The organism is Alloscardovia macacae (assembly GCF_002259705.1).
In the GTDB taxonomy this organism is placed as follows: Bacteria; Actinomycetota; Actinomycetes; order Actinomycetales; family Bifidobacteriaceae; genus Alloscardovia; species Alloscardovia macacae.
The window spans coordinates 1-56920 of record NZ_MWWT01000005.1 but is presented as its reverse complement, the minus strand read 5'-3'; the positions used below and the strand labels follow the sequence as shown (position 1 = coordinate 56920).

The 56920-nt window shown below is 54.6% G+C and carries 58 protein-coding genes, 4 tRNA genes and 1 pseudogene (1 of these 63 cut by a window edge); 8 read left to right on the top strand and 55 right to left on the bottom strand.

Going from position 1 to position 56920, the window contains the following annotated elements; genetic code table 11:
* Positions 1-1589 carry the 3' portion of a DHH family phosphoesterase gene (locus tag ALMA_RS03055; RefSeq protein WP_094726339.1) on the top strand. 130 nt of this gene lie to the left of the window's left edge, so 1589 of the gene's 1719 nt are visible here — the last part of the coding sequence; its start codon lies beyond the left edge, outside the window; the stop codon is at positions 1587-1589.
* Here ALMA_RS03055 and ALMA_RS03050 read toward each other — a convergent pair.
* The 3 genes from ALMA_RS03050 to ALMA_RS03040 all read right to left on the bottom strand — a co-directional run bounded on the left by ALMA_RS03050 (position 1586) and on the right by ALMA_RS03040 (position 3303).
* Positions 1586-2347, bottom strand: coding sequence for a TMEM175 family protein (locus tag ALMA_RS03050; protein WP_094726338.1), 762 nt, complete (start codon positions 2345-2347; stop codon positions 1586-1588). The two genes, ALMA_RS03055 and ALMA_RS03050, sit on opposite strands and share 4 nt — an antisense overlap.
* Positions 2348-2401: 54 nt before the next feature.
* Positions 2402-2857 carry a hypothetical protein gene (locus ALMA_RS03045; RefSeq protein ID WP_094726337.1) on the bottom strand — a complete coding sequence of 152 codons (456 nt, stop codon included), beginning with the start codon at positions 2855-2857 and terminating at the stop codon, positions 2402-2404.
* Positions 2858-3045: 188 nt separating this feature from the next.
* On the bottom strand, positions 3046-3303 hold the full coding sequence (locus tag ALMA_RS03040; protein ID WP_094726336.1) for a hypothetical protein: 258 nt from the start codon (positions 3301-3303) through the stop codon (positions 3046-3048).
* Positions 3304-3970: 667 nt separating this feature from the next.
* Between ALMA_RS03040 and ALMA_RS08135 the strand changes: the two genes are divergently transcribed.
* Complete coding sequence (locus tag ALMA_RS08135; protein ID WP_158520638.1) at positions 3971-4123, top strand: hypothetical protein; 153 nt, start codon at positions 3971-3973, stop codon at positions 4121-4123.
* Positions 4116-4310, top strand: coding sequence for a hypothetical protein (locus ALMA_RS03035; protein ID WP_094726335.1), 195 nt, complete (start codon positions 4116-4118; stop codon positions 4308-4310). Before ALMA_RS08135 ends, ALMA_RS03035 begins: the two co-directional genes overlap by 8 nt.
* 238 nt (positions 4311-4548) lie before the next feature.
* On the opposite strand, the gene ALMA_RS03030 is transcribed toward ALMA_RS03035, so the two are convergent.
* The 5 genes from ALMA_RS03030 to ALMA_RS03015 form a co-directional block, all read right to left on the bottom strand.
* Positions 4549-5265, bottom strand: a complete 717-nt coding sequence (locus tag ALMA_RS03030) for a hypothetical protein (RefSeq protein ID WP_244568845.1) — start codon at positions 5263-5265, stop codon at positions 4549-4551.
* Positions 5266-5415: 150 nt separating this feature from the next.
* Entirely contained in the window at positions 5416-5637 is a 222-nt protein-coding gene (locus ALMA_RS03025; protein ID WP_094726334.1) for a hypothetical protein, read from the bottom strand.
* A 12-nt stretch (positions 5638-5649) separates the two neighbouring features.
* Positions 5650-6576, bottom strand: coding sequence for a GH25 family lysozyme (locus tag ALMA_RS03020; protein ID WP_094726333.1), 927 nt, complete (start codon positions 6574-6576; stop codon positions 5650-5652).
* A gap of 17 nt (positions 6577-6593) precedes the next feature.
* On the bottom strand, positions 6594-6746 hold the full coding sequence (locus tag ALMA_RS08130) for a hypothetical protein (protein ID WP_158520637.1): 153 nt from the start codon (positions 6744-6746) through the stop codon (positions 6594-6596).
* Entirely contained in the window at positions 6736-7251 is a 516-nt protein-coding gene (locus ALMA_RS03015) for a cation:proton antiporter (RefSeq protein ID WP_148140243.1), read from the bottom strand. Before ALMA_RS03015 ends, ALMA_RS08130 begins: the two co-directional genes overlap by 11 nt.
* A 103-nt stretch (positions 7252-7354) precedes the next feature.
* Here ALMA_RS03015 and ALMA_RS03010 point away from each other — a divergent pair, with 103 nt between their 5' ends.
* A complete protein-coding gene (locus ALMA_RS03010) occupies positions 7355-7618 on the top strand; it encodes a hypothetical protein (protein ID WP_094726331.1) in 264 nt (87 codons plus the stop codon).
* On the opposite strand, the gene ALMA_RS03005 is transcribed toward ALMA_RS03010, so the two are convergent.
* The 20 genes and pseudogenes from ALMA_RS03005 to ALMA_RS02910 all read right to left on the bottom strand — a co-directional run.
* Complete coding sequence (locus ALMA_RS03005; protein WP_094726330.1) at positions 7615-8433, bottom strand: hypothetical protein; 819 nt, start codon at positions 8431-8433, stop codon at positions 7615-7617. The genes ALMA_RS03010 and ALMA_RS03005 overlap by 4 nt on opposite strands.
* Before the next feature lie 3 nt (positions 8434-8436).
* Positions 8437-8709, bottom strand: coding sequence for a hypothetical protein (locus ALMA_RS03000; RefSeq protein ID WP_094726329.1), 273 nt, complete (start codon positions 8707-8709; stop codon positions 8437-8439).
* 32 nt (positions 8710-8741) lie between these two features.
* On the bottom strand, positions 8742-10376 hold the full coding sequence (locus ALMA_RS02995) for a hypothetical protein (protein ID WP_094726328.1): 1635 nt from the start codon (positions 10374-10376) through the stop codon (positions 8742-8744).
* Positions 10364-11188 carry a hypothetical protein gene (locus tag ALMA_RS02990; RefSeq protein ID WP_094726327.1) on the bottom strand — a complete coding sequence of 275 codons (825 nt, stop codon included), beginning with the start codon at positions 11186-11188 and terminating at the stop codon, positions 10364-10366. Before ALMA_RS02990 ends, ALMA_RS02995 begins: the two co-directional genes overlap by 13 nt.
* On the bottom strand, positions 11188-13734 hold the full coding sequence (locus ALMA_RS02985; protein WP_094726326.1) for a tape measure protein: 2547 nt from the start codon (positions 13732-13734) through the stop codon (positions 11188-11190). Before ALMA_RS02985 ends, ALMA_RS02990 begins: the two co-directional genes overlap by 1 nt.
* A gap of 347 nt (positions 13735-14081) precedes the next feature.
* Positions 14082-14468: a hypothetical protein gene (locus tag ALMA_RS02975; protein WP_094726324.1), complete on the bottom strand. Its 387-nt coding sequence runs from the start codon at positions 14466-14468 to the stop codon at positions 14082-14084.
* A 96-nt stretch (positions 14469-14564) separates the two neighbouring features.
* Positions 14565-15170, bottom strand: coding sequence for a phage tail tube protein (locus ALMA_RS02970; protein WP_094726323.1), 606 nt, complete (start codon positions 15168-15170; stop codon positions 14565-14567).
* A gap of 31 nt (positions 15171-15201) precedes the next feature.
* Positions 15202-15597: a hypothetical protein gene (locus tag ALMA_RS02965; RefSeq protein ID WP_094726322.1), complete on the bottom strand. Its 396-nt coding sequence runs from the start codon at positions 15595-15597 to the stop codon at positions 15202-15204.
* Positions 15594-15836: a hypothetical protein gene (locus ALMA_RS02960; RefSeq protein WP_094726321.1), complete on the bottom strand. Its 243-nt coding sequence runs from the start codon at positions 15834-15836 to the stop codon at positions 15594-15596. The genes ALMA_RS02965 and ALMA_RS02960 overlap by 4 nt, the downstream gene beginning before the upstream one ends.
* Entirely contained in the window at positions 15826-16173 is a 348-nt protein-coding gene (locus tag ALMA_RS02955; protein ID WP_094726320.1) for a hypothetical protein, read from the bottom strand. Before ALMA_RS02955 ends, ALMA_RS02960 begins: the two co-directional genes overlap by 11 nt.
* A 4-nt stretch (positions 16174-16177) precedes the next feature.
* Positions 16178-16543, bottom strand: a complete 366-nt coding sequence (locus ALMA_RS02950) for a Gp19/Gp15/Gp42 family protein (protein WP_094726319.1) — start codon at positions 16541-16543, stop codon at positions 16178-16180.
* Between the two features lie 25 nt (positions 16544-16568).
* A complete protein-coding gene (locus tag ALMA_RS08305; protein ID WP_143272245.1) occupies positions 16569-16703 on the bottom strand; it encodes a DUF2400 domain-containing protein in 135 nt (44 codons plus the stop codon).
* Complete coding sequence (locus tag ALMA_RS02945) at positions 16696-17652, bottom strand: major capsid protein (RefSeq protein WP_094726318.1); 957 nt, start codon at positions 17650-17652, stop codon at positions 16696-16698. Before ALMA_RS02945 ends, ALMA_RS08305 begins: the two co-directional genes overlap by 8 nt.
* 29 nt (positions 17653-17681) lie before the next feature.
* Positions 17682-18269 carry a coiled-coil domain-containing protein gene (locus ALMA_RS02940; RefSeq protein ID WP_094726317.1) on the bottom strand — a complete coding sequence of 196 codons (588 nt, stop codon included), beginning with the start codon at positions 18267-18269 and terminating at the stop codon, positions 17682-17684.
* 174 nt (positions 18270-18443) lie between these two features.
* Complete coding sequence (locus tag ALMA_RS02935) at positions 18444-18698, bottom strand: hypothetical protein (protein WP_094726316.1); 255 nt, start codon at positions 18696-18698, stop codon at positions 18444-18446.
* 2 nt (positions 18699-18700) lie between these two features.
* A complete protein-coding gene (locus ALMA_RS02930) occupies positions 18701-20035 on the bottom strand; it encodes a VG15 protein (RefSeq protein WP_094726315.1) in 1335 nt (444 codons plus the stop codon).
* Positions 19977-21419: a phage portal protein gene (locus ALMA_RS02925; protein WP_094726314.1), complete on the bottom strand. Its 1443-nt coding sequence runs from the start codon at positions 21417-21419 to the stop codon at positions 19977-19979. Before ALMA_RS02925 ends, ALMA_RS02930 begins: the two co-directional genes overlap by 59 nt.
* A gap of 34 nt (positions 21420-21453) precedes the next feature.
* Positions 21454-22899 carry a terminase large subunit domain-containing protein gene (locus tag ALMA_RS02920; RefSeq protein ID WP_094726313.1) on the bottom strand — a complete coding sequence of 482 codons (1446 nt, stop codon included), beginning with the start codon at positions 22897-22899 and terminating at the stop codon, positions 21454-21456.
* Positions 22865-23245 carry a hypothetical protein gene (locus ALMA_RS02915; protein ID WP_094726312.1) on the bottom strand — a complete coding sequence of 127 codons (381 nt, stop codon included), beginning with the start codon at positions 23243-23245 and terminating at the stop codon, positions 22865-22867. Before ALMA_RS02915 ends, ALMA_RS02920 begins: the two co-directional genes overlap by 35 nt.
* Before the next feature lie 250 nt (positions 23246-23495).
* Positions 23496-23732: pseudogene (locus ALMA_RS02910) on the bottom strand (HNH endonuclease); the annotation flags it as partial.
* A gap of 266 nt (positions 23733-23998) precedes the next feature.
* Here ALMA_RS02910 and ALMA_RS08040 point away from each other — a divergent pair.
* The gene (locus ALMA_RS08040) at positions 23999-25117 is read left to right on the top strand and encodes an IS1249 family transposase (protein ID WP_338023186.1); all 1119 of its coding nucleotides are present in this window, start codon (positions 23999-24001) and stop codon (positions 25115-25117) included.
* A gap of 237 nt (positions 25118-25354) precedes the next feature.
* Here the strand turns inward: ALMA_RS08040 and ALMA_RS02900 are convergent.
* A tRNA-Ser gene (locus ALMA_RS02900) sits at positions 25355-25441 on the bottom strand.
* 124 nt (positions 25442-25565) lie between these two features.
* Complete coding sequence (locus tag ALMA_RS02895; protein WP_148140241.1) at positions 25566-26576, bottom strand: EamA family transporter; 1011 nt, start codon at positions 26574-26576, stop codon at positions 25566-25568.
* A 114-nt stretch (positions 26577-26690) separates the two neighbouring features.
* Here ALMA_RS02895 and dinB point away from each other — a divergent pair, with 114 nt between their 5' ends.
* On the top strand, positions 26691-27980 hold the full coding sequence (gene dinB, locus ALMA_RS02890) for a DNA polymerase IV (protein WP_094726309.1): 1290 nt from the start codon (positions 26691-26693) through the stop codon (positions 27978-27980).
* Positions 27981-28028: 48 nt separating this feature from the next.
* Here dinB and fdxA read toward each other — a convergent pair whose 3' ends face one another.
* The 11 genes from fdxA to ALMA_RS02835 form a co-directional block, all read right to left on the bottom strand.
* Entirely contained in the window at positions 28029-28370 is a 342-nt protein-coding gene (gene fdxA, locus ALMA_RS02885) for a ferredoxin (protein ID WP_086106557.1), read from the bottom strand.
* 75 nt (positions 28371-28445) lie between these two features.
* The gene (locus ALMA_RS02880) at positions 28446-29648 is read right to left on the bottom strand and encodes an FAD-binding protein (protein WP_094726625.1); all 1203 of its coding nucleotides are present in this window, start codon (positions 29646-29648) and stop codon (positions 28446-28448) included.
* A 95-nt stretch (positions 29649-29743) separates the two neighbouring features.
* Complete coding sequence (gene rpmG, locus ALMA_RS02875; RefSeq protein WP_021618688.1) at positions 29744-29911, bottom strand: 50S ribosomal protein L33; 168 nt, start codon at positions 29909-29911, stop codon at positions 29744-29746.
* 40 nt (positions 29912-29951) lie between these two features.
* Positions 29952-30025: transfer RNA gene (locus ALMA_RS02870), tRNA-Met, on the bottom strand.
* Positions 30026-30030: 5 nt separating this feature from the next.
* A tRNA-Thr gene (locus tag ALMA_RS02865) sits at positions 30031-30102 on the bottom strand.
* 1 nt (position 30103) lies between these two features.
* Positions 30104-30185 (bottom strand) — tRNA-Tyr (locus tag ALMA_RS02860).
* Between the two features lie 171 nt (positions 30186-30356).
* Complete coding sequence (gene nrdF / locus ALMA_RS02855) at positions 30357-31355, bottom strand: class 1b ribonucleoside-diphosphate reductase subunit beta (RefSeq protein WP_086106558.1); 999 nt, start codon at positions 31353-31355, stop codon at positions 30357-30359.
* A gap of 90 nt (positions 31356-31445) precedes the next feature.
* Positions 31446-33596: a class 1b ribonucleoside-diphosphate reductase subunit alpha gene (nrdE, locus tag ALMA_RS02850; protein WP_094726308.1), complete on the bottom strand. Its 2151-nt coding sequence runs from the start codon at positions 33594-33596 to the stop codon at positions 31446-31448.
* Positions 33597-33678: 82 nt separating this feature from the next.
* A complete protein-coding gene (gene nrdI / locus ALMA_RS02845; protein WP_094726624.1) occupies positions 33679-34206 on the bottom strand; it encodes a class Ib ribonucleoside-diphosphate reductase assembly flavoprotein NrdI in 528 nt (175 codons plus the stop codon).
* A gap of 252 nt (positions 34207-34458) precedes the next feature.
* Positions 34459-34752 (bottom strand): co-chaperone GroES, encoded by a 294-nt coding sequence (groES, locus tag ALMA_RS02840; protein WP_086106560.1) that lies wholly within the window; start codon positions 34750-34752, stop codon positions 34459-34461.
* Between the two features lie 111 nt (positions 34753-34863).
* Entirely contained in the window at positions 34864-35640 is a 777-nt protein-coding gene (locus ALMA_RS02835; RefSeq protein WP_094726307.1) for a hypothetical protein, read from the bottom strand.
* A 229-nt stretch (positions 35641-35869) separates the two neighbouring features.
* Between ALMA_RS02835 and ALMA_RS02830 the strand changes: the two genes are divergently transcribed.
* Together ALMA_RS02830 and ALMA_RS08335 are read left to right on the top strand one after the other, a co-directional pair.
* Positions 35870-36067 (top strand): FmdB family zinc ribbon protein, encoded by a 198-nt coding sequence (locus ALMA_RS02830; RefSeq protein WP_086106562.1) that lies wholly within the window; start codon positions 35870-35872, stop codon positions 36065-36067.
* Positions 36068-36383: 316 nt separating this feature from the next.
* Positions 36384-37556 (top strand): SAF domain-containing protein, encoded by a 1173-nt coding sequence (locus ALMA_RS08335; RefSeq protein ID WP_338023185.1) that lies wholly within the window; start codon positions 36384-36386, stop codon positions 37554-37556.
* 133 nt (positions 37557-37689) lie between these two features.
* On the opposite strand, the gene ALMA_RS02820 is transcribed toward ALMA_RS08335, so the two are convergent.
* The 14 genes from ALMA_RS02820 to ALMA_RS02750 all read right to left on the bottom strand — a co-directional run.
* Complete coding sequence (locus tag ALMA_RS02820; protein ID WP_377867157.1) at positions 37690-37929, bottom strand: BAG family molecular chaperone regulator 5; 240 nt, start codon at positions 37927-37929, stop codon at positions 37690-37692.
* A 50-nt stretch (positions 37930-37979) separates the two neighbouring features.
* On the bottom strand, positions 37980-41951 hold the full coding sequence (locus ALMA_RS02810) for a helicase (protein ID WP_244568844.1): 3972 nt from the start codon (positions 41949-41951) through the stop codon (positions 37980-37982).
* Positions 41951-42934: an FHA domain-containing protein gene (locus ALMA_RS02805; protein WP_158520635.1), complete on the bottom strand. Its 984-nt coding sequence runs from the start codon at positions 42932-42934 to the stop codon at positions 41951-41953. Before ALMA_RS02805 ends, ALMA_RS02810 begins: the two co-directional genes overlap by 1 nt.
* A 229-nt stretch (positions 42935-43163) precedes the next feature.
* Positions 43164-43544 carry a 50S ribosomal protein L7/L12 gene (rplL, locus tag ALMA_RS02800; RefSeq protein ID WP_094726304.1) on the bottom strand — a complete coding sequence of 127 codons (381 nt, stop codon included), beginning with the start codon at positions 43542-43544 and terminating at the stop codon, positions 43164-43166.
* Between the two features lie 106 nt (positions 43545-43650).
* Positions 43651-44172, bottom strand: coding sequence for a 50S ribosomal protein L10 (gene rplJ, locus ALMA_RS02795; RefSeq protein ID WP_086106566.1), 522 nt, complete (start codon positions 44170-44172; stop codon positions 43651-43653).
* Positions 44173-44464: 292 nt separating this feature from the next.
* Complete coding sequence (gene mtnN, locus ALMA_RS02790; RefSeq protein WP_094726303.1) at positions 44465-45151, bottom strand: 5'-methylthioadenosine/S-adenosylhomocysteine nucleosidase; 687 nt, start codon at positions 45149-45151, stop codon at positions 44465-44467.
* Positions 45152-45207: 56 nt separating this feature from the next.
* Positions 45208-46437 carry a 3-deoxy-7-phosphoheptulonate synthase gene (locus ALMA_RS02785; protein ID WP_094726302.1) on the bottom strand — a complete coding sequence of 410 codons (1230 nt, stop codon included), beginning with the start codon at positions 46435-46437 and terminating at the stop codon, positions 45208-45210.
* A gap of 5 nt (positions 46438-46442) precedes the next feature.
* Positions 46443-47567, bottom strand: coding sequence for a 3-deoxy-7-phosphoheptulonate synthase (locus tag ALMA_RS02780; protein ID WP_086114641.1), 1125 nt, complete (start codon positions 47565-47567; stop codon positions 46443-46445).
* Between the two features lie 151 nt (positions 47568-47718).
* Positions 47719-49074 (bottom strand): C1 family peptidase, encoded by a 1356-nt coding sequence (locus ALMA_RS02775; RefSeq protein ID WP_094726301.1) that lies wholly within the window; start codon positions 49072-49074, stop codon positions 47719-47721.
* Between the two features lie 83 nt (positions 49075-49157).
* Positions 49158-50516, bottom strand: a complete 1359-nt coding sequence (locus ALMA_RS02770; RefSeq protein WP_094726300.1) for a coiled-coil domain-containing protein — start codon at positions 50514-50516, stop codon at positions 49158-49160.
* Between the two features lie 91 nt (positions 50517-50607).
* Entirely contained in the window at positions 50608-51309 is a 702-nt protein-coding gene (locus ALMA_RS02765) for a pyroglutamyl-peptidase I (RefSeq protein WP_094726299.1), read from the bottom strand.
* Positions 51309-52220: a purine nucleoside phosphorylase YfiH/LACC1 family protein gene (locus tag ALMA_RS02760; RefSeq protein WP_094726298.1), complete on the bottom strand. Its 912-nt coding sequence runs from the start codon at positions 52218-52220 to the stop codon at positions 51309-51311. Before ALMA_RS02760 ends, ALMA_RS02765 begins: the two co-directional genes overlap by 1 nt.
* 9 nt (positions 52221-52229) lie before the next feature.
* The gene (locus tag ALMA_RS02755; protein ID WP_094726297.1) at positions 52230-53135 is read right to left on the bottom strand and encodes an aldo/keto reductase; all 906 of its coding nucleotides are present in this window, start codon (positions 53133-53135) and stop codon (positions 52230-52232) included.
* A 276-nt stretch (positions 53136-53411) separates the two neighbouring features.
* On the bottom strand, positions 53412-56920 hold a 3509-nt coding region (locus tag ALMA_RS02750), incomplete at its 5' end, for a hypothetical protein (RefSeq protein WP_211278330.1).

Sequence of the window (56920 nt, the reverse complement as noted above, 5' to 3'; positions counted from 1 at the left end):
TCCTGCGCGAGCGCGCAGGACTGACCGACGAGTACCTCACAGATATAAACGCTCCCTATGCAGCCCAGCTCGACGGCATGGATGCTTTCCTCGAAAAGCTGCACCACCTCGCCATAGACGAGCACAAAACCGTCACCATCTCCCCCGACTTCGACATGGATGGCATCACGTCGGGAACTATTCTGTACGCGGGGCTCAGCCAGCTCGGTCTGAACGTGCATATCCACATTCCGGATTACACCTATGGTCACGAGTTCTGCCCTGAGGATGTGGATGATATCCTCGCTGAGTTCCCGGATACACAGGTCATTCTCACGTGCGACTCGGGCGTGAATTCCGTGGACGGTATCCGCCACGCGCAGTCGAAGGGTCTGCAGGTGCTGGTGACGGATCATCATGAGCAGGAGGTGGACTGCCCGGCAGATGCGATGCTTGACCCGTGTGCGTTCGATTCCACGTATCCTCTGCGCGGCATCTGCGGAGCTGCTGTGGCTCTGCTCGTGGTGACGGCGTATGCGCGGCGCTACAGTGAGCCTGCGCAGTGCCGTTTTCTGAATCTTCTGCAGCTTTTCGCTGGCCTCGGCACCATTTCGGATGTCATGCCGCTCGTGCATGATAACCGTTTCCTCGTGCGCCGCTCGCTGCATCTGACGCGCGTGCTGCTCACGGATGAGCACGCGCTGGATGCCATGCGCGCGGACCCGCTCACGCACCCGGCTTTCCTTACTGCTTTCGAAGGCTATGGCCAATTCCTCCGCGCCCTTTCGGTCCGCCTCGACTACGTGAATGAGTCTTTTTACGGGTTTACCGTGGCACCGATGTTTAACGCGCCACGCCGCGTGGGCACCGACCTCGCGGACGCTTTCCGCATCTTCTTGTCCCCTGACTCTACTGTCCGTGCGGCGTGTATAGAACGGCTTCAGGCTGCGAACGCCCAGCGTAAGGCAGATGTGGAACGTTACCTCAGTGACCTGGACACCACATACGCACCGTATGTGTACATCACTGATGCTCCTCAAGGTATGCTCGGACTTCTGGCTGGTCGGCTGAAAAGTGACAGCTGCCTGCCTACTGCTGTGGTTCATGTGCATGACGGTATGGTGGAAGGGTCCATGCGCTCGCCGGAGTACTTCCCACTCATCGAGAAACTCGGTGAGCGCGAGGATCTCAGCTTTGTGGGACATCAGCTCGCCTGCGGTGTGCGCGGATCACTGAGTACTCTCGTGGACGCTCTATCGGGCGTAACCGCTCCTGAGGAGATACTTCATCCTCAGCCAGCGCTGCGTATAGGATATGAGGGGGATGTCCAGTGGTGGGATGTGGCTGCGCTCAGTGAGGTCACTGATTTTCTCGACTCTCTGGCTCCTTTCGGGAAGGGATTTGAGTATCCTCTCCTCGAGCTGACTGTGCCGGAGGATGCCGACGTGCGAAAGCTCGGAGCCGAAGGCCAGCATCTGAAAATACAGGCCCCTGGATGTCCGCCAGTACTGATGTGGAATACAGAAGAATTGACAGAACGAACATTCAGCGTCCAGCTCAGCTATAACGAGTTCCGCGGACAGAAGACTCTCCAAATGGTCGCGCGCTAACGGCGGCGACGGCGCGAAAGTAGCGAGCGCTCGAGCTTCTCGTCGAAAATGGTGGAAACGCGGCCGCGCCGAGCGTACGCGCTGCCCACGCGATATCGGCGCAGGAAGCTGATGAGCGGCGAAATGGCATAAAACCAGACGCCGAACGCCGGCTGCGCGATAGCGATGAGCATAACGAGGAGCGTACCAAGGACTTCCTGACGCGCGTCGCGGTGTAAGATGCGCGTCGATTCTTCGCTCGTGTACACGTCATTCATGGCGGACGAGCTGACGAGTCGGTACTTCAGAATGATACTCCCCATCGCGTTCAGGATACCTTTGACGAGAAGCATGACAAAGCCGAAGCCAGCCACAGCGAGGCGATGGTCGGGATACTCGAAGACCATCTTCGTGAGGAGAGGAAGCAAGCAGATGCCGAGCAGGAAGACGAAATCTGCGAATATGAGCGGCGTATTCGAGCGCGCGACGAGAGACATGAGACGCATGCGCGTGTGGTAGAAATTCGCCACGACGACGAAACTTAGCGCAAACAAGCCTATCTGCGTGGCTAAGGCGAGGAGAGCTGCGGAGCTCGTATCGTCCGGAACGTGGATCTCGAGAACGAGAATGGTCATGGCTATGGCCGTCACACCATCAGCGAGCGCGTTCATTCTCTCATGGATGAAACTCGTGTGCATGGCTTCGAACTCGTCATGATTACGGATTATAGCATCCGTGTCCGGAGAGGTGTTCTGAACGTTCTGCTGATTCTGTGTCATGCGGTCTATTATGGCATACTGGGGGGTAAGACAGACACTACGAACCGTCTAATTCTATCGCGCTAAAGCGAAGAACCCCGTAGACTCCGTGTAAGCCTCGTTCACGTCGCGGAATGCGACGCCTGGTAGAGTCGCTTCCATGTTATACGCGTCAGCCATCTTCTGACGAGCAGACACAGGCTCGCTCACAATGTGGCGAGACCTCTTACCCGCTGGAGGAAGACTAGACACAGAAGACGCCATGCGTTCAGCAAGAGTCTGAGCATTCGCTTTCAGCTCATCATAATCCGCGTACTTTGCTTCGATTTCTGAGACTCGCTTATTCAGCGCCTTACTGAAGTCTTTCGCAGACTCACGGTCAGGCTCGCGTAATGCGTCAGCCTTCTTCACCGCAGCCGCTTCTGCTTCATTCTGTTCGGCAGTCTTCGGCTCATCCACGGAGGCTTCCACTCCTCCACTTTCCGCTGGCGTATCAATAAAAAGAATCCAGAATGGAATCTTTGTGAACATAACGTCTCCAATTTTCTTTAATGCGCTCAAAACAACGCAGTGAGCGAATCTGCGAAAGTGGCAGTGGCAAGATTCGAACTTGCGAAACACGCCCCCCCCCCAAAAAAAAAGGCGACACTACCCAAAAAACAAGAAAGGCGTGAAACCGCGAACGGTCCACGCCTTTACTCAATTCAACTATTTTTTAACTATTCCTTAGGAATAGGAGCTTCTTCCAAGTCCGGCATATACTTCCAAAAAGCATCAGTACCAGGAACTAAGTAAAAGAACTCCCCAGTACCACGATCAACAGCCACACTTAGGGCAGCACCGGGCACGTCATCATGGTACTCCTCGCCCTCATTAATTAAAATGAAAGCCCAGCATAAAACAGATTGAGACAAACCTGCAACGACCATGCCGGGATGATGCTGCTCTACAATGGCACGTGCAGTAGAATAATCCATCACCCCTCCTTTATAGAATATCGAGAAACTCACGTCAAAACACGAATATCTACTTCCATTATAAGACTCTTCTCCACGTATCACATTCCCCTCTCTGTTCCCCACCAAGTTCCCCCTCTCGAAACCGCCATAGAGAGGAACCAGAGATCTCTCAGCCCACTGCCTTCTCCGTCGAAGAACTGTCTGAAACCCTAGTATTTGCAGTGCTTTTCGGCATGAAAAAACCCTTCTGAGATGAAACTCAGAAGGGTACTCGCGGAGACGAGGAGAATTCGCAGAAGCACCCTGTGGGCCCTTGTGTTTACTGGCTTTGCGAGTTCCCGACTTTTTGCGTTCCCCCTCGAGTTCCCGACCATATCTAGTATCTTTTGGTTGATTGGTTTATAGCTCTAGTGTAGCATTCGTTTTTTCGCGTGTCCCCCTTGCTTATATTTATAATATGTGTTATTATATTTATTAGAAAGGAGGTGAACATGACACCGACAGAAATACTAACAGCTCTCGCACTCCTCATCACAGCGACAGCAGTACTCCTCAAAGAGATACGCCACTGGAAGAGGAAACCGAGAAAGAAAAACAAAAAGAAGTAACAGATAACTAAAAAAGGGCGTTCCAAATACCGATATTATCTGGAACGCCCCTCTACCTACTATTATGCCGGAGAACCATGAAAAAGACCATAACGACACTCAGTATCCTATTCGCCATCACCGCGAGCATAGGGGCATTCTACCAGTGGAATCCGTTCCTCATCAGCGCGTGCGCTCTAGCAGCAGCACTCACACCACTCATACTCAAGGAGAGCAAGAACGATGATTAACTATCTCAGCCTCAGCGACATCGCTGAACGCATAGGCGTCAAGAGTACGAGCATGAGCCTCTACAAGCTCCCTGAGCCAGACGCGCGAATAGGGCGCACACGTGGCTGGTTACCAGAAACAATAGACGCGTGGCAGGCCACGCGGCCAGGCCACGGCGGACGACCGAGGAAAAGCGACGATAAGTAAATGATGTAGCGCACGCGATTAAATAAACTACGCGTGCTCTTATCGTTGAAAACACTAGCATGAGAGCATGTTCAGAGCCTTCTTGACTCGCGAATCATGCTACGGGATTAAATAAACGTGAACGAGATTCTCGTTTATAATCTCACGAAAAAGCCTAAAATGAGGGTAAAACGTAGAAAAAAAGGGGGGCAACTATTAAGAATAGCTTAATAGTTGCCCCCCCCCCTTTTTTTCTGTTCTACTGGTAGTATTTTACGAAACTCAAGACGTCCGCGTTGATCTGATGCGTGTGCTCGTCTGCATTCATCTCATCGAGCGTCTTCCACGCGCACTCACGATTATCTATCGTGAACGTATCATGCTGCCACTCGGCAGGCACATGCTCTAGCTGAGCGTTATAGATACTATACGTATAGTAGCGTAGCTCGCCCTTATGTTCCGGGCTTGGCTTCTCATTTTCCTGTCTCCCCATGAACGTGAGCGACTTAATATCGTGAGCATGAAGACCGTAGTTCTTTTGCAGAGACTCCCGAATATGCTGAACGTCATTCTCAGCCGGCTCACGAGTAGCCACATTCGGGAAGAGATCGCACCCCCATCCCGTGTCTTTATAGACGAGGTAGCGACTTGGAGCCTGTGGGTCGCGAATAGCGATAATAGAACTCCTACGCTCTGTCCTATCCAGTTCCACAATATCCTCCGAAAGCCTATCTACTGTGTACGGATGTGTATACGCTGCATACAGTTGACGTATACAATCATAGCCGAGTATCACAATAAGCACACCCATAGCGAGCTTGATAACGTTAGGGATACTCGTAGTTAGCACGCCTACCGCATTCGCCACAATGCTGAGCATTTCACCCCAGAGGCTGAGCTTACCGCGAGTACCGATAACCTCCTTATGCTTATACATAAGAGTCTCAAGCTCATTCTTATCAATGTGCATTATCATGATGTTCCACCCATCGACACACCCATTTACCTTTTAGTCTAAACCATAACAGCCTATAACAGCAAATACATACATATAACCGCATGAAAAACGCAGAAAAAGTCCCTCGCTTGAGCAATCAACTCAAACGAGGGACTTTCACGTACCTGTCTACTTGTTAGCGAGGCGCACTGGGTTATACGCGACGCCGAAACCTGCCGTGAGCATACCTGCAGCAGTGCTAATAAAACCACCCACATCCGGTGCGCCGAATGTAAGGCAGCCGAGCCCGACGACGGATGCTACGAGGCCGAGCACGTAGATAATCGTGCGGATCTGCTCATTGAACACTGGAGTGTAGTCTGTGGCTTCATTTTTAGCATGTTCTGCCATTTGAGTTCCTTTCTATTTGATGGTTATACGCTGGCCAGCGTAGATGAGGTTTGGATTATTCAGGCCATTAATCTGCGCGAGATGCTGCCAGTTCGTGCCGTACTTAGCGGCGATGCTGCTGAGTGTCTCGCCGCGCGCGACGACGTGGATAGTGTGCTGATTAGCTCCCAGAATCTGGTTTACGCGAGCCTGTACAGCATCGTAGTTTGCTCCGAGCCGTTCGCGGCGCGTGTTCCCGTCGCCAAGCTTGCCCGCGATAACGTCACGCGCTAACTGCTCTATATCCACAGCCGCAGGCGCTGGTGCTGGTGCAGTGGCAGGCGTAGCGTTCCCGATCGGATTAGCATACTTGCCCCACGCAGCAGCATCCCCATAAAACTTATTAAGGTCGAGATTACCGCTATACCCGTTGAGCTGGCCGGTAGACGCGTACTGGCGCATAGCACACGCATACGCACCCTCATTCCACGGGGCAGCCTGGTAACCCGTAGGCTTCATATTTGCGTACTGGGCTACCCAGAGACCGTAATCGCCGATGCCCTGAGCGCGAGACAGTCCACTGGCTGGGATATAGACGAGAGGTTTTACGCCAGTCGTGGCAGATACTCGGTCGCAGAACGTTTTTATCCACGTGTTCGGCTGGTTAGACCATGCTGCATTCTCGCCCATTTCAAAGTCCAACGCGAGCAGAGCACGGCCAACGTAATCGCGAATCGTGTTCACGAAATAGTCCGCCTCTGCTAGAGCACTGCCGCCGCTCGCGTAGTGATAGAAGCCGAGAAGCTTACCCGCAGCCAGCGCGTCGTCCGCCTGCTCGCGCACAGCGGGCGACACGTACCCCGTGCCCTGAGTCGCCTTCACTACGACAAAATCAGCAGGCACAGCAGCAAGATTAATACCCCGCTGCCAATTACTGATATCAATACCATTTAGAGCCATCTATGCTCCTTTCATTATTAAAAAGCCCCGCCGGCGGCGAGGTAGAAAACAATAAGCGCAGCAAGAGCTACGTACTTTACAAGGAGGAGCGCTGCTAGCAGGAGGAGCGCGGATACGAGTCCCGCGACCGTAATCACAGCGAACGCGCCGACAACATGTTTAGCCTTCATCCTCCTCCTTTTCGAGCGGACGCGTATAGTCCCAATTATCCATCGTGAGTCTGAGTTTATAGCGTTCTTCGAGCCACTCGGCGCGCACATGACCTAAGCCGTTACCTCCGAGCTCGATATACTTCTGAGCGACTTCGAGGAGCTCCTCATGCTCGACGCGCGAGCGAGGGTGAGCGAAAAGGCGAGCACGAAGCTGACTGAGATACATATCATCGACCGTCTCCTGCAGTGTATCTATCCGCTCAGCGTGCTCGCTGATAGCGTGGTAATCTCTGTCGAGCTTTGCTTTTACTTCGCTCATTGTGGGCGTGTTTTCGAGTACGTGGTCGAGTGCTTCGCGATTCGTGAGGTCTATCTTCTCCGTCCGCTCCTCCGAGCGTCGGTCAGCACGCTCCAGCCAGAGCTTAATCACCGCTGACCCGGCGATGATGAGACTAATTACTATAAACGTGAGGGCGATGACCATGGGGTCGGTGCCCTCGGGGAATTCAATCTGTGGATACAAAACTAGCGCGCCTCCTCCTCGCGCGAAATAACATAATCTTCATTCTCGGCTTGATACTGCCGCGCAGACAACTACTGCTCACTTGCCGTATATGGATAGAGCTGTGACGTTTTATAAAATCGGTAAGACTGTCACCGTCTCGCAGCAAGTGCTGACTACGTCTACGGGTATGAACGCGCACTTTACTGCGAGTTCGGAGCGCGTGCCTGACGGGTATCGCCCAGCAGAGCAGGGCGTGCTCCTCATGAGTGATAACACTGGCGTCTCAGCGAGCATGATGGTCAACTCGCTCGGCCAGATAGAAGTGAACGGCACTATTAACGGGTCACGTTACCTGCAGGTCTTCGGCTCGTGGATTACAGCCTAATCTGGCATCGTATCGCTCGTCACCCACGCGCCCTGTGCGCTCGAATATCCTGACTTTGGGTCGCCCAGCATCGTGACATCGCCCGCAGTGCCGAGCAGGCACGCGAAGCCCACGTTCAGGAAGTGGATAGGCGTGTTACCGCTTATCGGCCGATAGCCGGCGGGTATGGTTTCACTGGCTCTACTGTAGTTTTGCATGCCTGAGCCAGTGAATTTCACGTTACCATTCGCAAAAACCATGCTATCGACGCGAGATAGCTGGATACTACCACTCGTATATGGTGGCTTCCATGAAGTGGTTTTCCATGTTGTGAGCCGAGAATGAAGATTACGTAAACTAGGCAGCATCTCCACGAGGCGCACTGGCGTACCAATGCGAATACCGTCGAGAGGGACACGGTAGAGTGGCCAATACGCGTCCAAGCTACCGCCCATGATAGTTCCCGACGGAACGGAAGGGTCGCGTGGGTTTGAGGAGGTCGCATAACCCTTCAAAGCGACGAGATTCATCGTCTCTACGCCTGTGGAGCTGGAGCGGTTATAGTGCAGGCAGATGAGGTCGTTGCGCTTCATGCCCTGCGAGCCGGACTGGATGGTTACGTTTTCGGCTGCGCTGATGATGAAGTCGCGGCCTTCCATTGTGCCCGCTCCCGTACCTATCTGCACCGTGTTCGACCCGGTTACAGTCGCGGTGAGATTATTACCCCAGTCGAGTATATACGATCCAGCGCCGCGTAGAGCCTGGTTGAGTGTGCCGATGTCGTTTCCATCAATATGTGGTGTGCCTGCTTTGCCGATGATGAGTTCGAGAGTCATCTTTTAATCCTCCTTACTGTCTGTGTTTGTTGCTGGTTCTGGTGCTGGGTGCATCCAGTCTGTAAAACTCTTATCCTCACCCGTAATGAGACGCGAGTAGAGGGTGAAGCAGTCTGAGTCGAGCGTGTACTCGTCCGCTTTGCCACCCGTGCACTGGGCAGCGTTAAACCTGCTGACGTTATACCAGGTGCGCGCATCCACGCTATTTTCTGCGAGGTATGCGGTTTTCCCGCATCGGTCACACTGGTAGCGAATGAATCCAGAGAGTTTACTCATAATTGTTCTCCTTTACTTCCTTGTAGATTGTTTTAGCTAAGGCGTTCCCACAGGTAGCCCTCGAGCGTGGGGCGCTGGACCCACTGGCCACCATAACGCGAGCCCGGATTAGTCGAGCTCGTCGAATGATAGAGACTTCCCACAGGCCACGCAGTCAAGAACGAGCCACCGCCCGAGCTACCCGACTGGCGGGCGCTAATCGTCCCATCACTCGAGATAGTGATGGTCGAGTTATCGACCTTCACACCACCGAGCGTGTACTGACTGGCGCGTGGCAGCGCATAGCGCGTGTCGGGTGGAGTGCTCCACGAGCCATCCGCACGCAGATACTGACCAGTCGAACCACTCAAGCGCGGCGTGAGACCATCACTGCTTGTGGAGACTCGACTATACGTCGTATCTTGCGTCGTCACACTCCTCCTGCTCCCGTTGCCGAGAGTGGCCGTGAGCGTGCGCCCGGAGATGGAGAGATCCTTAACATAGCTTTCTATCCCGTCACGCAGCGTGCCAACCTCGTTCGATGCGCTGGATGCGTAGCTCATTGCTTGGCTTGCTTTCGACGAGACTGAGTCGAGCTCACTCTGCGTCACGTCCGCGATAATCGTATTATTCGTAATCCTGATGCCGTCACCAGCCGAGTAGACGATACCACCCGAACCGCTCCCGCCAGACGACTCAGAACGACCTCCAGACGATTCGCTAACCTTGCCGACCTCATAGCTGACCGTCAGATTACCGCGAGAGAGTTTCACTATCGTCTTCGTGATAGCTGACGTGACGGTCAGGCCGGTGACGGGGTCGAATGCAGTGACCTGGTCGCCAATATCCCAGCCCTCCGACTCGGGGAGGGTGACTTCGACGCTACCGTTTCCTTTCTGGCGTTCTTCAAGCTCCTCGCGTGTTTTCTGGAGGAGTTCATCGCGTTCCGCATTCGAATAATCGTACGTGTCCGTCACTTCGTCGATGCCGAAAAGCGACTGGGTCGTGCTGACTCTGCCTGCTGCATCTGCATAATAGTGGACGACCACGCGGTCATGCAGCTCACCTTTACCGAGGCCAATGAGATGATTCGTTCGTCTGGTTTCGAGACTTGACTTGACGGGGAGTTCGAGGTTATCGCCGTTCGCGTCTGTTATCCGTTTGACTGGCTCGCAGGAGAGGTAGACGATGTCGTCTCGGCATGAGAAGTCGAGGCGGAGTCCGTATGGTGCGAGGACTTTCATGAGTCCGTCGTACGCGTTCGTGTACCGGTCGAACTGGACGATCATACTCGTCGTCGCACTCGACTGACTGACGGTAAACAGTGATGTGAGTCCGTAGGAGCGGATGACGGTCTCGAGCAGTCCTGCAGCCGTGCCACGATACGTCACATAATCCACGCCAGTGGACGGCTGGAGAATCTTCCCCTGGAGGACTCCAGCCCACGACCTGCCTTTCCACGTGACACTCGTCGAGCCTGAATCACTCGTAGACGTAATCGTGTCAATGATGCCACCGTACGCGCTCCCGTCTATCATCCACCAGTCACCCGCCTTCACAAGAGACTGGTAAGAGGATGGGAGGGAGAGTTCGAAGTCATTCTCGCCACTCCCGTAGGCGAGGTCGAACGTCGCATCCGCTTCTACCGCATACGCCTTCCCATCGCGTAAGAGTACTATATCGACCATGCTGGTTCCACCTCCTCGACGATAGGTGTCACGTCAAAACCGAACGACCCATCCCACTCCACCTGACTCACACCCGGCGCGAGGGGCTCGAAAATATACGCGCCACTACCTAAACCACTGCCACGGTGAGCAGAAGAGAGAACATTGCTCGTGTCCCCGTTCGCTGCTACGAGGGTGGCTGTGCGAGACCGCGAATCCACCGTCACATAACCCCCAGTAGGAATGAGAACGTCGAGCATGTAGTCGTTTCCCCCGATTTTCACGCGAGGATTATTCGACGGACCATAAATCCGCAGGCGGAACGGCATACTCGACGGCATAATATTCTCCACGTGAGCGCTCATGCGTGGCGCTTGCAGGTCGAAGGGGAGGTTAAATGGCAGGTCGAGCCACGTGCCACCCTCAGCAGAGTGGACAGCACACTCGACCGTCGCACCCTCACGCCACCAGACCCCATCGAGCAGGACGATAGTCAGCTGACTCGTCAAGAGTTCCGGCGTAATATCGGACGGCTCGTGCGCCGTGATAAACGCCTTCTGCCGCCACATCGAGTCGATAATCAGCGTACCCGGCTTACCCTCGCGCATGTCGGCAGTGAAGAGTTTGCGTGCCCGGTCGAGCTCGACCCGTGAGGTGACTTTAAAATTAGCCGTCACCTCACGCGCCTGAAGCCCGACGCCACTCATACTATGCGCACCCAAGCTGTACGCCCACTTATAGCCGCGAAGACTCGCGAGCGTCTCACCATAGAGCGGACCGTCAAAACTGACAGTCTCGCCGGTCACGGCACACTCGTACGCTACAGTCTGCATTAGCCCACACTCCTTGTTAATCGTGCGAAGTCACGCATGGTGAATGGTCGGTCACTCGAAGCCTGGTCAGCAAGAATGGTGGCGAGTGAGTCGAGCTTGCCGGCCACGAGAGCCAAGCTAGCCGAGTCGCTACTATCCTTGCTGAACGCGTTGAACTGCTGAATGAGGTGAGCATCCACTCCCCCACTACCCACAGAGCCGAGAAGGCCCCCATATTTGAGTGCCTGCTCGCGTGGAATACGCATCATCGACCCCATCGCATCCACGACACTATCGGACTCGTCTTCGATACCTGCTGCCATGCCGAGCGGGAGGAAGCGTCCGACCTGGTCGCGCATGACGCGCGATGGCGAGTGAATACCGAAGAACGACTTCACTGCGTCGAGCGCGCTCGAGCAGATCGTCTTTATCGCGTCGAGGAATGCGCCACCCATCGCTTTCACACCATTGATTAAGCCTGAAATGATGTTTTTACCGACGCTAATCCAGTCAGTGTGTGTCAACGCGTTAAAGATAGCGCCGACGATGCCAGCCATCGCACCCACGATGGACGGTATAGCCTTTATCAAGCCCACGCCGAGAGTCGTAATCAGCGCGAAGCCCGTACTAATCATCTGTGGCAGGTTCGCCATGAGGTTATTCAGGAAGTTTCCGAAAATCACTGGCACCTGAGCGATAAGCTGCGGGAGCGCATTCATCAGACCCGTTACGAGGCCGAGAAGCAGGTTCAAGCCACTCGTCACCATCTGAGGCAGATTAGACAAGAGCCCACCGACGAGCGCCATGACCATGTTCAATGCCATCGGGACGAGAGCAGGCAGGTAGAGCGCCAAACCGTCCACGAGACTCGTGATAATCTGCGTCGCACCATTCACGAGTGCTGGAGCGTTATCTGTAATGCCCTGAATGACTGTCTGGATGATGTTCACGCCGAACACGAGCCATACAGGCAGCTGAGAGGTGAGATAGTCTACGCCCTGCTTAATCAGATTCGGCAAGTCAGTGAAGAACTTTGAGACCTGTTTCGTTATCTGCCCGCCCATGCTCGCGTCGATAGCGCCCAGTGCGGCGATAAGCGCTGCAACGATACCACCGATACCGATAGCGCCGAGAATTGCCGTCGGGTTCAGGAACACCTTCGTCAAATTCAGGAGACCACTAATCGATGAGCCGAGCGTATCGCCTATCTTCGAGACGCCCGTCTTCAACCACTGTGGACTCTCATTAATCACAGTCTCCCACGGTGCTACCATCTTCTGCATAAGCTGGCCTGGCATATTCTTCAGACTCTTCTCGATACCGCCACCGCCGATAAAATTGACAGCAGAGAGTACTCTACCGCCAGTTTCCTGTAATCGTTCTGGGAGCTTATCGAGAACACCGAAACCGAACATTCCATCAGCGAAGATGTTATTAAACGACTGTTTCTGAGCCTTCAGGCTCTCGCCGAAAGTAGCAAAAATACTACCCGTTTTCGAGACGGCCTGTTCTGCTGCGCCTGGTATTTTCGTTGCGAGACCAGCGAGAATATCACCGTTCGCGAGGAAAGCAAGAGCGCCTGCTGCGGTCGTGGCCTTGATAGTAATGTCTTTGAGGCTGACAGACCCGTTCTGTAGACCCTTGCTAAAGTCGTTGATGAGTTGTACGGCTTTGTCGGCCCACTTGTTCATCTTCTCGCCAGCTTTACCAGCGAGGCCTTCTACAGATCCTGTAAACTGGTCGATAACAGGAATGAGAGCATTAAATACTTTCGTGAGTCCTGTTATGGCTGGTGTTTCGAATTTTTCGCCGAGACGACTCAAGGCACTTTTTACGTTTGCCATCGCGCCATCGAAGGACTGGCCAGACGAGAGTGCTGCTCCGCCGAGGCCTTCTTTCATGGCTGCCGCGAAGTCAGTAAACGAGACTTTACCCTTCGTAACCATATCCTGCGCGTCATCTGTCGTGGTCTTAAAATGGTCGGCGAGAAGCTTAAGCACTGGTATGCCAGAGCCCATGAGCTGGAGCATGTCGTCACCCTTGAGCTTGCCTTTTGCCGCCACCTGGCTAAAGATAAGACCAATATCACTGAAGGAGCGGCCAGACACCTGAGCAGTATCACCCACGGTCTTGAGGACGCTTGTCAGTTCGTCGCCCTTTTTAATACCGCCAGCGATGAGCGTCGCTGCAGTGGATGCAGCATCTCCCAGTCCGAATGCGGTTCCCTTGACGGAGGCGAGAGCGGAGCCCATAACGCTTTTCACGTCGTCGGCCGAATAGCCGAGCGCTTTGAGCTTCACCTGCGCGCGTTCGATATTCAGCGCGCGGTCGAATCCGCCTTTCGCCGCGAGGGTAACGAGGCCGCCGGCGACGGTGGTGATTGCTCCGAGACCGGCTTTACCGATTTTGCTCATGAGTTTCGCACCGCCAGCCGTGGCCTTTGCGAACATGCCGTTTATATTGGATGTACCTTTGTCGAGCTGGTCGCCCAGGCTTTTTGAAAAGCCTTTGGCGGTTGGCACGACGTTGATATAGTAGACACCGATATCAGTAGCTGCTTCTGCCATGTTCCCTCCTCCGCTTTTAAGTTATGCTGCACTCTCTGCGCTCGCGTGTGCGTGTGGCTCTGGTTCGAGCAGTGCACGCAGTTTACTTCTCTTCTTCTCGTCAACTGGTTTCACGTGGCGCGTGGCAGCCGTCAACTCATCACTCTTCAACCAGTCAGGCGCGCTCGCCTGTTTGCTCAGAATGCTGTTGGTGATGTAAATGATCTGTTCGACTGTGGTTGGATAGTAGGAGTATCCTGCGAGAGTTTGCCATGAGTGGCTCGCGTGGTCTTTGAGGATTTCACGCGTCATGAGCCACGCGTCGCGCCAGTTATAGACGGTGAAGTCGAGTGGATGCCCCCAGACTGTTATCCAATCATGTTGGAGAGCGGCGCGCTGGCTGTTCCAGAGGTAAGCAAGGACGATACTTTTGGGTCAGTCTTACTACCCTCCGCCCACGCCTGCACGATACGCTCAAAGTCTTTAATCTTGTCCCCGCTCTTGCGGTCGATTTCTGCGACGAGCTGTGGGTAGTCGCGCATGAAGTAGGCGAGGAAGCTGGCCATCACGTCGGTCTGCTGGTCAGAGGTCAAGCGCTCCCACCCGCCAGACGCGATAACACCAGCCTGGAGAAGGACGATAGGGAGCCTGCCGGAGTCCTGCAGGTTAGGGAGAGTGATCTTAACGTCTCCGTACTGGATGTGGACGTCTTCGAGAGCGTTTTCTGCGACGGACGGCTGAAGAACTGTAACCATGATTTACTCCTTAAATATAAGAGCGAAAAGAGAATAAAAATGGGGCCGGTAGAAGCCTCTTCCCTCCTTACCAGCCCCGCGATTATAAACTGGGGTTTAGTGTGAGCTTGCAGACGCTGCAGCCACACCATCCTTAACAAGCCCGTAGAAGTACATGTCTGCCTTGCCGAGCCCGTTGCCACCGTCTGCTTTAAACGTGCGGAGGGTCACGCCGAAGCTGAACAGGTCGGAATGCTTCCAGTTGAGCGACTCGGTTTCCGTTATCTGCACTTCTGGCGCGTAGAGGATAACGAGGTTATCGTTCTGGTCGAGACCGACGATAACCAGCTTCTTCTTCTCCGCCTGCACGTTCGCATCCACGTGCACGATACCATCAGCGCCGACCGTCGTGGAGAAGTAGAGTTCTACTGTCTCCTTCTTCACCTCGAGAGCAGTCAGCTTGACCGTGTAGTATCCGCCCGAGTTCATCTGCAGGACAGTCGCACCCGTGTGCCCCTTAATCTCGGTCGAATCTCCGGCTTCTTTCCCGATTTCGATACCATCCTCAGAGAAGTAGCCGAGAGGCTTCTTATCGCCTGGAGTCCAATCCTTGCCAATCTTTCCCACAGGTTCATCCTTACCAAAAAGATAGACTGCAGACTCCTTGAAAAGCTTGACATTTTCCTTCACGTTATTATCTGAAACATACGTAGTATCAGCCATAACCAATCCTTTCAAAAAAAAGACAATTACACTAGCCGGCGAGGAGACTTACACTCATCACCGCATACAAACACTCAGCCTTAATATCCTCATCGCGAATACGAGATGACCCCGTCAACACTTCAGCCGAGACGAGAGGTGAACGCGTGGAATGCGCGAGAATAAAACGCTGAACCCGACTCATAAGCTCATGCGCTCCCTGCAGATCAAAAACACCCAGCTTGCTATCCGTCTTATAGACGGTCAGGCGAATGTTCGCATCCTGCGTGATGGGAGTCCTCATCGCGAGATAATCAATGAAAACGAGCACGCAGTCACGCTGCGTGTCTGGGAAGCGTGTAGCGAACTCGACATCTGGAAAAGCGTCACGCAGCCACGAGAGGAGCACAGGCTCGAAACGGTCCGCAACCACAGGAATCGCACTCATACGTGAATGCCTTTCACTGTCTGCGTGACCGTACCATGCTTGAGCTCTTTACCCGCCCAATCACTGATACCGACGCGCCAGCGCCCATTATGCTTCCCATAATTATCAAAACGCGCCACCTTCACCGATGGTGCAGCCTTCGCGTTTTCCGCAGCCGACTGGACTCGGCTCGCGAAACGCTCATTCTGATACACCATCTTATCGAGTGCACCCTTATTCAGTTCGAGCTTACCCTTCACGAGTCCGCCCTCCTCCCACATCATATGCACGCTCACAGTGCACAACGATACCGACCGTATGCTCGCCGTCGCGCGACCAGCGCACAGCCGGACGCGACACCGTAAAACGTTTCCCACGAATCTCCAGCACATCCCCCACGTGGACCGCGAGAAACGAGTCCCGCGTATACACGTCAAACTCTTCGGCCACGCTCACGCGCCCCACACTCTCACTCGCTGACGACGAGGGAGCGCACAGGCCATAGAAAAAGCCCACCTCTACAGGAGGCAGGCTCACCCTATTACCATCTGCATCCCTCTCTACCAGCTTCGAGGAGAGGAGAATAACCTTTTCCACCAGCTCACCCTCCCAAACTAATAACAGAGATAAGCCCGTCGCTTGCGGTGAGCGACGCGCGCTCACTGCTCGTGATGTAGAGGTCTCCGTCGGGGTTTGTGAATGTCCACGAGTCCGCGAATGAGCCGGTAGTCTGGCTCATTTGGCGTACCCCCATGCGTTCCTCGACGGCAAGCATGGCACGTTTAACCATCTGGCAGACGATACGCTCGAGCGTTGTACTCGTTGCCGAGTGGACGGCGGATGGGTAGTCTGTGCGGATTTTGTCGCTCGCATCCTCGAGGAGGACCTGGGCTCGCTTGCTTTCACTTGCTGTGAGTGGACGCCAGCGAGCCTGGAGCTGGTCTACCGTTGCGAAACTTTCCACCATCGTGTCCTCCTCGCCTTTGCTCAGGCTAATTGTCGGCTTCTATGCGTGTGACGGTCTGTTCGCCCGTGTCGATATTGCGCCAGATATGAAAATCGACGCCATCATCGCGAGTGACGTCGAATTCCTCTACACGGTCAGTATCCTTCTTCACGTTAGCCATTGACTACACCCTTCAGTCGTGCTGCAGCCTTACCGCCGAAGACGGCGAGGCCAGCGTAGAGTTCGACGCGCGTACGGTAGACTGGCTTATCCTGTAGCAGGCCAAGGTCATCGACCTGGACTCCACCATTGGTCAGGCCAGCCACGCCCGTTTCGCCTTCACCCTGACCGTAGCGGACAGCGTAAATGGAAGACGTGTTCTGAGCCGTGCCCTGAGTCTCGTTAACCGGGAGGATTGCGTTACCGTCTGGCTTGTTGCCTGCGTCGAGGATAGGGATACCGTTCCACATGGTCACACGCTTACCGGTAATGTCTTCACCGATGAGCAGATCTGCAGAGATGTGACGTCCTGCGGAGCGAATCTTGGACAGGATAGCGCTGTTCGCGTAGATAGCGCCGTTCGTTTCGTCGATGCCGTCTACGCTGGCGAGGAGTTCGTCGAGCTTGTCGAGGAACTTGTGGATGTCCGTGTTGGAAGAGCCGAGCACAGGCAGACCGTTCGTTCCAGCGTCGAGGACCTGCTTACCAGTCAGGCGCTTCTTCAGCCCGTCGAAGCCCTTTGCGTTCACGGACGTGTCGCCGTTGAAGAACGCGTCCTGGAATGCGTAGGATAGTGCCTTTACCTTGAGCGTGGTCTGGACGGCGCGCTGGTCGTTCAGGTTAGAACGAGTCTGCTCGATGAAACGGTCCACGTCCGCGTCGCCACCCAGAATGTAGAGTCGTTCGCTCTTCTGGTTCACGACACCCGTAGACTCCGTGTAGGCTTCATTCACGTCGCGGAATGCGACACCCGGCAGGGTCGCTTCCATGTTATACGCGTAGGAGTTGCCCTTGATTTCGATGAATGGGATACGGTCGAGTACTGGAGAAGACTGGACGAACGTTTCCAGCACTCCCTGCGTGAGCGCGTCTGTAGACAGCTTCGCAGATTCAGCAAGTGTAATAGCCACAGTAGCTTCCTTTCACTAAATGAAAAATTTTACTTTGTGTTATACGCGTCAGCCATCTTCTGACGAGCAGACACAGGCTCACCCACAGTGTGGCGAGACCTTTTGCCCGCTGGAGGAAGACTAGACGCAGAAGACGCCATGCGTTCAGCAAGAGCCTGAGCATTCGCTTTCAGCTCATCACCCTCACCCTTCAAGAGCTCCAGAACCTCCGTAGAGAGCCCCGTCTCCTTAGACACGGATGCGATGAGTGCTGCATGTTCAGCCTGAGCCTTGAGCTGGTCTCGTTCCGCTTCCACGCTCTTCGCCTGCTGTTCCAGCTCTTCGAGCCTGGACAGGTTCTCGGACTCGTTTTGGTCGTATTTCGCGGCCTTCGCTTTCAGCTCCTCATAGTCTGCATACTTTGCTTCTATTTCCGAAACTCGCTTATTGAGCGCCTTGCTGAAATCTTTTGCAGACTCACGGTCAGGCTCATGCGATGCGTCAGCCTTCTTATTAACCGCAGCTGCTTCTGCTTCTAACTGTTCAGCAGTCTTCGGCTCATCCGCAGAGGCTTCCACCCCTCCACTCTCAGCTGGCGTATCAATAAAACGAATCCAGAATGGAATCTTTGTAAACATAACGTCTCCAATTTTGTTCATGCGCTCAAAACAACGCAGTGAGCGAATCTGCGAAAGTGGCAGCGTAAGGACTCGAACCAAAAACACCCCAAAAAACGGCGACACTACCCAAGAACGAGAAAAGGCGTGAAACCGCGAACGGTTCACGCCTTTAACTCAATTCAACTACTTTAACTATTCCTCCGGGACAGGAACCTTTTTTAAGTCCGGCATATACTTCCAAAAAGCATCACTACCCGGGAAAAGCGGAAAAACCTCCCCTGTTTCCTTATCTACAGCGTAAGAAACATTCCCCGGAATATTAGTGATATAAGTTTCCCCCAACTCAGCGAGAGTAAAATTCCAGCATAAATCCGACTCGAAAAGGCGTACTACCTTTTTATGAGGAAAGCTTTCGAGAACAATTGCACGCGCTTGAGAATAATCCATTCTTATTCCTCCTCTTCGCAATATTTCTTCACGTAATGAGTCACCTTTGCGTTATCTACTCTCATTATACGAGTTTTATCCTCCTCAACAAGCTCAAAAAACTTTTTTACATCAGTTTTTCCTGTCTGAGGATCAATAAACCTCACTACCCCATTGTCATTCTCTGCAATGAAAACGTGAGCGAGGTCGTTATCCTTCCATGAAACATAGACGATAGCCCTACTTCCTTCGCCCCACTTATTCATAAGTGCAAGAGTGTCCTCGAGTCCGTCCCCCTTGCATTTATACAACGTGCTACGAAAAACTCTAGGCCAATAAATACTATCGTAATCATCACGAGGAGTTCTATTCTTCCGCATAGGACGCTTCCCGGCAGTAACTGAAAAACCTCTTCTTCTCATTTCATATGCCACAACACAACGAGTACAGTTATATGTATACCCCAAGTCACCAGACCCATATTTAGGGTTAGTTCCACTGAGAGCCTTTTCTATATCACTGTTATCAAGTCTCTTCTGAAAAGGAATGTCACGATTAAAATATGCATCACTAACACTTCCTGGATACGAACTGCGAAGAGTTTTCAGTACCTCACGATAATTCGTGGACGTGGTCGCCTTCTTCGCTTCATCCCACATCTGACGATACTTTTCCGGCTCATACCCGTCCAGGACTGTGCCCTTACCCCATTCGGGGACGATAGCACAGTCGCAATGCTGATGAAACACGTTATCGAGACCGCCCGCACTCTCCTGAGTATGATAGTAGAAACCACGCGACGCGAGCATCAGGCAGAATGCACACGTGACAGCACCACTTGGGACTCGTGCCCAACGGGGATGATTCGGGTCGAGACGAATATTCCGCAATCCAGTCTGATGGTAGGAGGCGTGCATCAGGTCAGCGAGAATCTGCTGTGCATCCTCTAGGCTATCCCACGGGACTTTCGCCCAGAGTTCCTCCATAGACCGTCCAGAACGCGTACGCCCCTCTTTCACCTGCTTGTAGGTTACGCCAGCGAAATCAGAGTCGTTGAAACCGCCCATGATCTGCCAGAGTGCCCTATCCGGGTCGAGGGCCTCGAGGTTTGGGAGTTCGCCTAAATCGTAGCCGGCCTGACTCCAGATTTCGCGAAGAGACGTGTAGTATGCGTTTGCTTCCTGGCTGGCTTGACGCGCGTAATCCTCCATCACGAAGCGGATATCATCGATAGACGCTCCCGTATCGTAGAAGTATTCGAGATTACTCGTTGCTTCCTCGATAATACTGTCGAGGAGGTTACGATGCTTCTTGTACGCGAGGTTCAGAAGCGCTTGTATTTCGCTGGACAATGCCATTATTCACGCCTCCTGTCGTCTGAGAGAGAGCTGCACGTAGCTGAGCGACAGCTTCCTGAGCCTGTTTCTTCTGCTGATACACGCGGAGCGAGCGACGCTGGTCATCATTCAAGTCCAGCATGTCATACACGACTTCACTATCCGCCGGAAGCACTCCAGCAGATACGAGCTTGACTGCAGCATCAGCTGACGCAGCACGCGACGGTGTCGCAGGATTCCTCCACTGGAGCACCAGTTCCACCGCATCCTTCTCGAGAGCCTTACGAATAATGTTTAGCCAGGCGAGAGAGAATGATGACTGGCACGACTCAGCCAAAAGGCAGAGTTCTTTCTGCGCTTTATCGATAGCCTCCGCAGAAGATGGATTATCCGTCAGAACGCCCATCTCGTCGGGTGGCATGCTCGTCGCTGCAGCGAAAAGGCTCGCTGTGTTGCGTAGCTGGTCGATGTGTGGCTGGAAGCTCGCCTGCTGGAACTGGCCCACATCCACACGCTTACCCGTCTGCGGATTATCAGGAATAACCAGAACCGAATCCAAGAGAAGTTTCCACTTCGGCATGACCTGACCGCCGGGCGCTTCAAACATGCTCTTCGACGCGCCAAGCAGATAGCGAGAACCGACCGAATAGAGGTCAGCCTGAAGCTCAGAGCGCAGGAACGTGCGTACCGCACTATCCGTGTAGCTCATGACCGCACGCGAGATGCGACTGCGGCCGAACGGGCGCTTATCGTCCGGACGGTACGCGAGAAGCTCACACGGAATACGACCCGTATTCGCCTTCTCAGACGAAATAGTCCAACTACGCCCACTTCTCGTAATAACCACCGTATGCTCGTATGTCATGAGATAGATGACCTGTGGTGTTTCCTGGTCGTCGTCCGCAACCTCGACGAGGAGTGCTGCCTCGAGCCCGTGGCGGCGCGCATCCCAGATTCCTGACGCATGGTCGGCAGTGAAGACTTCGATAATCTTCCCCGGCTCACCATCAGCAGTATCGCCCTGCAGGCAGGCTACGAATGCGCACGAGTTGACGAGAGCAGACTTATGTGCCTGACTCATCGACTCAAACAGTGCGTTATCTGCTATCAGTTTCTCCACCGCGTCAGGGAGCTTCAACCCGTCCGTCGTGCGCAGCCCGTCGACTACGATACGGTTCGCGAGGACTTCCACTGCCTTCTCTGGCCAGCCAACAACCACGCTAATATCCGTCGCGACAGGAGGAAGACTATAGCCGATATCGTGAAGCTCATTCTTCCCGTCATAGTACGCGTTGCGCTCTTTATTACGCGTCCGCTTCTTCATCAAACGGGCTTTGAGCTGACGGTATGTGAGCTTATCATCACCGTCTAAGCCTTTAATATTTTCCGGAAGAGAGAAACTCATCCCAGCCTCCTTCTCCTTGTGAGAAAGCCAAAAGTTACCAAATGTATTCGTGCACGCCTGGACGGCGCAGCGTCGTATACGCGCCTTGAATAGCAAACGAGCACGCGACAAGAGGGCTAATATCCACGTCACTACCCGTCTTATTCCACCCGAACAAGCCACTGCGGCCGAGTGGGCGCGTGGTCACATTATGCACGGCCACGGCCAGTGACTGCTGGAGCGTGTCCGGTAAATGCGAAAGCTGGCCAGTAGCCAGCAAGTCGAGAAAACGCCCTGTAGCCTGGCCGACATCTTTCGTCTGAAGAACCGTGACCATTACGCCAGCAGACACTAGGTCATCCACGAGAGTCATAGCTGGCCCCTGCGAGTCGATGACTACGCTCGCCGTGTCATCCCAGCGTTCGGCGAGCCAATCGATAGCCCACTGTAACCCGTCTTCGGCTACGTTTTTCTGTGCGACCATCTCGATGTGGCAGGATCCATCCTCGTACTTCATGCACGCGCCAATAGTCAGCGTGCTACGGTCAGGAGTCATATCCAATGCGTACGACTTAAAACCACCATCGCGCCGCTGCGGGACTGTAGCAGACTCCCACTGGCGGAGGTCAATCACACTATGCGAGACGGTCTCATCCCAGATTCCGAGCGCTTCGCGGCGGAACGAATCATCTGAAAACTGGCGGCGCATACGAAGAATACTGCTCTCCGACGTACGCTGCGGGTAACTCGGATTCGCTTTACGCCACTGCTCGCGATCGTCCAAGTCGCATGTCCGGTCAGCGCTAAACTCGACGTAGAGCGTATCCTTATCTAAGCCTTTAATCGCGTTCAAACGCTTCACCGAGAACGCTTCCCCATCATCCTTCGGACGAGGAGGCGTACCCATATAAAGAATCAGTGGGTTCGGCGACGCGTTCGTCGTCGGCACCATATCCTCCATCGCCGCCTGAGAAAGTATCTGGCACTCGTCGAATGCGATAACATCAACCGCATCGAAACCACGACCGAAGCCCTGCTCGCGAGCGCCAAACAGAATACGCGACCCATTCGTAAAACTAATCTCCTGCTGGCCATTCGCGCGGCGCACCTTATCGAGGAAACGCTGAAAAACTTTACGCTGCACAAGATCACTCAAATTACGGAACGTCTCACCCGACGTACGTGTATGGTGCGCCGTCCACAAAACCGTCAGACCCGGCGTGAGCGCGCAATGCATAATAAGCGCCGTGCCAATCATAAAAGTCTTACCCACCTGGCGAGGGATAGACAAGACAGCGCCACCCACGCCACACGCATACTTGCCATCCTTACGCTTACCAAACAAGGCCATGAGCAGGCCGTGCTGCCACGCATCATACGTCACACCCAACGCGTTCAGTGCTTTCTCGTAGCGCGGAAAATCGGTCGAGACGATGCCTTCCGGCAGGATGCAGTGGCGGGCGAGGTCAGATAGACGAGGCGTCGAAGGCTGTGGATTCATCCTCAACCTCCAATCCATCAAGCTTAGTGAACGGGTCATCGCCAGCGACCACGGACTCGAGTCGCTCCGTGACCGCGACCAGCTCGCGACTCAACGCGGCGAGCGCGGATGGGCTCGTGTCTGGCGACTCCATCGCCCTATGCAAAATATCGCGAGTAAAACGAAGCTCCTCTTCCAAACTCGCATCATACATACGATCAAACGACTGGCGCGTAAGTTCTCCCGGGAATACGTTCGTGCGCACTCGCCCCTTACTCGTCTCGATAACGACAGGCTGTCTCACGTCTTCCTTCTCCTGTTTCGCGAACGCTTCAGGATCCTTTTTCTTCTTCCGGTTCGCGTACACGCGACACTTATCCGAACAGTACTGACGCCTATAGCTGTATTTACTTCGAGGGAGGTCTTTCCCACAGTTTTTACACTTCACTCTAGGACCTCCAATCTTTTATTGTTACGTGAAAGAACATCGTTATAATCCCACGGTTACGCTCCTTGGCGCTTATGGGGAGATTTTAGCCCTCGGTCCGAGGTGGCAGGCCAATAAAGAGAGGGGATATAGCCCCTACCCTTAGCTTAGCACACGGTCCTCGTCTGCGTTACCATGTGCTTGTTTCGTTCACTCTCACAGCCCCAAGGTCTGTTGGTTGCTGTGTGAGTCGCGCTCGCGCCCACGCGGTCGTATGGTTGCTTTTAAGCCGGTTGCAGGCGCGGTGTGCGAGCTGACAGTTCTCAAAACTGTAGGGGTTGCCACCTCGTGAGACTGGAATAATCTCGTCGACTTCTGGCGCGCCCGGCAGGATAGTACCAGCGAGGCTCTTGTCGACGGGTTTGCCGCATAGGTGGCAGTGGGTGTAGGTGGAGAGGACGCGTGCGCGGAGTTTGTTCCTGCGAGCACTGTTGAGGCGACGTGGATTGTTGACCTATAGGACAGATTGTGTGTATGGTTTTCTTGTTTTGGCGTGTATTTTCGAGGCGTGTCGGGTTTTTAAATCGGTGATGGGTTTTTAAACTTTGGACACTATGTGTGTATATAACGCCGTGTGAGGCATTGTGTTTACTGGCGTGAGGACTGGTTTAAATTCTTGCGTGTGGTGTGGTTATGCTCGTTTGTATGAAAAACCTAAAGTGTGGCTCGTGTGGCCAAGCAATGAAAAAGAACGGGTATACCAGTAGTGGTAAGCAACGCTGGAGGTGTTTTACCTGTCGAGTCTCGCGTACTGTAATCTACCAGACTCGACGAGCGTATTTCACCCAGTTTATTGACTGGTTAACGAGTAAAACAGAGCAAGCATCCATGAAGGGTAAAGGCCGTACATTTCGCCGGCATACCAGCCAGTTCTGGCAGTATTGGCCGATCCCCCGACAGGCTGCTTCACCTAGTGATGTGGTATTTTGCGATGGTATTTATCTAAAACGACGTCTGGTTGTTCTTATTGCTCGTGGACGAGAGTATGTATCAGGCTGGTATCTAGCGCGTAGTGAAAACACGTATGCGTGGGAAAGTCTTCTCCAACGCATTCCTCCCCCAATTATGGTGGTCAGTGACGGCAGTAACGGGTTTGCCAGCGCTGTCAACACAGTGTGGCCATCTACGCGTATTCAACGGTGCTTATTCCACGTGCATAACCAGATTATACGGTGTACAACCAGGAAGCCTCAACTCCAAGCAGGCCAAGAACTCTATGCTCTGGCCGAGCGAATCGCGCGTCGTATGACCGCCAGTCAAGCCCAGCAATGGGTGAAAGACTATAACCAGTGGTGTCAAACCTGGGATGAGTTCCTGAAACAAAAAACAATCATTAATAAGAAAAGCGAGTATACACATAAACGGTTGCGTAAAGCACGCCGCGCGATTAACCAGCTTATTCGTGAAGGAACGTTGTTTACGTATATCGAGCTCGATCCGGATAATCAGGGTCTTTATCCACACACGAATAACATGATTGAAGGAGGAGTGAACTCTCAACTTCGGGATATGATTCGATGGCATCGAGGCCTTCCCCTGAGTAAACAAGCAAAAGCTATTTTCTGGTGGTGTACCCTGCATTCTAGTAAAAACATAGACCTCTACGAGCAGTTAGACACACTTCCCACAGACGAAACAATCACTGGTTTCTACGCGCAAGCCCACGAGAAGTACGAAGACGATAAAGACATGCGTTTATGGGGAGACCAACCCGTATGGGAAGAATTCCACACAGGCAACACGCTCTCCTAAACACCACCACGTTTAGCAGAAACCTCTAAAAAAAGGGGGGCTTTCACCACAAACACGAAAGCCCCTTTTAACCACCCCAAATACACACAAAATGTCCTATAAGCCTGTATTTAGATGTATTTTTTTGCACCTATTTGCATTCTACACGATTTTAAGGGGACTGGGCGAAACCCTAGTATTTGCAGGGCTTTTCGGCATGAAAAAACCCTTCTGAGATGAAACTCAGAAGGGTATGTGCGGAGACGAGGAGATTCGAACTCCTGAACCGCTTACGCAGTTAACACCTTAGCAGGGTGCCCCTTTCGGCCACTCAGGCACGTCTCCGTGTTCCTACTGTAAAAGTAGCAACTGTGCTAGTCTATCACATCTTCAGAATTCGGCAAGTCGGTGTGTGCTCCGGTGTGTATCCCGGTGTGTGCATACCCCGCACACCGGCACACCTCTCTACCTAGTCCGCTATATCTATCTCTTCCACTCGACCCTCGCTATCCTTGACGCGCGTGTGGTGTCGCGATGTCAGGTCGTGCGATGGTAGCGGATCCTCATCGCTCGTAAAGCTGATGATCACCGCGAAGACTATGACGCCCACTCCCACGAAGTCGAGCCAGGTAGGACGCGAACCGAACAGGACGCTGACGAGAAGATTGACAGCAGGAAGGATAGCCTGCATGACGGAAAAGCGGGTCGCTGTCACGCGCCGCATGAGCACCTGATCGAGCAAATACGAGACGATGGACGCGCCGAACGTCACCACGAGCAGAAGCCCCACGAGCTTCACCCAGCCGAACTCGCCGCGCGCCCACGTGGCATACGCGGCCGGCTGCACCACGCCGCGCACAGCCGGAACAGCCAGGAAGATACTCTGGAACACCCAGCCGAGGGTGAGCGAAATGGTCAGATTATCCAGGCCAGAACTGCCGTGCGCCACCATGCGACCGAGGACGATGTAGATGGCCCACAGCACGCCGCTACACAGAATCGCGATGATGCCTGGAACGGACGACGGCCCTATGGAGAACAGCGCTGCGCCGCCCAGAACGAACACGCCGAGGAACGCGAGCGCGGCGCCCATGTACTCACGCCACGTATGTCCCGTAAAAACTGCCACAGCCAGTGGTCCGATGAACTCCATAGCCATAGCCACGCCGGAATTCAGCGTCTGGATGGCTATGTAGAACACGCCGTTCATGCCCGCGACTGCCACACCGAGCGCCGCCAGAATGATCCACGTTTTCGCATCTTTCGGCAGGTTCGCACGCTTCTTCGCAGACAGCGGCCTGCGCCACGACATCATGATAACCGCGGTCAGCGCCACGCGCCACCACGACACATACAGCGGCTCTATCTGCGTGAACGCTATCTTACTCAGTTCATTCGCGAACGAGATGGACAGCATCTGCACTGCCGCCACCGCCAGCACTGGCGATGTATATAACGCTTTACTTATCCACTTTTTCACGTTTCTACCCTACTTCTTCCGGCGTACAGGCGTGTTGTTCTAGGTCAATTTTTCCTTAGTTTCAGACTGGCCCTATTCGAACGTTTGTTCGAGGCTGTCGTGTATACTAGTCTCATGAGTACTGGACCGAGAAATGCTGCAGTAAAGAAGGACTGGGGACATGACGTCTCCGGGTGCACCATACTGCATATAGACATGGATGCGTTTTACGCGTCCTGTGAGGTTCAGCGACGCCCCGAGCTGGCTGGACTGCCCGTCATCATCGGCACAGGCACGCGCTCTGTCGTCTCTGCGGCGAACTATGAAGCACGCACGTATGGCGTGAACTCTGCCATGCCTGTGTCGAGAGCGCGGCGCCTGTGCCCCCAGGGCGTGTTTCTGCCGGTGGACATGGAGTACTACCATGCCATCTCTGCGCGCGTCTTCGCCATCTTTGAAGAAGTGACAGACCAGATAGAACACGTGAGCGTGGACGAATGCTACATGGATGTACGTGCTGCTCTGCACTTATGGAAGTCTCCCGTGGCCATAGCACACTGGATACGCCACACTGTGTACGAGCGTCTCGGGCTGACATGCTCTGTGGGCATCGCAGCGAATAAACTCGTAGCGAAGCTCGCATCGACGAACGCTAAGCCGGACGGTATGCTCCTCATTCCTGCAGCGCGGCATGAAGAGTTCGTCCATATGATGCCCGTGCGTGCCATCCCGGGCGTAGGTCCGGCTACTCAGCGCGCTCTGGATTCATATGGGATCTCGTACGTCTCCCAGCTGGCTGAGCTGGATGAGGCTGCCGTGATACGGGCTGTAGGATCCTCTATATCCGGACACACACTGTTTCTCGCCTCTCATGGTCTCGACGAGCGGCCCGTCGTCGTCCACGCTCCAGAAAAGTCCATAGGCTTCGAGCGGACATTTTCGGAAGATACCCGCAGTGCTCGGGCTGTTCTGGATCTGCTACGCGTATGCTGTGACGAGACAGCATCCACTCTGCGTGCGCGCCATCTTCTCGCACGCACTGTCACACTGAAGCTCCGTTACGCGAATCTCGCTCACGTGAGTCGCTCGTATACCATGAGTGTGCCCACACAGTCTGCTGCCGTACTGTTTAGCGAAGTGAAGAGACTGCTCTGCGCTCTTCTTCCTCGCGCGTCTGAGGATGAGCCGCTAGGACAGTTCATTCGCTTAGCAGGTATCACTACATCGAATCTCAGCGATGCGCAGACCACGAGCATCCAGGAGACTTTCGACCTCGACTTTGACGCACCTGCAGACATGGAGAGCTCACCCGCAGCTCAGAGCAGCATACATGAGAAGAGTAAGAAGACGCAGAGTACAGAAAAAGCGCTGGACGTCATACGCCAGCGCTTCGGAAAAGACTCTGTGAAGTTCGGGATCTCGTAGCAGGTGGGCTCTCTTCGGCGAGCTCTCCTGCTCTACTGCTCTTCTACTCTACTGCTGAGCGAACCATGCGGCATTCACATCTGCAGGAAGTTTCGCTACATCCTCATGGTCGTGGTCTATAGGCCCAGCGCTCATAGCTCCACCGAAGTCTCCCACTTCTGCGAAGTAATCATCCGCTACAGCCTTATACCATGCCCAGTCCTCAGGAAGATCATCTTCGTAGAAGATAGCTTCCGTAGGGCATACTGGCTCGCACGCTCCACAGTCCACACACTCATTCGGATTAATGTACAGTGTGCGAGGGCCTTCATAGATGCAGTCCACAGGGCACTCATCCACGCAGGCCTTATCCTTCACATCTACACATGGTTCAGCGATTACATACGTCATGCTCTCTACTATACTCTTTCTCTCTGTACTTGAGGGACGTGCGCGTCTGGATACGCCCCTCAGTCTTTCAGGCTCTTACAGCTCCACGCCTATGAAGACTGGCTCCGGCACGAGAGTGACACCATAGGTGTTCCGTACACCCTCGCGGATAGTGCGTGCGAGCTGAAGAATATCGCTTGTCTGCGCTCCCCCGCGGTTTGTCAGAGCAAGCGTATGCTTCGTAGACAGTCCTGCCGTACTATCTTCAGCCACCTTATATCCTGCCTTAAAACCAGCATGATCGATAAGCCATGCTGCAGAGGTCTTTACTACGTCTCGACCCTGCTCATCTACTGCTGGGAAGCGTGGAGCATCTGCTGGAAGCTTATCCGCCTCATCCTGGCTCAGGAGCGGATTCATGAAGAAGGAGCCACAGCTGTACTTATTTCGGTCTTCAGGACTGCTTTCAGGACTGCCTTCAGGCCCCTCGTCGAGCGCAGTACCTGGAGCAGACTCTACAGTCCCCACCATCCATGGATTCTCATAGCGGTGAACATCCTCGAGCATGCCCTTTGCATCACGAATCTGAAGCACAGCATCACGAATATGCTGAATGCTGAAGGACTCACCTACGTTCACTCCGAGCGCACGAGCCAGCTGCTCCATGCCCACAGCATTCGTCTGCGCATGTAGCAGAGTAAACGTCACTTCGAGAACGATATAGCGTGGGCTCGGGTAGAACTGCGTAGGAGCTGTATGGGGACCATGCTCATACATGGTAGCCTTCAGAAGCGAGTGCCTATATCCGAAGTCCATATCCTCGCGGGAGAACGTCTTTACAGCCTTCTCCTCGCGGTCCCACACTTCCACCGCAGTGACCACGCTAGCCACTTCCTGGCCATACGCGCCGATATTCTGAACCACCGACGCTCCTACAGTTCCAGGAATACCAGAGAGCGCTTCCACCCCTGCCAGCCCCATGCGCACGCAGTACGAGACGAAATCATCCCAGTGTACTCCCGCTGTAGCACTCACTGTCGTCGTATGCGGCGCTCCCTCTTCTACAGGAGCCGCTTCGTCCAGGACGGAAATCTGGCGTCGCTTATCGCGCACTACCACACCGTCGAAATCCTCATCCGAGACAAGCATATTCGATCCGCCACCTATCACGCACAGCTTCTTCCCCATCACATCGGCCATAATAATGGCCTCGAGGAAGCTAGCACGCGAGTCTGGCTCCACAAACTCAGAAATCCGCCCTCCCACTTCCATAGTGGTGACGTCTGCAAAACGTGGCATATCTCGTGGTGTATCTGAAGTATTCATAATCTCTAGTCTACTGGTTTTCAGGTATAAAAAAACCCGGCTGAGCCGGGCTTCTTTTATCACGTCTACTAGCGAGTCTCGCGGTGGAGAGTCTTACGACCATCACGTGGGCAGAACTTCATGAGTTCCAGACGATCTGGTGTGTTACGACGGTTCTTCGTCGTCTGGTAGTTACGTTCCTTGCATTCGGTGCACGCCAGCGTAATGCCAGGACGAATATCGGCGCTTTTTGCCATTGTTCACCTTTCCTAAACTTTCTTCGACCATACGGTCTTGTAGCGAGAGAGAGACTCGAACTCTCGACCTTACGATTATGAGTCGTACGCTCTGGCCAGCTGAGCTATCCCGCTAGGAGAGCCTCGAGCGAGAATCGGACTCGCGACCTCTTCCTTACCAAGGAAGTGCTCTACCACTGAGCTATCGAGGCGTGGCGGATAGTGGATTCGAACCACTGAAGGCGAAGCCGGCGGATTTACAGTCCGCTCCCTTTGACCGCTTGGGAAATCCGCCAGGGTTTCCTAATCATGTCGATTTGGCAACTTGAATAGTATGGCACATATTTTTACCCGATGCAAGCACAGCGTGTCGCACCTGTTTCTGCGCCAGAAAGCAAGCAGGGGCGTCGCCTGCACATCCTGCACGCGACGCCCCCTGTGCTAGTGAGACTAGTGAGCCTTCAGACTAGAAGTCCCAGTCGTCGTCATCGGTCTCCACAGCCTTACCCATTACATACGACGAGCCAGAGCCAGAGAAGAAGTCATGGTTCTCATCCGCATTCGGGCTCAGGGAGGCGATGATCGCTGGATTCACATCCGTAGCATCTGCTGGGAAGAGCGCTGGATAACCGAGGTTCATAAGAGCCTTATTCGCATTATAACGCAGGAACTTTTCCACATCTTCCACGAGGCCCACACCCGAGTACAGAGACTCCGTGTATTCCGCTTCGTTATCATACAGCTCGTTCAGAAGGTCATAGGTGTACTCTTCGAGCTCAGCACGCTTTTCTTCGCTGACCATCTCGAGACCCTTCTGGTACTTATACCCGATGTAGTATCCGTGCACTGCTTCATCACGAATAATCAGACGAATAACGTCTGCCGTATTCGTCAGCTTCGCATGGCTGGAGAAGTACATAGGCAGGTAGAAGCCCGAGTAGAAGAGGAAGGACTCCAGCAGAGTGGATGCTACCTTACGCTTCAGAGGGTCATCACCTTCGTAGTAGTCCAGGACTATGGACGCCTTCTTCTGCAGATACTCATTCTCCTCAGACCAGGCGAACGCTTCATCGATCTGCTTCGTGCTCGCCAGAGTGGAGAAGATGGACGAGTAGCTCTTCGCATGCACAGACTCCATGAAGGAGATGTTCGTGTACACTGCCTCCTCGTGCGGCGTGAGCGCATCTGGAATGAGCGATACAGCACCTACAGTGCCCTGAATAGTATCCAGAAGAGTCAGACCAGTGAAGACACGCATGGTGAGCGTATGTTCTTCTTCGGTCATCGAGTTCCAGGATGGAAGGTCATTCGAGATAGGCACCTTCTCAGGAAGCCAGAAGTTTCCCGTGAGACGGTCCCAGACCTCGAGGTCCTTATCATCTTCGAGGCGGTTCCAGTTAATAGCGCTGACGCGGTCGATGAGCTTCAGCGGCTTACGCGGAACGGATATAGGTACAGTAACCATGTCCTTCTCTTTCTGTGTGCCTCCCGTCTGAGGTAGAGACGGGAGGATGTCGTGGATGAATTGGCCTACATAGCAGGAAAAGCGAAAAGCTTACAGCATGCAGGATACGCAGCCTTCTACTTCCGTGCCTTCCAGAGCAGCCTGGCGGATGCGGATGTAGTACAGCGTCTTAATGCCCTTACGCCATGCGTAAATCTGCGCCTTATTCACGTCACGCGTGGTAGCCGTATCCGGGAAGAAGAGGGTCAGAGACAGACCCTGATCCACGTGCTGAGTAGCCTCAGCATACGTGTCGATGATCTTCTCCCAGCCTATCTCATACGCATCATCATAGTACTCGAGGTTATCATTCGTCATGTATGGCGCTGGATAGTACACGCGGCCCAGCTTACCTTCCTTACGAATCTCTATCTTCGAAGCGAGCGGATGAATGGAGCTCGTCGAGTGATTAATGTACGAGATGGAGCCAGTCGGTGGCACAGCCTGCAGGTTCTGGTTATAGATGCCGTCACGCAGAATGCCGTCACGCAGCTCTTCCCAGTCTGCCACGGTAGGAATGTGAATGCCGAAGCGCTCGAAGAGGTCCTTCACCTTCTTAGTCTTCGGCTCGAGCGAGCGCGAACCATCCGTGTACTTGTCGAAGTAGTTCCCCTGACCAGCTGGCTTCGCATACGCCGAGGTGGCGAAGCTCTTAAATGCCTGGCCGCGTTCCACAGCTATCTGGTGGCTCGCCTTATATGCATGGTAGGCCACGGTCATGAAGTACATATCCGTGAAGTCCAGTGCTTCTGGGGAACCATAGAACATCTCTTCGCGTGCCAGGAAGCCGTGCAGATTCATCTGGCCGAGGCCGATGGCATGACCTTCATCGTTACCACGCTTAATAGATGGAACAGACTCGATGCTCGTGTGGTCTGCCACAGACGTGAGCGCGTAGATAGCACGCTCCACCGTGTCTCCCAGTCCTCCATCCATAGCCTTCGCGATGTTCAGCGAACCGAGGTTACAGGAGATGTCACGACCTACATACGAGAAGGTGAGGTCTTCGTTCAGCGCGCTCGGCTCCTGCACCTGGAGAATCTCCGAGCACAGGTTCGACATAATGACGCGCCCCTCGATAGGGTTCGCCTTATTCACAGTATCTTCGAAGACGATGTACGGGTAGCCGGACTCGAACTGAATCTCTGCTATGGTACGGAAGAAGTCACGCGGATTAATGTACGTCTTCTTAATGCGTGGGTTCTTCACCATGTCATAATAGTTCTCAGTGATAGGCACATCTGCGAATGGCTTACCGTACTCACGCTCCACATCATATGGGCTGAACAGAGCCATAGGCTCCTTCTTCTTCGACAGCTCGAAGGTGATGTCTGGAATGACCACACCCAGAGACAGCGTCTTAATACGAATCTTCTCATCTGCATTCTCACGCTTCGTATCCAGGAAGGTGAGGATGTCTGGATGGTGTGCGCTGAGGTAGACAGCACCTGCGCCCTGACGCGCGCCGAGCTGATTCGCATAGGAGAAGGAATCCTCAAGCAGCTTCATAACTGGAACCACGCCCGACGACTGGTTTTCGATGTGCTTAATAGGTGCACCCTGCTCGCGCAGATTCGACAGAAGCAGTGCCACGCCACCGCCGCGCTTCGAGAGCTGCAGAGATGCGTTAATAGCGCGAGAGATGGACTCCATATTATCCTCGATGCGCACGAGGAAGCAGGACACAGGCTCACCGCGCTGCGCCTTACCGAGGTTCAGGAAGGTAGGAGTAGCTGGCTGGAAGCGACCGGTAATAATCTCTTCGACGAACTCCATGGCCTTCGTCTCATCGCCCGCAGCGAGCTCGAGTGCCACAGCTACCGTGCGCTGCTGGAAGTTCTCGAGGTACTGCTTTCCATCAAAGCTCTTCAAAGCATACGAGGAGTAGAACTTAAAGGCGCCGAGGAAGGTCTCGAACTCGAAATCAAACGAGTCTGCATAGGCATAAATCTTTTCCAGGAATTCTGGAGTATAGGCATCAAAAACGGCCTTGTTATAATACAGGTGCTCGAACAGATAGTTCAGACGCTCCTGTACCGAGCTAAAGCTCATGGTCTTTTCTGCCACTTCGCCCTTCACGAAGAGGTCAGCTGCTGCCTTATCCTTATCAAACTGAATCTGATGGTTCTCATCATACAGATTCAGCATCGCGTTCAGTGCATGATAATCCTGTGAGGCATCATATACGGCTGTGTCTGCCATGTAAGTTCTCCTGCTTTCCCCGGATATATCCGTAAAATTAACTTTCCTAAGTTTACTCTAATGGTCTTACTTCTTCAGCTTTTCAGCTCTGCGCTGTGTTTGCTTGAGCAGTCTTTCGGCGTGTGAAGAAATCCACCACACCGCGTGTCACTTTTTCGCGGTCCTGCTGCGTGCCCATGAGCTCGAAGTAATACATGAAGGGCACTTTACATTTCGCCGAAATCATATCTCCTGCAGCACAGAACGCCTCGCCGAAGTTCGTGTTCCCGCTGGCTATGACGCCCTGAATACCCGCTCGGTTCGCTGGGTCGTTCAGGAACTTCTTAACCTGAACAGGGACTGCTTTTTTCGGATTCCCGCCACCGTACGTCGGCACGACGAGGATATACGGTTCGTCCACGTTCAGCGCTGGCTCTTTCGGGCGCAGAGGGATGCGGTAGACGTTTATGCCCTGCTTTTCCAGATGGCAATTTTTAATAAAACGCGACGTGTTCTCTGACGCAGACGAGAAATACACGACTGCGCCGAGGACAGCGCCACCTTCTTCAGCCTCCGCTGGAATCTCCGGAGCACTCAGCTCGCGTTCTCGCTGAGTGTCCTGCGTGTCCATATCACTCATACTATGCTCCTCATATCCCTACGTCATTTACCGCATATATAACTATATATGCTCCATATAACTTTTTAAGGTACGAGATGTAGTGATTTTCTCGGGTCTAGGCGTGTCGAGCCTAAATGCTTACTTCCTTCGGCGTTTCGTCATCTGAGGCGAAAATAATGTCCAGTGGGCATAAAAAATCTCTGGAGGTATGACCGTCGTCATGCCTCCAGAGATAGAGCTGTGATGGCGCTATACTGAGCCTTAGTTCAGGATAGCGAGGATGTCACGAGCGCCGAGGATGAGGTAATCTTCACCCTGGTAGGATACTTCCGTTCCACCGTACTTCGAGTAGAGAACCTTATCTCCTACCTTTACATCCATCTCAATGCGCTCACCAGCGTCATTACGGCGACCTGGTCCCACTGCGAGTACTTCACCCTGCTGTGGCTTTTCCTTCGCGCTGTCTGGGATGACGAGGCCAGAAGCGGTCGTGGTCTCAGCAGCAGCCTGCTTGAGGATAATCTTATCCTCCAAAGGTGTGAGTGCAAATGCCATTGCTTCTCCTTTCCATAATTTCCTATTCATGCTTAAATCTAGCACTAACCATGCAAAACTTGCTAACGCATGGCGCAACTTTTTAACTTTTTTCCTCTGAGCGCACTCGTTCTACGCGTCGACAAGCTCATCGACCTGAGCCTCAGCATCCGCATCGCTCTTCGGAATACGCACCTCATAACTCGGCGGGACAGCCACGGAGACTTGCTTCACCGACTGAATAGCGCGGCTGCGAACCTCGTCGTCGGTGCTCGATTCCGCAGGAAGACGGCGGAATTGGACAGTTTGCGTATCATCTATAGCGAAAAGCGACTCTCCACTACCCTGCTCAGCCTCCACCCGAAGGCGAGAAGAAGCAAGCTGAGCATTAAAACTCGTCACACCTGCACGCGATACCATACTCTGGCGAGCACGATATGCTTTCAGCTCCCTCTCCCACTGACGTACACGCGCACTGTATACCGCACCCTGTAGCAAGATAAGAACGCACAGAACTAACGGAATACTCATAAACCAGAAGCTGAAGTGGAACACAGCAGCACAGCCAGCAGTAACTCCAGCGGCAAGCAGCAGAGCTATGCATAATGCACGACGCCTGCGTGCACCCGCACGGCGTGTCGCTCGCATATGCTGGACGTTCCGATGGCTAAAACGCTGGGCATTACGGCGTGCCACTCGCTCGCGCTCACGGCGAGTCTTTCTATGAACATCGCGTGTCGCTTCTGACTCATCCTCGACGATATGCAGCGATGTCGAGTACCTGTCTTCATGATGACGAGTCGCATTCCACTGGCTCAGCAGAGTAGCACACGGAACGACACCCACCAAAACGATAAGAACGAGCGTACCGATTACTATGCCACTAAGCGACTGAACATCCATAATCATTAAGGATAATTCACGACACTGAAAAGACCCGTCGAAAACTTCACGGCGTGTCGCGAAAAGAAGCGCAGCACATGGTCATGTGAAAATGTCAGCGCGGCCACTAGTATGGACACAGCAGAAATACTACGTGTTTTCAGGCGTGCTCCATGGTTCCTACCCCTAGCACGCTCAGCTCACTCAGCACATAAAACGCGCATACACGTATATCATTACTGAAATAGGAGCACACATGCCTACGTACCATTACCGCTGTAAGAACTGCGGTTACGATTTTACCCGAGTGCAGTCGTTCTCCGATGCAGCTATCACCACATGCCCGAACTGTCATGAAGAGCAGGTACACAAAGTGTACTCCGTGGCTGGTGTGACATTTAAGGGATCCGGTTTTTACCACACGGACAGTGGTTCGGGAGCATCGCACTCGTAAGGCGCGCGTCACAGGCACATCAGCCGTCTGGGGCGTACGTCGGGAGTACGCCGGGGTTACGTCATGCGTCACGCTTCATGCGAGTCGCGCACACACCATCTCATCCTGAGCGCAGATATAAGAAGGCAGGTATACCCTGCCTTCTTTGCCTATAATCCTATAATCGTATAATCTATAATCTGCGAGCTTCTGGCTCCTCCTTACTCGCCATTCTTCGAAAACTTTCCGTCAAAAACTTTCCGTCAAAAACTTTCCGTTCACGAGCGCACGAGTGCGCAGACTCGCAGATGGAGCTTCCTATCATTTCTTCGCATCGATGTGGATAACCTGCTTTTCTCTCTTTTCATCCGGGCGTTTTTCCACATCTGATAACATATCCTCCTCACGCTTTACAGAGGAAAAAAGACGTGCTTGGATACGAGATATGAGTATAGTTTATCCTTCTTCAGAGTTTGAGAGTGTACACGCACGAGGCACAGCCGCAGAGACTACGAGCATGGCGTTTACTCGTGGGACCGTCCGCACTCCTTCATCGCAGACTATGCCCACTTCCATGCCTTCGAGAACGCAGAAAAATCGTGGAGCACACCGCTCTTCCCCACTGCCTGTGCACAGTAGCAGCTCTCACGCGCGCCGTCACCCTCATGCAGACAGTAACCGCATAGAGCGTTCAGAGCGGGTATCCCGGATAAATAGAGCAGACCGAGCAGCCTTCTCACCCCGTTCACCGTACAGAACTCGTGTGCCTCGCACGAATCGCTCTACCAGGCCAGCTCATCAGAACGTGACGCCGAGCGCTCTATCTCTATGGGCTTACCGCATGTTCTTTTCTACTGCAGCGAAACGTCGCCGTTTTCATGGCATATTCATGGCGCTCATTCTCTTCAGCTTCTGCATAGGAGGACTATTCGTGCTCTGTCGCTCTGTTCAGCCGGCGCAGAGTCACGTCGCAGTCTCTTTGACACGCACCATAGTACGGGGAAACGCTCTCACAGAAAATGACGTAGCATATCAGCGCATTCCTGCAAGTATGGCATCGTTATCCTTCGTTACAGCTAAGGAAGACGTCATAGGAAAGATAAGCCCCGTTACTCTGCATGAAGGAACACTTATCCCCCAGGATGTATTCACAGATGTTCCCCAGGTGCCGGAAGGATACACGACTATAGATGTGATACTCGGCAGTTCCATCAGGCAGCTGAGTATAGGAGATGCCGTCTCTCTCATAGCAGATGAGTCTGTCCTATCTCATTCAGCTCGAGTCCTTCACCTTCCTGCTGAAGACTCACAGCATCGTCAGCTCTGGGAAACAGATAGTTCTGCACGTTCTCCTGTTACTCTCGCACTTCCAGTGGATGATGCCATAAAGGTGCTCACAGTACAGGCAGGCTCGCCCATTATAGCGGTGAGTATGCCACAGAGCGGTCCTCCACCAGATTCATCCACACACGAGGCATCCGCAACGGACGAAAGTGGCTCTCCAGACTAACAGGTTCCGTCTCGAGAGCCAGATTTGTGGTGACACGCAGACACTTAGGGGACCCACTTTTAGGGCAGCCACGCGTGGAGGGCCAGACGCGTGGAAGACTGCACACGTGGGGGCCCCACGCGTGGAGTCACTTTTACTGTCGTTCGTTAAAGACAGCAAAATGCGGCGGAAGTTCGCTAAGGATACGCTGGTCATCCTCAGCACTCTTCTGCCCTTGAGTAAGAACGTCTGACGGCTCGAGTTTTACCCCATCCGCATCAAACCATTCTGTCCCCTCGCGCTGTACACGCTTCGGCGGCCTGCTCGCTTTACCCAGCACAGGCGCAGAAGCATGCACAGCCCCACGCACAGACCCCTGTGTAGCCCCGGCCACAGGCATAGTGACAGACGCATCTTCTGCCATACTATCCATCGTTCGCTCTCCTAGTCCTGAGCCTGCTGGGGGCCCTGAGCCTGCTGTGGGCCCTGAGCTTGCTGGGAACCCTGGGCTTCGAGAGATTCCCGGACTTGCGTCCCACCCTGCGCCTTAGTGAGCAGAGTATCCGTACCCTGTACCTGATGAGTCTGGTCGTCCTTCAGACGTGTGAGGTAGGCCACGATGCGGTCCACCTCCTTTTCCGGATTCACGAATGCTGCTACGGACCACACGTACATCACCGTCCAGCCGAGAACCTGCAGGTCTTCTACGGCGAAGCGGTGACGCTGACGAGTGGAGGCTATGCTCATGAAGTTTTTATCATCCGTACACACTGCGAGCATGTACGGCTGGTGTGGCAGCCCCACGGCCAGTGGGATTTGCTGGCCGTTTTCGAAGCCGTAGTTTACCGCCACGTTCAGCCCACGCGAGCGCATACGCGCTGCCAGATCATTCAGCAGAATATCGCTATCCTGAGGATGCTCCTTCGCCACTGCAGCAGAGCCTTCGAGGTGAGCCGCCCAGCTCAGTAGCTGCTTGAGCAGCTGCGGACCACGCTGGTGAAGGCGCTCATCTTCCATATCCTCCGCCGTGAAGGAGGAAACGATGTCCAGCTTCGCGTGCGCGAGCGCGAGTGCGTCGAGCAGCATTCCTTCACCATCAGGATTCTCTATAGCTCCGAACTGCTGGATAAGACGCCCCTGCGTCGTCTTCGCATACCCTATGGTCAGGATAACATCAGTAGAATCCATGCCTGCCACATCCTGGATAGCGACGACGGCTACATGATGTAAGAACTTCATCAGCTGTGGGTCAGCCCCTGCCATCCTCTTCAGCTCTGCACCTACACGCTGGCGGTGTGTATCGTTCAGGCACACCACGGTAAGCTTATAACCGCGCGGTATGCGCCTGTGCCCCGCGTTCGCATGCCCCGCGTTCGCATGCCCCTCGTTCGCCTGACCAGAATTCGCCTGACCAGAGCCCGTCTGGTCAGCGTTCACCTGTCCGCGTCCCATCACTTCTGCGCAGCGCGCCGTAATGATGCCGCACACGCGCTCTATCTCCTGGCGGCTCGTCTCTACGAGTCCACTTCCAGCTGTCGCTACGCCATTTGCTGCGAAGGTAGTTAGCGTTACTGCATTATTCACCCGCGCTGGCGTCACTCCCAGTGGGAGCGTACCGAATCCTGCTTCGACCAGGAAGCTCGAAAGGCGAGAGTCGCGCTGGTTCAGACGAGGGGTGGCTTCCACACGTGGCAGATAGCTCATGAGAGTCTTCACCGATGGAGAAGATACTGTCTCTTCATGTGCCAGTACTACGGCTGTCTTTACGCGCGAGAGAATGCTGAGCAGCTCGAGCGGCTGGATATGAGCGCATGCATCGATGATGGCTATGTCCGCTAGCTGCGTTCCCGCCTGAGTCTCGGATGCCACAGCCACCGGCATGCCTACGATGATAGGCTTCGCAGCCTTGACTATGCTTGGATACATGGACGCAGCCGTACTGTAGTGCAGTGCTGGCTGGAGCGTGAGCGTCGAGTGCGCAGCATTCGCATCCTGCGAGTGTGCATACACTATCTCAGACAGGCGCTTCATAAGCTCTTCGCTGACGAGTGGGCCTATGGAGCGTACATGCTCGGTATCGATGTGGATGAAGCGTTCAGTGGCGGTAGAGAGCACTGATCCATCCTGATTCGAGATAATAGGAGACGACTTCACTATGCTTTCAAACACGGTGGTCCACCATGCCAGAGTCAGCTCATCTGGAGCCGCCTCTGGAGCTACTCGACGCGTTCGAAGATCCGCTATGAGCTCGTCGAGTCCAGCATTACTGAACTCTACTTCGAGGCTCGCCCGCTCTGGAAGGTCTTCGAGGGCTTTGCGGTCATTATAGAGTGCTCGCAGGCCTTTTTCGAGCTTTTCGAACTCCATACTGGACAGTTCCCCACCTAGTGGAGTGCGTTCGAGCACATGGGAGAGCGATGTGAGGTCGCGTTCCACCCCTTCCTGAGTTTCTATAATGTCATCGAGACGTGGTGGCAGTACTGGCCAGCCTCCGCGTGGGACGAATTCACGCCAGAGTTCTGCCTGGCGGCGCACGATGACGAGCGCATCATGCAGGCTCGCAGGCTGAGCACCAGCACGCAGCAGGCTCTTTGCTTCCTTAACATGACGGCGACGTTCCCAGAATCCCATGGAACTGTTACTTTCCTTACGGGTCTGCTTATCTGCAGTCGCTTCGATCATGGCATTAATATCACGCTCGAAGATGGCTGGCTGGAAGACATCCAGAACCTTACGCAAGTTCCTGAGCACATGCACCTGCTTGTTCCATTCGCGCGCACTCACTGGCACAGGGAAGCCGCAGGTCTGCGCAGTGGAGGTAATCTGCTGCGCTGTCGTAGGAAGTAAGGTATCGAGAAGACGCTCCACGCGCTGGTAAGCGCTCAGCGCTTCATCCCTCGTATACAGGGATGCTTTAAACCACGGCGTATCTGCTTCGGTTATGGTGTACTCACCGAGCTGACCTGCACGCACGAGCTTTTCACCCCACTGGGCTTCGTGTCCTTCCAAAGCTCGGACTATGTCTGGCGTCAGCCGCACGTGTGTGGATGGATGCGATGGCAGCGCAGAAATGCGCGCGAGGTTTTCTATGGTCTCATAGGCGCTCACATGCCACTGGTCATTTCTCCCGTGGAGGTCTTTCAGGTACTTCGTGAGTCGCCCGCGTACGCCCACGAGCTCGTCGGCCAGCTGGTTAAATGTGCTCTGCGCTGTTCCCGGATGGAAGCTTACTGCGGAGATGAGCTGACGGTCTATGGCCGTTCCGCCGTGTGCATCTGCGAGGTCTATGACGAATCCATCGAGGTGATGGTCGCGCATAGTCAGCAGGAAGTTTCGCTTCTGCTCGGATACTCCCGGAGCATAGAGAACGCTTTTCCCAGCGAGCGCGGCATGGGATGCTATGGCAGCTGCCTGGCGCACACTGTCGTAGGCTACAGGAAGATTCATGAACACGCTCGCGCCTTCGGTCACGGCGCGCGCGACGTAGCGGGTGACGTTATCCACATCTCCCACTTCTACCTCATCATGTGGGTCGCCGTCGAAAGCACGGTATTCTGGTAGCTTGGATGAATGCAGGCGCTCGCGTGCAGCACGCGCCACGTTCAAGCGCACCGTGGGGTCAGATTCCTCGGAAGGATCCATTTCGTCCGCGAAGACATCGATGAGGTCGTTACCCGTAGCCCCGGATTCGAGGGACGAGATGACATAGTCTGCGTCGGACAGCATGAGCGTAGACGAGCGTATGAAGCAACCGAGGATCATCGTGTTCTCTATGCTGAACTTTTCTATGCGCGTTCCCACGAGATTCTTCAGGTAGGAGAAGACGACAGCGCTTTCGAGGCTTACTCCGTCACTACTGGCTCGTGCCATGAGTTCTGGAACGTCTACATGCATTCCGAGGTCATGGAGCACGTTCACGAGAGATTCGTTTACCGTTCCTGGCCCCGTGATGCGGATGTCCGCGTGCGCTAGAGAGTCTACTTCTGTGGATTCTACGCGCACTGGGTAGAGGATAACGGGCATGAAGCGTCCTGGCCAGCTGGCTACGCCCACGCTCAAAGACAGATGGGCTGTGCCTTCGTTATGTTCTTTATTCGCTTTATCGTCGAGAACGCGTGCGAGCTTACGTTCGGTAGCTTTCAGCATTCCACTATCGCGGTAGAGCGAGTCGAGGTGCGCGTGTCCATTCGAGAGCAACTGCGCTATTCCAGATGGGTGTGCGGATGCGAGTTCGAGTCGCGCAGAGAGCTGATTAATGTCTTCTACTGGCGCTGTCCCATGGTTCGCACGGTATTCGCGGTACCACTTTTTAAGCGTTTCTACGGAGGACGTCGCTACACGCCCTGGCGTCTGGAGACTGTCTACTGGAACAGCATCTGCCCTGTTTTCAGAAGTTTGTGGAGTCGTGTCTGTCATTACTTGGTGCTCGCTTTCCACGTCGTGTAGCCGTCATTCGTCTCGAGTGCGCGGTTTATCTGCTCGTTATTCTGCGCGACGAGCCACGCGTACATGTCGTCATACAGGAATGGGTTCAGGCCCAGGAACGGTAGAAGTTCCGGAATCTGCGCGATGTCGAACTGCGCGTTAAAGTCGCGCGTGGTCTTCGCTTCCTCGCTCGTATGTCCGCCCGCTTCGATGATGTCCTCGTGGCGTTCGAACTCGCCGCGCGAGAGACGGTCGAAGACAGACCCCGCCTCGTAGACCGGCATGTATCCGGAGTCTTCCGTCAGCGGAGCTAGGCTCGTCGTGGCTGTCTCCGTATGCGTTTTTTCTGTCAATTTTTCCGCGTCCTGTGCCTTGAAAACGTCCGTTTCCGCGGTGACTGGTTCTTCTGCCTTAGGCTTCTGCATGGCGAACATGCTGGTAGGCTCCCCTGCTCGCAGGTCGAGGATATCATCCACCGACATATTCTGCGCTGGGGCATCGTCCGGAGCAGGCGACTTATAGTCGAAAAGGTTTACCACAGGAAGCTTCGTCTGAGAGTCTGCCGTGTCGTCGGAGAGGTCAGGCGAAGCGGCCAGGGAGAATTGGACATCGCCGAACTGACCAGCGATACTCTGCTCGAAAACGGTGTACGGATTCTCAGCCGGAACGCGCACGAGCTCACCACGCGCGTTCTGCACGTATGTGCCATTCGTGGACTGCGCGTCCTTCAGCGTGGCCTGGCCATCCGCAGAAACGCTCACCAGCGCGTGCGTCTTCGACATGGACTTCGTCTCATCCGGCACGTCCATACGCTCAGCACCTTCGGGAACGCTCACCGGACGCAGCGGCTTGCGACCCACGTACAGCTCACCCGGCGCCTTCACCGTATGCGTCTGCCCGTTTACCGTCACCACCCACTGGCTGGCACGAAATACAGTATCTCTCGCTGCATCACTCACTGTCGTATCCTTCACTAGAGTCCTCACCTCATACTTCATTCTGTCGTACTCGCACGGCTGTGGATAAGCCAGAATGAAGATATACTGATACCTATTGTACTGGGCAGGAGCACGACTTTCAGCACGGCATGGCGAAAATGTGGGAAACCGACCACACGCGCCATAAAAAAGTTCCGCTACCCAGCCCCATGAGGAGCTTAGATAGCGGAACTAGTGTAAACCTGAAATTCAGTTAAGGAAGAAACTACTTGAGTTCTACAGATGCACCAGCAGCTTCGAGCTCTGCCTTAGCCTTCTCTGCATCTTCCTTGTTTGCACCCTCGAGAACAGCCTTTGGAGCGCCGTCTACGAGAGCCTTAGCTTCAGCGAGGCCGAGGCTGGTCAGAGCGCGAACAGCCTTGATAACGCCGATCTTCTTGTCGCCAGCTGCGGTGAGGATGACGTCGAACTCGTCCTTCTCTTCCTCAGCTGCTGCAGCTGCTGGAGCTGCTGCTACTGCTACTGCTGCTGGAGCAGCTGCTTCTACGTCGAACTCGTCTTCGAACTTCTTCACGAAGTCAGAGAGCTCTACGAGGGTCATTTCCTTGAAAGCTTCGATGAGCTCATCAGCGGAGAGCTTTGCCATAATGGCTTCCTTTCGTTGTGGTCTGTACCGCGTGTGTACCAGACCGAAATCTTTAATGGATTAGGTACAGCCTTAGAGCGCTAGTTCTAGCACACTAAGAGGATACCTATGCAGCCTTTTCCTGCTTTTCGCGCAGTGCATCGAACGTGCGAACTGCCTTGGTAGGCAGTGCAGCGAATGCGAATGCAGCCTTGGCCATGGTGCCCTTGAGGGCGCCAGCTGCCTTGGCGAGGAGAACTTCGCGTGGCTCGAGATCTGCCAGCGTGTTCACGCCTGCAGCATCATAGAGGGAACCATCTGCAAAGCCGCCCTTGATGATGAGCTGCTTGTTCGTCGCGGTGAAGTCGCGCAGTACCTTAGCGGCAGCTACGTAGTCGCCCTTAACGAAGGTGATAGCGGTAGGACCCGAGAGCATGTCGTCGAGACCTTCGATACCAGCTTCCTTAGCTGCGATACGTGCCAGCGTGTTCTTCGCCACGTTATAGGTTGTATCGATGCCAAGCTTTTCACGCAGATCAGAGATCTGTGGAACGCTAAGGCCACGATACTCGGTGAGGAATACTGCATCAGCTTCACGGAACTTGTCAGTGAGCTGTGCGATAGCCTCTGCCTTTTCTGGCCTTCTCATTGGCATTCCTTCCTAGTGAACCGCTTCGTCGCAGCCTCCAGAAAGCTATGAAAAAAGCCCTGCACGCAGGCAGAGCACACATGCGTCTTTCGACGTTATATCTCGAACCTGCGTAGGCGCGATTTCTCGCTTTACTGGGTGACCCCGACCAACGGTCTGTGGTTTACAAGGATTCAGTGTACATCACACTGGGGAGATTCGTCGAGAGCGCGTGTCGCGTGGCCTGTCGCGTGGCGTATCACGCTCGACACATGCCACACGCAGCACACGCGCCCTCTCCTCTCGCACACTCCTATGCGAGCTTCTTCACGATGTTCAGGACTATCGCGGCAGCATTATCCGCATACACGCTGACGTCGAACTCATGGAACGTCTCATACTCCGTATCTGCGTTATCACTTAGAGAGCGCAGGATAAGCACAGGCACCTCATTTCGCGCGGCCACATGTGCCACAGCAGCACCTTCCATTTCCACTGCATCCGCACCCGTCAGTTCCTTTACGCGTTCAGCTGCTTCACCTTCTACAAACGTATTTCCCGTAGCTATGGTTCCTGCCAGGTGTTCTATGCTCATTTCACTCAGGACCGTAGAGGCCACCTCGAGCAGATGCGCATCGGAATGGTATTCATTCGTAAAAGGTGCAGACTGGGATATCATCCGCATATCCGTGTCCAGATAGACGAGGGTTTTACCCAGAACCACGTCATTAATGTGCAGATGGTCGGTCAGGTTTCCCGCTATGCCGGAGAAAAGCAGGCATTCCGGCTCATAGACATCGATGAGATGCTGCGTGGTCGCTGCAGCGTTTACCGTACCCATACCAGCGACGGTAGCTACCACGCGGATATCCGTACCCGGCATCGTTCCGTCGAAGATGGTCACGCCAGCACGCGTATGCTCCTGAACATTTTCGAGGGTCTTCGCTATCAGCGCCACTTCCACATCCATGGCGCCGATAATGGCGAGTGTGCGAGTCATATCTGTCCTCATTTCTCTCGTAGTGGTCGTAGTGGTCGTAGATTACATCAACACTATTACAGTTCGCGCCGCGCGCGTACCGCCGCAGCAAGCTCCCGCAGCAAATCTTCAGTCTCAGGCCAGGCGATGCACTTATCCGTCACGGATTTCCCATACTCGAGCTGAGCGAGCGGAGCCGCTTTCTGGTTTCCCCCCTGGATAAAACTTTCCATCATGATGCCCGAGATGCCCCGCTCCCCCTCAGCCAGCCGAGCAGCCACAGACCGCACGACGCGCGCCTGCTGAATCTCATCCTTACCAGAATTGCCATGAGAAGCGTCGATGATGAGACCATGCGCGCCCAGACTATCCGCGCTCAGCCGCGAGCGCGCTACGGACAGTGCATCCGCTACGGACACCGCGTCGTAGTTCGGTCCAGAGCTCGAACCGCGCAGAACGACGTGACAGTCCGGATTCCCCAGAGTCTCCACAGCAGCAGCGCGGCCCTGATGGTCTATGCCGAAGAAGGTGTGCTGCTGCGCCGCCGTATAGACGCTGTCCACTGCCACTTCCACAGACCCGTCCGTGGCATTCTTAAAGCCTACGGGCATGGACAGGCCCGATGCCAGCTGCCTGTGCACCTGGCTCTCCGTATTTCGAGCGCCTATAGCTCCCCAGGTTACTGCGTCCGAGATGTACTGTGGGGACGTCGGTTCGAGGAACTCCGTCGCCGCAGCTACGCCACAGTCCAGCACATCCAGAAGAATCTGGCGCGCGAGGAGGAGACCTTTATTTATCTTATGTGAGCCATCGAGGTCTGGGTCATTTATCAGCCCCTTCCAGCCTATGGTAGTCCGAGGCTTTTCGAAGTACACGCGCATAATGATGAGCAGATCATCTTCGAGCTCTCGGCGTACTGTTCCGAGACGACGTGCATAGTCCAGAGCCGCCTGAGGGTCGTGAATGGAGCACGGTCCCACGATGACGAGCAAGCGGTCATCCTCTCCCGAAAGCACTGCACGCGTTTCTTCGCGAGATTCCACCACAAGCTGGCGTGCGAAGTCGCTGAGGGGAAGAGCTTGCAGGACGGTAGCTGGAGATGGCAGCGCGTCGAGCTCCAGAACTCGGCGGTTCAGGATGGGCGCTAAGCCCACTTCATCTTCCCAGCGCTGCACAGTGGGGAGGTTCAGCGGATTTGCCTCATCAGACTTTGCTATCTGCGTATGCAGGTACGCACGGTGGCGCGCTGCCTGCTGCGCGTGAGCTTCGAGAGCTGCAGTGTCTGAGGATTCTGTGCGTTCTACCATGCTGCTTATTTTAGCGTACGGCGTTCACGAATGGCTGCCGCCAGAGTGTGCAGAAGCTCATTCGTGCGGTCCCAGGAAATGCAACGGTCCGTGATAGAGCGGCCGTAGACCAGCGAGTCGAGCGGCGCTGGAGACTGATTTCCCGCTTCGATGAAGCTTTCCATCATAATGCCGGATATTCCCTGCTCCCCCGCAGCCAGGCGCTCGGCTATCTCTTCGACCACATGCGCTTCGCGTACTTCATTCTTTCCACTGTTCCCGTGGGCTGCGTCGATGATGACGCCCCGCGAAGCGGCATCCGGAGCGTTCGACTCCTGAAGATACTCCAGAGCAGACGCCACGGAGGCAGCGTCATAGTTCGGCCCATGGATGGATCCACGCAGAATCACGTGGCAGTCGGGATTTCCGAGAGTCTCAGCGGAGATGACGTTACCGTCCACATTTATGGACAGGAAGTGATGCTCATGTGCAGCCGTGTAGCAGGAGTCTGCAGCTACTTTCACATTCCCATCCGTCGAGTTCTTAAAACCTACTGGCATGGACAGGCCGGAGGCCAGCTGACGGTGTACCTGACTCTCGGTATTTCGCGCACCTATGGCTCCCCAGCTGATGGTATCCGAGATGTACTGTGGAGTGATGGGATCGAGGAATTCTGTGGCTGTAGGAAGTCCCAGCGACACCATGTCCACGAGAATCTTACGCGCCAGCCACATGCCTTTGCGGATGTTAAAAGTACCGTTCAGATCCGGGTCATTTATCAGTCCCTTCCACCCGAGAGTGGTGCGCGGCTTTTCGAAGTATACGCGCATGACCACGAGGATATCCTCGGACAGCTCGCTCGCTACGGCAGCGAGCCGGCGTCCATAGTCGAGCGCTGCAGCTGGGTCGTGGATAGAGCACGGTCCCACGATGACGAGCAGGCGGTCATCGCGCCCGTGGAGAATGTCACGGATGGCTGCACGCGATGCCTGCACGCTCTGGACGAGCGCCGGAGTCAGCGGCAGCTCGCGAATAAAGGAGCGCGGCGCCGGGATAGGGTCGAGCTGACGGATGTTCACGTCTACCGTCTCCGGCAGTACCGCTTCACGCCCGAGTGTGACGCTGTCTTCTGCATCGAATGGTCCGCGCATCCGTCCGCCTTTCGTCTGTACGTTCGGGAAGGTCAATTTTCCCGCTATCAGTCCGCCCATTGTATCACGGTACAGAAACGCCTGAGGGCTTTCGTCCACGACAGCGAACGAAAGCCCTCAGAGCGAAAATTGACCTTAGGAAAAAGGAAGCCTACGCCAGCGCACCCATCGGATCCCACGCAGGAAGCATGAGCGGCTCTTCCTCTACGGCTGCCTGATACTCAGCTGGAAGCATGGACTTCGGCACAGCGACCTCGTAGACGAACTCGTCGAACCACGGATCATCCATGGTGAAGAAGCCCTTATCTGCTATCTCCGTACCCCAGGAATTCTCCACACGCCAGCGGTTCGTGGTCTCGCCGTCCGCGTCCACGCCAGCGAACGCCATCGCGTGGTTCATAGCGGAGTCTGCGAAGCGCACGCGCTCTTCCTTATCCATGTCGAAGTCGATGCCGTAGACGCGGCCGTACTCGAAGAGGTCCGTAGCCCATGCGCCTTCCTTGCGGTCCATCATAGGATGGCAGTCTGCGCCGAACCAGACAGGAATACCCTGCTCTTCGAGGATGGTGCGCACGCACGTCTTCATGAAGGACGTGTCCACGTTCAGGTAGGCGGTAGGCGTGCCACCAGCTACGTTTCCGAGGTGCTCGATGCCTATCATCTTCCCCTTCGGATGCTCCGAGCGAGGGTCGTCCACGAGGCAGACGTAGTCTTCGAGAGGAGCCGCGCCGCGGGAGGTGAGGCCGTCGCGTACGTAGGTGTTCCAGAACTGGACTGGAGTCATCTCACCCTCACGGTGGAACTCGCCGTCCTTATCCACATACGACCAGTCGAAGGAAGTAGGAGGAGTGCCGAGGTGGATGGTGAGGATACGGTGTGCCTGCTCCACAGCTTCTGCCGCGATGGCAGCAGCATTTTCAGGATGAGCATACATGTGTGCCACAGCCTGGCGCAGAGCCGAACGCAGCTGGGTGTTCATAGGGCCCGTGTTCTGGCTGGATGCGGTCTCTGGGAAGAAGTCCTTCGGCACAGCACCATACTTGCTGTACACGTTCATGGCCATGGTCCACTGGCCACCATCACCGAAGAGGTCATGCAGAAGGAACTGCACGAGGCGGGAGTCCGAAGGCTCGCCTGCTGCGATGAGCGCCTGCATATCCTGCATGAAGTAGTTCGCACGCTCGAGCTTATCGAAGTACATAGCGTAGGACTGGCTGAACTCGAAGTCCGTATCCTTCAGGTTCATGGTGCGCTTAGCGATAAAGCGTGCTACGTTCAGAGAGCTGAAGAGCCAGCAGCGCCCAGAGTGCTTCTGGCTGGTGGCTGTACCGTTATCGATGACGGTGCTGAAGCGGCGCTGCAGCCAGCGCGCGCGGTCGAAATTCTTTGCTGCTGCGTCGATGCCGTTCTGCGCCACCGCATTCATAGCGATGCGGTTCGCTTCACGGCTTTCGAAGTTCGCTCGCAGACCTTCTACTGCCTGTGCGCTGAGTGGTTCGAAAGACATTCTGTCCCTTTCGTGAGTAGATATGTGTTTTTACGCCGTGAAGTGCAGGCCGTGCGGCTCGGCTCCACGGGGACGTCTGGTCGTTATTCGGCTGAGTTTTCTGCTTCTGTGGCCGATTCTTCCTGATGAGACTCAGCCTTCTCCTCAGCCTGTGGCTCATCCTTCGCATCCTGTTCTGGCTCAGCGTTCTGGTCAGCGAAGAGGGATGCGCCGAATGCACTCGAGAAGATGGAGCGCAGCTCATCCACACGTGCGGTGATGGATGCTTCGCGCTCCTGGAGAGCGGCGATGCGCTTATTCAATCCGTCTATCTCTTCCTGAGCTGCCGCGCGGTGGTCATCCACGAGCTGCTGAGCACGCTGCTTTCCTTCAGCCACTATCTGCTCAGCTTCATCCTGAGCCTTCTGGCGCGTGGAAGTAGCATATTCATCTGCCTGCTTACGCACACCCTTTGCATCCTCGAGCAGCTGAGCGGATTCTTCTTCCACAGTGCTGCGACGCTGCGCGAGGTCGGCGAGCATGTCCGCTACCTTCGTGTTCGCATCCTGCTGGCTGGCAGAGATGTCGCGGCGTACCTGCTCTGCTTCCTGAGCTACCTTCGCCAGAGTCTTCGCGCGCTCTACGTCCGCACTATCGGTAATCTGACGTGCCTTCGCATGTGCAGCATCCGTAATCTCATCTGCCTGACGCTTCGCATCCGAGAGGAGCTTGCTCACCTGCTCGCGTACATCAGCGAGCTTCTGATTCGCCGAGTCCAGAGCCTTCTGGATCTGGTCATTCGCTTCGCTCTTCTTCGCAGCTATCTCGTCATCCGCTTCCTTACGCTGCTGGGCTATCTCTTCTGCAGCCTGAGCCTTTAGCTGAGCGATGTTCGCGTTCTGCTCGGACAGCTCAGCAGTCATACGCTTCGTGTGCTCTTCGCTCTTCGCGTTCAGCTCGAGGTCGAGAGTACGGCGCTGATCTTCACTTTCGCGCTTCGCTGTAGCGACGAGCTGAGCGGCCTCGCTCTGTGCGGTGGCGCGCAGCTTATCCGACTGCTCATGCGCCTGCTGGAGTGCCTGATTAGCTTCATTCTGCGCATCCTGGCGTGCGTTCTGAGCGTCGAGCTGTGCATTATTCAGCAGAGTCTGCGCTTCGTTCCGCGCGTTCTCGCGGATGGTCTGCGCATCCTGCTTCGCGCGTTCGAGCAGCTCGCGGCTAGTCTGCTCAGCAGAGGCGAGCAGCTGCTGAGCGTTCGCTCCAAGCGCAGTGAAGGAGTTCTGCTGCTGACCGCTATTCTTTTCCTTCTCCTCCTGCAGCTGGGCGTCCAGCTCGAGGATACGCGCGTCGTAGATTTTAATCTGCTCGCGCAGGCGTGCGGTGTTCTCCTGAGCGCGCAGGAATGCGTCGTCTACCTTTTCCTTATCGTAGCCGCGCAGAACTATAGGGAAATTATCAGCCATGTTTACTCCACTGCTTTCCGAGAGCTATATGTAAGACCTTCATACTCGACGTTAGCACGGGAACACTACAGGTGTGTGGGAAGAATTGACCTCAGGTCAGCGCCTTACGGTACGCGAGCGTGGTCGTCACGACCGAACGCGCGGCATCCACCATAGTCTGCAGCTCCATGCCTTTCGTATAGCCGAGCGGACGCTCGATGGGCGGCACGGACAGGAAGCCCGCATACGCATCCTGCTCGCCGGACGCCCAGTGCAGCATCTCGTAAAAGAGCGCGTTACACACAAACGTACCCACATCCGAGCTGAGAGTCGCCGGAATATCCTGCCGAGCGAACTGACGGCTCACCGCACGCAGCGGAATACGCGTCCAGTACGCAGCAGGCCCACCCTCGATAATGGACGTATTCTGCGGCTGCACGTCATCCGCATCCGGGCGCGGCGCGTCGATGATGTTCCGCGCACACCGCTCGAGCGCGATAGTCCGAGCCCGCGTCTTCAGGCCGGTAGCCAGTACCATCTGCGGGCGAGTCTCCCGCAGCGTCGCTTCGAGAGTAGGCCACGCGTGGGCGAAACTGAGCGGCAGCAGTACGCTCGTCACTTCGATGCGCGTATCCGACAGTAGCTCGCGAGTACTCGTATCAACTCGCGTATCCGCGCTCGTATCCGCACCGCTCACGTCTATCCCCTCGTCTGCCAGACGTGTGGCCACGAGACGGGACGGATTCTGGCTTTCCTCGAGGTTCTCATAGCCTTCAAAGCCGCAGACGACGACGCGGGAGGTGTGCGCACCCATCAGTACGCCTCACCCGTATACGCGCCCACGCTCGCCAGCTGCCGGCCTTCCTGCGTCTTTCCCGCGAGAGTAGCGCGGCGGTGTGAGTGCCAGAGCGGATTCTCCAGCGTGCACATGACGTTCTGCAGCTGCTCGAAACGCTCCTCGAAGCTGCCTCCCTCGCCATCGTTCGCACACAGTTCGTGCAGTTCCTCGTCTGGAGCCAGATACTCCGTCGCTGCAGCTATGCGTGGCAGCGAGTCCACGAGATGCTTCGGCTGGATGCCGGCTTCTTTTAAGGCGAGAAGTGCTGCTTTTTCGAGGTCGATGCCCGCTCCCCCGAACCGCGTAATGGTGGCGGTGCCTGGGAAGCGCGCTTCGAACTCCATGGCCACCTCGCTACCCACTTCGTAGCACTGTCCGCAAATGCACGGTCCGAGCGTAGCGCGGATGTGCTCGCGCTCTGCACCCTTAAACTCCATGGCGGCGACCGTCTGGCCGATGATGTCATTCATAAGTCCGCGTCGTCCGCAGTGTGCTGCGGCATGCACGTGATTCACCGGATCCGCGAGCAGCACCGGAAGGCAGTCCGCTGCGAAGACGCCCACGGCTTCTCCGGCAGCGCTGACCATGCCGTCTGCTTCGAGCTCGCTGATACTGGCGCGGTCTTCGTCTGCTACCTCGTCTACGAGCACGACCTCGCCCGAGTGCACCTGGTGAATGGTATGCACGCTGGTACCGATGACCTCGTGCAGCGCTTCACGGTTTTTTCGCGCGTTCTGTTCATCCCCGGCCTGGCGTTCGCTCATGTTCGCGTGGCCGTATGCCGCGCTCGAGTATCCGCCGAGCCGCGTGGAATACCACACGCGGTATCCGTCCGCGAGGTCCACAGGGATGACTGCTGGGATGGGCTGTATCTGTTCGTCTGTCATACGGTTAGTTTACCTGTTTAAGAGGTCAATTTCCTCCTGGCTTAACACCAGTTCATCTGCACGCAGCGAGTCCAGAATGGTTTCGCTTCTGTGCGCTCCAGGAAGAACCATCATGTGGTCTCCCATGGCCAGCTCCCACGCGAGGACCACCTGCTGGTAGCTGACACCGTGGTGCGCTGCCACTTCTTTAAATGGGTCATACTTACTCTCATCCTTCGGCTTCCTAAAGCCGCCGAGCGGAGACCACGAGACGAAGGTAAGGCCGAGCTTCTTCGTATACTCCACGGTGTCGAGACTATCCGTGTAAATAGGCGAGAGCTGGTTCTGCACAGCCACGAGAGCATCTCCGAGGATGCTGCGCGCTATGTCTATCTGCTCCACGCTGGCATTCGAAATGCCGATGGTCTTCGCCACGCCTTCGTCATAGAGGACTTTCATACCTTCGATGGACTCGTTATATGGCACCTTAGGATCTGGACGGTGGAAGTACAGCAGGTCTATGGCCTCGACACCGAGAGCCTGAGCAGACTGCTTTCCATACTGGATGAGTGCTTCTGGAGCACCATTCACATCCCAGGTAGGCACGCCATCGGTAAAGTTCCTGAAGTGCCCCGATTTTGTGGCCACGAGCACCTCGTCCTTCGGTCCGTGCCAGGTGTCCAGTGCCTCGCGAATGAGCTTTTCGTTATGCTGCTCTTCGCCGCCAGACATGTAATATGCCCACGCAGTGTCGAGGTGACGGCAGCCAGCATCGAGTGCATCGTGGATGACCTGGATGGCCACCTCACGGCTCGGCTTCTTTTCTATGGACAGTCCCATGCCTCCGAGGCCTATGGCCGTGGTGGTGTACGGGCCTATCTTTCGGGTTAGGCGTGTGTGGTGGGTGGAGGGTGTGGAGGATGTGGTCTCGGTCATGCGCGTATCTCCCCTTTTCTGTGCGGATATCTCGATGTACTTCCATAGTAGTTCAGGGGATGGTACGAGATGAGATATCTCCTGGTTCTGGAGCGTTGTGTGTACATCATCTCACTTCAGAGGCTTTTAAGCTGCTTTTTCGGGCACTTCATGAGACGATTTACACACAACTCCCCTCTGCCTACACAAAGTGGGTGGGTACCTCTCGTTTGGAGAGGTACCCACCCACCTTACTGTGCGTCTAGCTGTGTGTGCGGCTAGACACGTGGAGGCGTGTTACTCCTTGTGATCGCCAGTGTTACGCTTGCGGATCACGACGAATGCCACACCAGCAGCCACGGCCACGAGAGCTACCACGAGGATAGTGACGATAGCTGTACCCGTCTTCGCCAGAGCGTTTGTCGGTGTGACTGGCTCGTAGATATGGATGGTGTTTCCATTTTCTACGATAGTGCGCACGAACTTGTAGCCCTTAATGCTGATAGGGTCGGTCTTTCCATTCACGCTCGGGATAAGTTCCTTACCCTGAGGATCACGGAAGAACGTCTTACCCTGTGTAGGAACAGGCTTCGCCACCACATTCACCGTTACAGGAACGGTAGCCGTGTAGGTCTGACCGTTGAGCGTATAGGCGACTGGAACGTTCACGATACCGCGGTTCTGACCTGGCTCGGCGGTAATGCCTGCCTTAATCGCCTCGGTAATATCCGAGGAGACGACGGTGGCGCCCTGTGGGAGCCTGGAGGTGAACTCGCTGGAGGTGAGGATGCGGTCTGCTTCACTCTTTACCACGGTCTTGAGCTCGTCGTCCGACGTCCCCTGAGAGACGGTGACCTGGCTGGATGCCTTCGGCAGAACGACTACTGGAACAGTGACGTTCTCAGTAAACGAGCGTCCGTTCTTCTCATCCGTGTAGGTCACAGTCGTCGTAGCGTTCAGCGTCTTTCCACCTTGATTCGTCGTGTCTGGGGTGTCTCCGCTCACGCTGGTCTTCGACGTGTAGCCGTCCACATCCTGTGGGGTCACCTTCGAAGTGACGTCGCTCTTCTTTACTTCGTCGCCTTCAAAGACGACGAGAGGAGTCGAGGTGGCGTTATCGACCACATTTACGGTCACTGGAACAGTCGTCTCGAACTTCTCGTCGCCTATCGTGTAGGTGACTGGCACATTCACGATACCACGGTTCTGGCCAGCTTCAGCAGTCAGGTCCTTCGCGATAGCCTCGGTCACGTTCGTAGCATCGACCTTCGCACCAGCTGGCAGCAGGTCAGTGAACGACTTCTGCTTGACAGCACGCTCAGCCTCGCTCTTAACCACAGACTTGACCGTATCATCCGACGTGCCCTTCGACACCGTGACCTCACCACTCGTCTTCGGAAGAACTATGACAGGCACATCCACAGATTCCTTGAACTCCTGACCAGTCGCGTCATTCGTATACGTGATAGTCGTGGACGAGGAGAGTGTCTTACCTGCCTGACCAGATGTGTTTGGCAGATCAGTTGTGTCTTCTACCTTTGCGGTGAATCCATCCACCTTCTGAGGTGTGACATGCTTCTTGACATCATCATTCTGCACTTTGTCGCCATCAAACACATAAGTCGGAGTAGTCGTAGACTTCGCTACTACGTTTACCGTTACTGGAACGGTAGCCGTGTAGGTCTGACCGTTGAGCGTATAGGTGACTGGAACATTCACAGTACCACGATTCTCGCCAGCCTGAGAAGTCAACCCAGCAGCAATCGCCTCAGTAATATCAGAAGATGTCACGGTAGCACCCTCTGGCAGAGACTTCTTAAAATCATCAGACGCGAGAACACGATCTGCTTCCGTCTTCACGATACCCTTCAGCACATCATCCGACGTACCCACAGACACGGTAACTGTGCTCTTCGCCCGAGGTAGAACAATCACAGGAACAGACACTTCTTCCGTGTACGCGTCACCAGAGGTCGGAGTATACTTCACACTCGTCTTCGCTGATAGTGTCTTACCAGCCTGACCATCCGTGGACGGAATATCGGTCGGATCGTTCAGCTTCGATGTATAACCCGCCACGTCAGCAGGCGTCACGTTAGTATTCACCTGCGTATTCGAGACAGTATCACCATCAAACACCACCACAGGCTTAGTCGAAGACGCCTTCACCGTAATCGTATACGTCGTGCTCGTCGTCGCAGTATCCGGTCCCTTATTCTCACCTGTAGCCGTATCCGAATCAGCAGTCACCAGATTACCATTCGAATCAATAGCATTCACTGTAACCTTATACTCGCCAGTCTGATCCAGCTTAAACAAACGCAAATCAGACGACGCAGACCCCTGCTCGACCCAGTTCGCACCCTTAATATTAAACGTTTCCTGCTTCGTCGTCCCATCTGGATACACGACAAGAACACTCGTAATCTTCGTATTCTTATGCGGAGTCGTCGAATCATCCTCCGTATCCGCGATAGACACACCAGCAGCAGGCTGATGAATAGTATTCACCGACTGACCCTGAATAGCCTCATACGAGGTAGACGAGGAAGTAGGAGCATCATTCACCACAGTCGCCTTATCATCCGACGACGCGATAGTAGGAAGAGTAATAGGATCAAACTCCGACGCAGGCGTAATATGCCACTGACCATCCGCCTTCGAATCCGTCACAGACGACCCATCCGACGCAGTCCACGTATCCGTAGCCTTACTATACTTCAGCAACACCGTCATACCCTGCTGACTAGAAGTCTGCTCGCGAGGAACAGTAGTCTTCGCGATATCCTCAGTGCTCACCGCAGTAGCTTCACCAGCAGCATTACGCGTACGATGATACTCATAAATACCAAACTCCGTATCACCATTCGCCAAAGCATTCGTCAAAATATGACGATACGTAGTCGTATCACCATTCACGACCTCACGATAATCAGATGGAAGCTCCCACTGACCAGACTGAGCATTAAACGAAGCCGTCACCTTCGTACCATGAATATCGGTCAACTCGACCTTATTACGATACAACATCACCGACGCATCCTCGACAAACGCCTGCGCTTTAATATTATCCACGTCAGCCTTCGCCGTCGCATCCGACGTCACCTTCAGATTAAACTCCTGGCCCACAGTACCGACAGTATCGCCTTCCTTCACAGCAGTATTCGTCGTACCAGCATCCACCAGCCAAGAACCATTCACAGCCTTCAGATTCGTGACCGACCCGTCAGGAGTCTGAATCGTCGCAGTCGTAGCATGAGAACTAATAGACACAGGAATCTCAGTAGCATACGCATGCACATTCTTCACCACAATCTGCGGCTTAACCACCACAGTCGTATACCCATGCGCCTCATTACCATTAATATTATAATCGTGGCTTGGCGCGTTAGAATCCTTCGCGAACACAGGAACCACATAAATACCTTCCTGCGAAGCAGTACCCGTCAAAGCAGTATCAAAGCCAGAAGCCACAGCCTTACCCGAACGATCAGCAGCAGGAACAGACACATTACCCGTAAACGACAGTCCAGGAATAGTCGTATCCGCGATACTACCCACAGCAGCATTACCACCCGTAGTCGTCACCTGACCAGCCATACCCAGCACAGCAGCATCCAGCTTATTACGCACAGTAGCAGTACGACCCAAAGGATTACCCTGCGCATCGACCAACTGAAGCGGAACATTCGCACCATTACGCCTACCAGCGTGAGTACCACCATTAACGTTATACCCCGTATACAGATTCACTGTACCATTCAAATCCACGGTCGTGGTCTTACCAGAAATACCATCCAGAGTAG

What these genes read in the sequence shown, in the direction of transcription:
- ALMA_RS03050 (WP_094726338.1), bottom strand. Translation starts at nt 2,347, where the DNA reads ATGACACAGAATCAGCAGAACGTTCAGAACACCTCTCCGGACACGGAT.
- ALMA_RS03045 (WP_094726337.1), bottom strand. Translation starts at nt 2,857, where the DNA reads ATGTTCACAAAGATTCCATTCTGGATTCTTTTTATTGATACGCCAGCG.
- ALMA_RS03040 (WP_094726336.1), bottom strand. Translation starts at nt 3,303, where the DNA reads ATGGATTATTCTACTGCACGTGCCATTGTAGAGCAGCATCATCCCGGC.
- ALMA_RS08135 (WP_158520638.1), top strand. Translation starts at nt 3,971, where the DNA reads ATGAAAAAGACCATAACGACACTCAGTATCCTATTCGCCATCACCGCG.
- ALMA_RS03035 (WP_094726335.1), top strand. Translation starts at nt 4,116, where the DNA reads ATGATTAACTATCTCAGCCTCAGCGACATCGCTGAACGCATAGGCGTC.
- ALMA_RS03030 (WP_244568845.1), bottom strand. Translation starts at nt 5,265, where the DNA reads ATGATAATGCACATTGATAAGAATGAGCTTGAGACTCTTATGTATAAG.
- ALMA_RS03025 (WP_094726334.1), bottom strand. Translation starts at nt 5,637, where the DNA reads ATGGCAGAACATGCTAAAAATGAAGCCACAGACTACACTCCAGTGTTC.
- ALMA_RS03020 (WP_094726333.1), bottom strand. Translation starts at nt 6,576, where the DNA reads ATGGCTCTAAATGGTATTGATATCAGTAATTGGCAGCGGGGTATTAAT.
- ALMA_RS08130 (WP_158520637.1), bottom strand. Translation starts at nt 6,746, where the DNA reads ATGAAGGCTAAACATGTTGTCGGCGCGTTCGCTGTGATTACGGTCGCG.
- ALMA_RS03005 (WP_094726330.1), bottom strand. Translation starts at nt 8,433, where the DNA reads ATGACTCTCGAACTCATCATCGGCAAAGCAGGCACACCACATATTGAT.
- ALMA_RS03000 (WP_094726329.1), bottom strand. Translation starts at nt 8,709, where the DNA reads ATGAGTAAACTCTCTGGATTCATTCGCTACCAGTGTGACCGATGCGGG.
- ALMA_RS02995 (WP_094726328.1), bottom strand. Translation starts at nt 10,376, where the DNA reads ATGGTCGATATAGTACTCTTACGCGATGGGAAGGCGTATGCGGTAGAA.
- ALMA_RS02990 (WP_094726327.1), bottom strand. Translation starts at nt 11,188, where the DNA reads ATGCAGACTGTAGCGTACGAGTGTGCCGTGACCGGCGAGACTGTCAGT.
- ALMA_RS02985 (WP_094726326.1), bottom strand. Translation starts at nt 13,734, where the DNA reads ATGGCAGAAGCAGCTACTGATATCGGTGTCTACTATATCAACGTCGTG.
- ALMA_RS02975 (WP_094726324.1), bottom strand. Translation starts at nt 14,468, where the DNA reads ATGGTTACAGTTCTTCAGCCGTCCGTCGCAGAAAACGCTCTCGAAGAC.
- ALMA_RS02970 (WP_094726323.1), bottom strand. Translation starts at nt 15,170, where the DNA reads ATGGCTGATACTACGTATGTTTCAGATAATAACGTGAAGGAAAATGTC.
- ALMA_RS02965 (WP_094726322.1), bottom strand. Translation starts at nt 15,597, where the DNA reads ATGAGTGCGATTCCTGTGGTTGCGGACCGTTTCGAGCCTGTGCTCCTC.
- ALMA_RS02950 (WP_094726319.1), bottom strand. Translation starts at nt 16,543, where the DNA reads ATGGTGGAAAGTTTCGCAACGGTAGACCAGCTCCAGGCTCGCTGGCGT.
- ALMA_RS08305 (WP_143272245.1), bottom strand. Translation starts at nt 16,703, where the DNA reads ATGGCTAACGTGAAGAAGGATACTGACCGTGTAGAGGAATTCGACGTC.
- ALMA_RS02940 (WP_094726317.1), bottom strand. Translation starts at nt 18,269, where the DNA reads ATGTTTACAAAGATTCCATTCTGGATTCGTTTTATTGATACGCCAGCT.
- ALMA_RS02935 (WP_094726316.1), bottom strand. Translation starts at nt 18,698, where the DNA reads ATGGATTATTCTCAAGCGCGTGCAATTGTTCTCGAAAGCTTTCCTCAT.
- ALMA_RS02930 (WP_094726315.1), bottom strand. Translation starts at nt 20,035, where the DNA reads ATGGCATTGTCCAGCGAAATACAAGCGCTTCTGAACCTCGCGTACAAG.
- ALMA_RS02925 (WP_094726314.1), bottom strand. Translation starts at nt 21,419, where the DNA reads ATGAGTTTCTCTCTTCCGGAAAATATTAAAGGCTTAGACGGTGATGAT.
- ALMA_RS02920 (WP_094726313.1), bottom strand. Translation starts at nt 22,899, where the DNA reads ATGAATCCACAGCCTTCGACGCCTCGTCTATCTGACCTCGCCCGCCAC.
- ALMA_RS08040 (WP_338023186.1), top strand. Translation starts at nt 23,999, where the DNA reads ATGCTCGTTTGTATGAAAAACCTAAAGTGTGGCTCGTGTGGCCAAGCA.
- dinB (WP_094726309.1), top strand. Translation starts at nt 26,691, where the DNA reads ATGAGTACTGGACCGAGAAATGCTGCAGTAAAGAAGGACTGGGGACAT.
- fdxA (WP_086106557.1), bottom strand. Translation starts at nt 28,370, where the DNA reads ATGACGTATGTAATCGCTGAACCATGTGTAGATGTGAAGGATAAGGCC.
- ALMA_RS02880 (WP_094726625.1), bottom strand. Translation starts at nt 29,648, where the DNA reads ATGCCACGTTTTGCAGACGTCACCACTATGGAAGTGGGAGGGCGGATT.
- rpmG (WP_021618688.1), bottom strand. Translation starts at nt 29,911, where the DNA reads ATGGCAAAAAGCGCCGATATTCGTCCTGGCATTACGCTGGCGTGCACC.
- nrdF (WP_086106558.1), bottom strand. Translation starts at nt 31,355, where the DNA reads ATGGTTACTGTACCTATATCCGTTCCGCGTAAGCCGCTGAAGCTCATC.
- nrdE (WP_094726308.1), bottom strand. Translation starts at nt 33,596, where the DNA reads ATGGCAGACACAGCCGTATATGATGCCTCACAGGATTATCATGCACTG.
- nrdI (WP_094726624.1), bottom strand. Translation starts at nt 34,206, where the DNA reads ATGGACACGCAGGACACTCAGCGAGAACGCGAGCTGAGTGCTCCGGAG.
- groES (WP_086106560.1), bottom strand. Translation starts at nt 34,752, where the DNA reads ATGGCATTTGCACTCACACCTTTGGAGGATAAGATTATCCTCAAGCAG.
- ALMA_RS02835 (WP_094726307.1), bottom strand. Translation starts at nt 35,640, where the DNA reads ATGATTATGGATGTTCAGTCGCTTAGTGGCATAGTAATCGGTACGCTC.
- ALMA_RS02830 (WP_086106562.1), top strand. Translation starts at nt 35,870, where the DNA reads ATGCCTACGTACCATTACCGCTGTAAGAACTGCGGTTACGATTTTACC.
- ALMA_RS08335 (WP_338023185.1), top strand. Translation starts at nt 36,384, where the DNA reads ATGTGGATAACCTGCTTTTCTCTCTTTTCATCCGGGCGTTTTTCCACA.
- ALMA_RS02810 (WP_244568844.1), bottom strand. Translation starts at nt 41,951, where the DNA reads ATGACAGACACGACTCCACAAACTTCTGAAAACAGGGCAGATGCTGTT.
- rplL (WP_094726304.1), bottom strand. Translation starts at nt 43,544, where the DNA reads ATGGCAAAGCTCTCCGCTGATGAGCTCATCGAAGCTTTCAAGGAAATG.
- rplJ (WP_086106566.1), bottom strand. Translation starts at nt 44,172, where the DNA reads ATGAGAAGGCCAGAAAAGGCAGAGGCTATCGCACAGCTCACTGACAAG.
- mtnN (WP_094726303.1), bottom strand. Translation starts at nt 45,151, where the DNA reads ATGACTCGCACACTCGCCATTATCGGCGCCATGGATGTGGAAGTGGCG.
- ALMA_RS02785 (WP_094726302.1), bottom strand. Translation starts at nt 46,437, where the DNA reads ATGGTAGAACGCACAGAATCCTCAGACACTGCAGCTCTCGAAGCTCAC.
- ALMA_RS02780 (WP_086114641.1), bottom strand. Translation starts at nt 47,567, where the DNA reads ATGCGCGGACCATTCGATGCAGAAGACAGCGTCACACTCGGGCGTGAA.
- ALMA_RS02775 (WP_094726301.1), bottom strand. Translation starts at nt 49,074, where the DNA reads ATGTCTTTCGAACCACTCAGCGCACAGGCAGTAGAAGGTCTGCGAGCG.
- ALMA_RS02770 (WP_094726300.1), bottom strand. Translation starts at nt 50,516, where the DNA reads ATGGCTGATAATTTCCCTATAGTTCTGCGCGGCTACGATAAGGAAAAG.
- ALMA_RS02765 (WP_094726299.1), bottom strand. Translation starts at nt 51,309, where the DNA reads ATGGGTGCGCACACCTCCCGCGTCGTCGTCTGCGGCTTTGAAGGCTAT.
- ALMA_RS02760 (WP_094726298.1), bottom strand. Translation starts at nt 52,220, where the DNA reads ATGACAGACGAACAGATACAGCCCATCCCAGCAGTCATCCCTGTGGAC.
- ALMA_RS02755 (WP_094726297.1), bottom strand. Translation starts at nt 53,135, where the DNA reads ATGACCGAGACCACATCCTCCACACCCTCCACCCACCACACACGCCTA.